Source organism: Tautonia rosea, assembly GCF_012958305.1.
GTDB lineage: Bacteria > Planctomycetota > Planctomycetia > Isosphaerales > Isosphaeraceae > Tautonia > Tautonia rosea.
In genome coordinates this window covers 1-57671 of sequence record NZ_JABBYO010000019.1, presented here as the reverse complement: position 1 = coordinate 57671, position 57671 = coordinate 1, and the positions used below count along the sequence as shown (strand labels likewise).

Sequence of the window (57671 nt, the reverse complement as noted above, 5' to 3'; positions counted from 1 at the left end):
AGATGACGTTCTTCGCGGTCGCCGGGCGATGCGGCTTGCTCGGGTCTGAGGCCGCCCGCAGGACGCTCGGGAGGGAGAGGCCGGCGAGGCCGAGGCTCCCGACGCGCAGGAGGCTCCGGCGCGAGAGGCGGCTGGTGGCCTGGAAGTCGGGGCATCCGCGATTCATCGGGTCGATCTCCCGGTCATCTGGGGCGAGGAGGGAGGTGAGTCGTTGAGGTCGATCACTCAACGTCGTAATAAGAATTCCTTGCTATTGACCAGGGCCCAGGCGATGTCTTCCCAGGCGGTGCGCGGGTCGGGTGCGCAGGAGAGGTAGTTAAGGGCTCCAGACGACTCCTCGTCAGTTGGCGGGCGGCAGAGGGAGGCGAGGTAAAGTTCGTTCAGAATGGCCTGTTCGCTGAGGTTGGAATCGAGGAGTTGTCCAAGGCGATTGGTGGGATCTTCGAGGATGGAGCGGACGGATGAGCCGTTGATGAGTTGAAACGCCTGGGAGAGGGTGGTTTCCTCGGATCGTTCGCATTCGCAGGTGAGCAGACGGTCGGGCTTGCCGAATGCGTCGAGGAATTCGGGGCCGGTGTTGGCCCCGGCGAGGGAGACGGCTCGGGTGCCGGGGGGGACGCCCTCAAGGTCGGCCGGTCGGTCGAGGGCCGAGGCGATGGCGTCGAGCAGGACCTCGGCGGGAAGAAGCTTGATTCGAGCTCGGGTGAAGTTGGCTTCGTCGTCGACGTTGGTCGGGCGGGGGATGGAGTCGAGCCCGTAGACCTCCGAGGTCATGATCTGCCGAACGAGGGGTTTCACCCGGTGGCCGCCGGCGATGAAGGCGTTGGTGAGGGCGTCGAGGAGGGCGGGGTTGCTCGGGGGATTGGAGGATCGGAAGTCGTCGACTGGGTCGACGACCCCCCGGCCGAACATGTGGAACCAGACGCGGTTGGCCATGTTCCGGGCGAATTGTTCGTCGTGCCGGGTGAGCCAGTCGGCGAGGGAGGCGCGGGCGTCATTGTCGTCGGCGAACTCCAGCAGGATGTTTCCGGGGGCGGTGGGAGGGACGCGATCGCGCGTGACCGGGTGGGTCATCCCGGGTTTCCCGCGGAGATGGATGAGGACGTCGCCGTTGATCTCGTGCGAGTTAAGCCGATCGCGCCGGGAGTTATTGACTTCCTTGCGTTCGATGTTGGCGAAGGCGGCGGCGATGCCGTAATAGTCGTCCTGGGTCCAGATGTCGAACGGGTGATTGTGGCATCGGGCGCATTGCAAGCGAACGCCGAGGAAGATCTGGCCGAAGCTCTCGGCGCAGGTCTCGGGATCGCGGTTCGTGCGGTAAAAGCTCACCGGCGGATTGCTCCAGGAGGAACCGGAGCCAGTCAGCAGGGCCTCGGCGAAATCGGTGAGGGGGACATCGGCGTCGATCTGGTCGCGGAGCCAGCGCTGGAAGGCCCAGACGCCTTTCGGCCCCATCGTCTTTTCCTCGTTGCGGAGGAGGTCGGCCCACTTCAAGGCCCAGAAGTCGGCGAACTCGGGACGATCGAGGAGGACATCGACGAGGTGGGCTCGCTTGTCGGGATCGTCGGAATCAAGGAAGGCGCGGGCCTCGTCGGGGGTCGGAAGGACGCCGATGGCGTCGAGGTAGGCGCGTCGAAGGAAGACGTGATCGGAGGCCGGGGGGGAGGCGTGGATCTTGAGGGCTTCGAGCTTGGCGAAGACGGCCTCATCGAAGGGGGTTCTCGCCTCGGGCCCGTCCCAGGCGAAGGAGGGATGATCGGGCAGGAAGGCGAGACGGGAAACGGCGTGCCTGCCAAGGAATCGGGCCGAGACGACCGACTCTCCCGAGCCATTACGGCGGACAAGGCCGGAGGGAGAAACGGACACTGCGGTTGGGTCGTCCACGTCGAAGGCCGCCAGTCGGGTCACGTCGCGGGTCGAGCCGTCGGCGAAGGTGGCGGTCACGATGACCTGCTGGCTCAAGCCTGGGAAGGCGTTGATTCGTTCGCTCGGGAAGATGGAAAGCGAAGCTATTTCGGGGACGGAGCCGAGGTCGTCGTCGGCCCCCCCGGCGATCCAGGAGCGGAGGATGTGGGCCTCGATGTCCTCGGTACCGAAACGTCGGCCTCCCTCGTGGGGAAGCTGACCAAGTGCTTTCAGAAGGATGAGGCTCGACTCGGGGACCATGGTGTCGATCCGACGGGCAAGGACCCCTCGGGTCATGGTCAGCAGGTCAAGTCCTGGGTCATCGCCACGGAGCGAGAGCTTGAATCCGCCTTTGCCGTTGAGATTGCCGTGACATGCCCCCATGTTGCAGCCGGCTTTCGAGAGCACAGCGGCCACGTCGTGCCGGTAGCTGATCGGCCGAGGGGAATCGTTGGAAGCTGTGGTAACTACCGCCTCAGCATAGGACCCTCCAAAGCGAGCGACGAGGCGGGTCGACCCGCCGCGGGCTGAACCTGGGGTCACCACGCCGGGGGGAGATATCTGAGCCATTCGGTCGACATCGACGGAGAACGTAGCCTCGGACGTGACGTCACGCACCGAACCGTTAGGCCAGTGGGCAGTGACGACGATCTGCTGTCGGTCGCTCGGGTCGGTCAGGTGGATCGAGGCGGGCTCGATCGAGAGGGAAGGGAATGAGGACGAGGTAGCGGTGACTGTCGGCAGCGGGAGGACGATGAACAGCAGCGTGTGAACGGCCGATCCGAATCGGAATGACGAGGGAAGTCGCACAGGGCTTGCTCCTCGGAGGCGAAGGCGGGAGGACCGGGGCACGAGGAGGACCGATCCGGTCGGGAGGTGACCGAATCTCCGTCAATGATTCAACATAGAGCCAATCCGCAAGGCGCGTCAAGCGATTGATGAGCGTGAGCTGAATGCGCGTCCTGGCTTTCGCTGAAAATCCCTCCGAGTCGATCGAAGGCAAGATGTTGCGGAGACCAAACGTATTCACGCCGAGAGATCATCCCTTGCGGAGAAGGAGACGGGGAAACCGGGACGCCTGCCTTGTCTGTCGTGCAGTGGACTTGAAAAGTCTTTACAATTGGTGTTGACTCCGAGACCGACTCGGCCGAACGATCGGTCACTTCGCCTTGCTCAATCCCACTGAACTTAAAGGAGCGCAACGTGGCGCATATCGTCTGCGAGCCATGCTTCGACTGCAAGTACACCGACTGCGTCGTGGTATGCCCGGTCGATTGCTTCTATGAAGGGGCGCAGATGCTGTTCATCCACCCGGAGGAGTGCATCGACTGTGAGGCCTGCGTGCCGGAATGTCCGGTCGAGGCGATCTTCCACGAAGATAACGTGCCTGACGAGTGGAAGGAGTTTACCCCGCTCAACGCGGAAGAATCACCGAAGTGTCCTGTGATCACGGAGAAGAAGCCGGCACTGGAAGGTGAAGGTTGCGTCGGGAAGTCTTGACGAAGGATTGCGGACGAACGGGCCATCCCGCGTGGATGGCCCTTGCTCCACGTTGTGTCAACTCGGAAGTTTGACCATGGGGCACTCATCGTGGACGTTCCCCCAGACTCGGTCGAGTGGGTGAACGATCGGGTCGGAAGAGGGCTCACGCAATCGAGAAGATCGACTGGCGGGCGATCCCAATGGAATCGGGTGGACGGCGGTCGTGGTCCGAGTTTGGACTGCGAGTGAAGATCCGTCACTGCCGATTGTGGAAATCGTCCCGATTCCAGAACGCACCTGGACAGCGCAAAACGCAAGGCGAGCGGTCCGGAAAGGAGCCGCTCGCCTTGCGTGATGACGGGGTGTCAATCGGAATCAGGATCAGATTCCGCGACGGAAGCGAGTCAGAGAGAGCAGGTCGTGCCAGGGACGCTTGCCTTGAGGAGCGGTCTCAGCGGCCTTGGTCTGTTTGCCGGTGAGGAGACCTCGCAGGGCGTCTCGGTCGCGGCGAGCCTGTCCGGCAGTCGCTTGCTGAGAGCCGGTGGTCTGAGCGGCCCGTCCGACACCCGTTCCGGGCTGGAACGTGATGGTGGGGTTGTTGGGGCCGACGTTCACCGGGGCGCCCGGTTCGCTCGGAGTGACCGCTTGAGGAGCACCGAAGAGGACCGAACCAGGGGGCAGTGGGGTCGGAACCGGCGAGGTCGGCGACCCCGGAATTCCCGGGAACCCAGGGATGATGACCTGGCTGGAGGGCTGGAACTCGTAAGCTCCGACATCCGCCGGTCCGAGGTTGGGGAAGCCGCGATTGGGCACATCGACTCGGGGACGTCCGAGGAAGTCGGCCGAGGGGGCCGCCTGTCCGATGGCCGCGTCAATCGCAGCCGAGGACGGGGTCAGACCGAAGTTGCCGTCGAGCAGGGTCACTGTCGGTCCGTCGAATCCGGGTCTCGGGTCTCGGGCCGCGATGAAGGCCGGTTCACCGATGTAGTTGAAGGCAGCCGCTGCGGTCGGGGTAGTGCTGATGGCACCCACCGGGAAACCGAGCAGCGGGTTGTTCGGGTTTGAGCCGAACATGTTGCCTCGGACCTGGGCGACCGGAGGATAGACCGCCAGGTGGGTATCGGTAGCACCCGGGGTACGGGTGTTGTTCTGCCAGAAGATGTTGTTGACAACATCGGCAACCACAATCGACCCGGTGTTCAGGGTGGCGTCGTAGACCACCATCCCGCCGTTGTTGAGGGCGAAGGTGTTGTTCGCCACCCGGACCGGCTGGATTGGGTCGGTGTTGTCCCCATCCTGGAGGAACAGGCCGGTTCGGTTTCCGGCGAAGACATTGCTTTCGATCCGGGCGTTCGAGCCGGAGGATCGAGGGGTGATGTCGAGCCCGACACCACCGTTGATGATGATGTTCCGGTGGAATTGACCGCCGGAGTTGATCAGCAACAAGCCCTTTGAATCCTCCTGAATCTGGCCCGTGCTGACGTTCGAGAGCGGGGCAACGATGGCGAAGCCACGAAGCTCGGTGTCGACAGCGCCGCCGAGGCCGATCAGGTCGGTCCCGATGACCGAGACCTCAGGACCGTTCGGATTCAAGGGAGCCCGGATGATGGTGGCCTGAGCCCGACCGGGGACGACGTTCGAGTCGGTGCTCGAGAGGTCCGCCGAGACCAGCCGGACGAGCGACTTGAGCGTCACCGCCTCGTTGTAGGTCCCGGGCAGGACCGCCACGGTATCGCCGACGGTGGCCGCAGCCAGACCGGCGGCGATGGTCGGGAACGGGTTGTTCCGCGAGCCGGTGGGGTTGCCCGTGGTCTGGGTGCCGACAAAGAGGAGGCGTTCCTGGCCAGGGGTGAAGACCACGATGTCGAGGGAGAAGCCGCCACCTTCGATCGGGTTTCCGGCCCGGTCGGTGATCGAGGGGTTCAAGGTGACCCGGTAGGTGTCGTTGGCATCTGCTCCCGTGACGTTGAAGCTCACCCGGATCGGGCCGCTCGGGCTCGTGGCGAGGTACTGAACGTTCAAGGAGCCGAGGTCGACGCCCGCGGTTCGGTCGTCTCCGGTGCCGAAGATGCCATCCTGACCGGCGCCGATCACCTGGATGGAACCAGGAGCGGTCAGGCTGGAGAGCAGGAGGTTCTCGTCGGCAGTGAAGGAGACCTGGAAGCCACCGCTGCTGACCAGAGAGCCATCGGTCGGCGTGGTCGAGATGATCTCCGGAGATCGCGTATCGAGCACGAACCGGATGGTGGCGTTCGGGTCGTTCGGGTCCGACTCGTTTCCGGAGACGTCGGTCACCCGGACGCGGGCCCGGCTGTAGCCGGTATCGTCGGCGGTGCCGAAGATGCCGTCGGGACCGACGTTGAACGGGCTATCGGGCAGGGCCTGGTTGGCCGTGATGACGAAGTTGCCGTTGGCGTCGGTGATGGCCTGGCCGATCCCGACCAGGTCGAAGACGCCGTCGCCGTTGCTGTCGACGTCGAGCACCACCGTCTGATTGACCAGCGGGTTGACCGGCGGGAACAGGTCGGTGATCCGGCCGACGAAGGTCGGCATGTCGACGTTGGTGATGCCGACCGGGAAGGTCGGATCGTTCGTCGGATCGAGCATGAAGCTGCCCGGAACGACTTCAGGCGCCCTCGTGTCGATCGTGAACGGCAGGATGAAGTTGCCACCCGGGAAGCCGTCGCCCGAGGGCAGGGGGCCAGGCAGGCCGTTCGTGGCGATGTTCTCGCCATCGAGGGCGTTGCCCTGACGATCGCGAATCACATTGCCGCCGGTGCCGACGAGCGTGATCCGGTAGAGGTCGTTCGACAGCAAGAGGTTGGCCGAGGCCAGCTCGATGACGATCCGGTTGGTGGTCGGATCAAAGCTCACCAGGCCTGAGAGCGGAATCGTACGGTCGGCCGGGCTGTTGGCGTTGCCGAAGATGCCGTCGCCGCCGGAAGCCTGAAGCACGATCGTCTGGCTGTTGACCGTCAGCGGGTCCAGATCCTTGTTGATCTGGAAGCTGATGGACTGAGGAGACTGATTGACGCCAGCGACACCACCGGGGGTGTAGATGCTGATGTCTTGCGGGTTGCTGGTCGACGGGTCGATGATCGTGGCGAAGACACCGTCGCCGACCCCGTCTCCGTTGACATCAGGAGCGCCCTGATTCGTGATGATTGGCGGGTTGAAGCGACGGAACTCTCGGGCCCCGATGTCGAAGTACGGCCGGCTGCCGAAGCCGAGATTCGGGGTGTTGGGATCGTCGATCCGCAGGAAACCTTCCAGGTCACGTTCGCCCCCAAGCGGTCGGAAGGCGAAGGTGGCGGCACTGGAGGCCGGACCCGGGAACGAGCCGGGAGTTCCGAGCAGGACCGGGATGAACTGGTCGACGAATCCACGGCCCGGTGTGCCGGGAAGCGTGATGACATCGAGCGTCGACGTGGGGTTGCCGAGGCTCCCGAACGCATTCGTGCGCCCGGTGGTGTTGCGGATTCCACCACTCGCATCGAGGACCTGATTGGACACCGGTCGGAGCATGTTGCCGATGGCCAACGGACCGATTTCGCTGATCGCGGCGTCGATCGCGACCGAGCCGGGCTGGAGGAAGAAGTTGCCGTTCTGCGGGTCGAGGAACCGCGGGTCGCCGAAGATCGGGTTGTTATTCCCGAGGAATCCGAAGCCAGCGATCGCCGGGTTGGTGATGTCAATGTTGGTCGCGTAGTTGTTGAAGACGTTGAACAACAACTCGCTGCCGCCGACCATGCCGGTGGTCCGAACCGCCGCGGCTCCAGCCTGATTGCCGATCGTCCCGCCATCGAAGATGTTGTTCATCCCGAAGAAGTAGACGTGCGACAGGCTGTTTGACGGCGGGCCTGCGTTATAGTCAGGCGCCTCGGCCCGGAAGCCGACGCCGTTGTTGTAGAAGGTGTTGTGCAGCATCACGATCTGAGTCGGAGACTGCGCTGTGTCGTTGTTGCCCGTGGTCGCGTTGACCCGAACCCCGACCGGCATGTTCGCGATCGTGTTGTTGACCAGGAACAGGTTGACCGGCTGGCCTCGGAGACCGGCGATACGGCTCGGTCCACCGGCGATGAGGGTTCCTCCGATGTTCGTGATCTCTCGGGCGATCAGATCGAACCCTTGATCAGCGAGGATGCCGGCGTCCCGGAAGCTCGACAGGTTGGAGTTCGAAACCGTCCAGCCATGCTGAGCATTAAACTGTGTGGCCGGATCAAGGCCGAGCTTCTGGGTGCGAAGCTGGTCGTTTGCGTCGATGGCGTCGCTGTCGTCCAGGTCGAAGGCGTCAACGATGCCGCCAGCCTGGAACTCGATCCGGTGGAGGAACCGGATGTCGGCGTTGTCGATGAGGCTGCCGTTGCGGGAATCGAAGAGGTTGTAATCGAAGAGGCTGCCGCCACCGATGGCGATCATGCCGCCGTCGCCGGGGGCCGGCGTGTCGAGACCGCCGGGGATGTTGCGGCCGCGGAAGTCGGCGAACCAGGTGTTCGACTGGTCGACGCCGCGGACGACCGGGCCGGCCGTGTTGTCCCGCAGCGAGGTGATGACCACCGGAACACGCTGCTGACCGGTCGACTCGTTGGAACCGATGCCAATGATTCGGATCTGGCTGCCATAGCCGGGATCGACGGTTGGGCTAGGAGCGTCCGGGTCGGCACCGTCGTCGTAACCGACGTTGAAGCCTGCACCGAAGAGGTTCCCCGTGACGTTGGCCGTCTGCATGTTGAGGGCCGGGTCGATCGCGTCGCCGGGGCCGGGGTTGCCGATCGGTGTGTCGTTGAAGAGCTTGACGACCAGTTCCTCGCCAGGGCGGGCGATCCGCTCACCGTTGGGGAGCAAGGTGTCAGGCAGGGCACTTTGAAGGGTGAGCGAGACCGCGGGCTGGAGTTCTGCCCCGAAGGTGGTGGCACTCGGGAGAGGCTTCGAGCCGAAGCCGCTGTTGTTCCAACCTGCCAGAATGACCGTGCCTCGGAGGACGTGGACGATGTCGGTGTCGTCCCAGACCGAGTCAACGGTCAGGTTCGGGCTATTACCGTTGAAGGGAACGGACTCGGCATAGAAGTCACCCTGGAAATTCACCGGGGGAATGACGAATCCGCCCGTGCTGACACCCAGGCCGTTGATCGAGTTCCGCTCCATGACGTTGCCGCGGAAGAACGGGTTTCCGGAGAGCAACGGACGGGTCGGATCGGCGGCGAGGAGCTGGTTCGGAGATACGAGGATCGGGACGTCGAAGTTGTCGAAGAAGTCGTTGTTCGTCACCGAGACGAAGGCACCGGCTCCGAATCCGGAGAGGTTCAGCACCTGACGGTTCCCCAGGCCGCCGCCGGGGACAACGATCCGGCCGCCACCGTAGCGGAATTCGGCCTCGTCGATGACCGCTCGGGCTCCCGGAGTCACGGAGATGCTTCCCCAACGGAGCGACGGGCTAATGTTGCCCGGAGAAGGTTGCGGGTTGTTCGAGTTCCCGTCGGTGGCGTTGGCCGGGACGATCGTTCGTCGAACGCCGGTGGTCGGGTCGAAGAAGAAGGTCTCCGCCGCGTCGTCGAAGAGCGTAGTGAACAGCGGCTTGGCGTCACCCCGATTGCTTGGCCTGAAGTTCGCGCTGTTCGGCCCGAAGCTCGGGTTCGCATCGAACTGGGTGATGTAGGTCCGGTCGCCGATGTTGAGGCTCGCGCTGGTGCTGGCCACCGCGATCGAGGAACCAGGGCTCGACTTGACCATCATGCCCGGCTGGACATACAGCCGGCTTCCGATCCCACCCGAGGTGCCTCCGGTGATGGTGTTCAGCCGTTGGCCGATGATGAGCTGAGAGTTGAGGACGTAAGAGATCGGATCGTCGATGACGAAATTCCGGACACCGCCCTGGCTCGACGGATTGTTCGGGAAGAACTGAGCGTCGGTCTCCTGGGCTTGGACTGTTCCCAGAGCGGGCCGAATCAAGAGTCCATTGATCGAGTTGTCCACGAACTCGACGCGGCGGACGAGGGGACCGCGGGCGATGGTGTCTTCCCGGAGCGAGTCGAGGTCGGCCGAGATGGCGGCCTGCGATCCGCCGGCTCCCATACTTTCGGAGACGGTCGTGTTGGTAATCGTCGGACGACTGTTGAACAGAGTGATCGTGTCGTACCGCGTTCCGATCGTCTGCGGGACGGCACCACCACCGAAGCGGATGTTCGCCTGGTTGATCAGGGACATTACATCCGAGGCGCCCGAGAGTCCGAGCTTGCCGTCGACCGGGAACTGGGCGGGCAAGCCGGCTCGCCCGTTGGAGACGTCGTCGTAGTTCCGGAAGACGATGCCGCCCCAGTCTCCGCCGCGAGGAGTCGTATTGGTCCGGTCGCGATTGGTGTCGCCACCGATCGAGTCGTCCAGGTACGAGGTGATGAAGACCGTCTCACCCGGATTCGTCCCGCCTCGAATTTGCAGGGCCGATCCCTGATTCTGGACAAAGAGCGAGGCGTTGAACATCTTCAGCGCCGAGCCGGGATTGAAGACCAGGGTGGTCATTTCCGGCACGGAGCCGCTGGCATCCCCCTCCGGAATAGTCGGGTCGATCCCGGCCGGAGGAGCAATCACAAACGTTTCCTGAACGGTCTGGAAGTTACCGGTGCCAGGCCGCGGAATGCCAGGGAGAGCCACGATGACGACCGGGCCTTCCGAGCGATTCTGCTCAGCCTCGAAGAAGGCGGAGCGGTCGAAGCGACCATTGCCGTTGCGGTCGAGCAAGGGGTTGAAGCCGGTGCCGAAGTTGGCCGACGAGTTCAGGTCGCCCCCGTTCGCAGCCGTTGGCCGGGCTTCCGGCAGCAGCGTGGCGAAGGGCCGCTGCATGCTGCCATCGGGATCATCGGTCGAGAGGAACGGATCGTCCTGATAGTCAGGGCGGGTGTAGATGATATTCCCGCGGACCCGACCATCGGAGCCCAGTCGCTGGCCAGGAACGACGGCAAACCCGGTGACGAACGTACCGCCGCCGACACCGTCGCCGGTGAGGCCGTCTCGGTAGGTTCCATCGGGCATGAAAACTTCGAAGTCGCTGCCCGCGGGCTTCTGATTGCCGAGGAATTCGAGGTCCGCATGGTTGCCGAAGACGTCTCGGATGATTTCTGCACCCGAGTTCGGCAGGACGATGCGGTAGTAGTCGGGCTCAAGGGGTTGTCCCTGAGGCAATTGCACGACTAGGCGGTTTCTGAAGCCCGGCTGGCCGAAGGTGGCACCCGGAACTGAGTTGGTCAACTGGACCGTGAGGCCGGAAACGGTTGTAAACCCTGTCACCCCGTTCAGGCCGAAGTCGCCGTCGGCATCGTCCAGGGCCGAATCGGCCGATCGAATCAACTGGATGGCGTTGGTGTAGTCGCGATCCTCCAGAGTGTTGGAGAAATCGATGTGGAACATGGTCGGAGGCGCTTCGGCCCGAGGCGTGAAGCCGGGGACTGGAACCTCGTAGAAGGCTCTGGGGCCGCTCTCAACCGTTGTCCCAGGGACCGGAGAGGGGCTGAAGGCTTTGAAGCTGCTGATAAAGGTCGCTTCGGGTTGCAGCTCAAAGAAGGTGAAGAAGCTCTGATTTCCGGTCTGACCGGTGTTGTTATCGAGCGGGTTGCCTGCCGCGTCTCGGATGCCCGAGAAGTTGGCTTCCTGAGTCCGGGCCACAAGGACGTAACGCCCTGCCGGAAGCCCATCGGAGAATGTCAGATCGACGCGAGCGGTGTAGGGGTCGGTCGAGACGTTCCGATTCGTGGTCGAGGTGAACGTGGCACTCTGAATAAAACGGGAGAAATCAATGTCGTCGGGCGTGCCGAGTTGACGGTCGGGGCCGAGGTTGTAGAGCGAGTAATTTCCTAGATTCTCGGCGGTGCGGGGATCGAGCGCGGGCACGTCGAGTTGGACCGGAACGGCGAGCGGGTCGTTCGGGTCGGTCGGATTGATCGGATCCGCAAAGTTCAGCGTGATGTTGCGGAGGTTCGAAATCCGGGAATCCATCGGAATGGAACTGGTCGTGACCAGTGGCCCGTTGGTGTCGACCCGGAAGGAGAGCTCCGAGCGACTTGCCTTACCGGCCGTGGGCGGCCATTCCACTTCGCCCACCACCACGATCCGAACCTGATGGAGCCCAGGGCGGAGGGTTTCGGGGGCCTGGAAGGTGAAGAAGCCCGAGGCATCGGTCGTGACAATCAGATCGGGAGTCCCGACGAAGCCGTTGCCATTGGGTCCGATGTCGAGATCGAAGCCGCCCGGTCGATCCTGGATAAACTGAATGGCGACCTGAAGACCGGCGTTGGTGGCAGGGAACTGAGCAGAGACAAAGCCGGCGAAGGAGGGTCGCGTCTGGTTGGTGTTCCGATCGCCGGGAAGACCGGTGTCGGAGGTGGTGGCCATTCCGAACTGAACGATCTGAGGGGCAGTGACCAGTCGACCACCGAGATTCTGGACGAAGGAACCACCCGCAACACCATCGCCAGACGGGAATTGGCCGTTGAAATTCCCATCAAGCCGAAGGCCAGTCGCGTCGCGAGCCTCGTCGCTCACGACCAACGCGTAGATGTCTGAAGGCATGGCCGTTTGCGGCAAGCCTCGGAGATCGTAAATGGCCCGGTTGTTCGGAGCGTCGTAGAAGAAGATCGCCCGGGGGTCGTCGGTGACAACGACATTCGAGGGATTGTTGAACTGGCCGCTGCCACCGGTTCGGATGAGCTGGACGGTGCTCTTATTGATGGTCGAGGCTCGCATCGCCTCGCTGAACTGAACGACAATGATCCGGCCCTGAAGGAGCGTGTTGGTGACACGAGGGGCGATCACGTCGTTAATGGAGAAGGCTCGGTCGAGCCCGACCAGCTCGCTTCCATCCTGGGCTCGGATCGCACCATCGGCCAGGCGGAAGACGTAGGTGCCGTTGACCTGAACATTAGGTGAGGCGACATTCAGGGTGATCGGGAACCGAACTGTGATCGGATTCACTACAACCGGGGTACCGACCGCAATGGAGACCCCAGTCGGAGCGACGGGGAAAGTGAGGTCGGAGGCCTGGACGGAGGTCGGATCAATCGGCTTCGAGAATTCGAGTTCAACGAACGTGGGAGCCGACCCGAGGACGGCCACGTTGGCCGGAGTCGAGGCCACGACGCGAAGCTGATCGATTGCCGTCATCGATCGCACGGCGTCGACCAAACCGAAACCGCCACGGTTATCCCACGCCCGAGCCGGGGTACCGTTCACCGGAGTGGCCGTGTTGACCAACGCCTGGCGGATGTCGGAGGGGCGGGACGAGGGGTTGAGCTCCTTCATCAAGGCCGCAAGGCCGGTCACGTTCGGAGCGGCGGCCGAGGTGCCGAAGAAGTTCGGTGAACCATCAGGCTCGATGTCGAGCCCAGGAATGAAGAAGGACGTATTCGTGCCCTGAGGGCCGGCAATATCAGGCTTCAGCAGCAGTTGCGATTGAGGGAGTCGGTTGCCGGCCGCATCGAAGAAGTAGAGGACCGGACCGAGGGACGAGAAGTCTGCCGTCGGAGTCGGAGTCTGTGACGAGAAGGGGGGAGCGTCGAAGTAGTTGACGGCACCCACGCCGATGGCGTCCGTGTGCGCCGGATGACCGAAGGTCGTCGGGTAGGTGGTGGCTCCCGCATTGCCGAACCGCTGGTCAACCGTGAGGCTGTCGAAGAAGGTCTGGAATCGGACCCGAGAAGGGTCGGGGCCGCCGGTGACTCGGATCGCGAGTTGGTAGGTTCCTGCAGCGGGGATGACCTCGAATTCCTGAGGAGCCGCACTACCGATGTTGTTGTTGACCCCTGAGGCCACAACGGTACCGTTGGCATTAATGATGAAGAAGTCAAGGTTGGTGTCGGCAGCGCCGGTGAACCAGGGATCGTCCCACCACATGACCACTCGGGAATTGGCCTGAGTGGTGGTGACCTGAAGCGTGGTGGAGACACCCGGGCCGGGATCGAAGTCGAGGAAACGGCCAGCCCCAACTCCGTTGACGGTGGCGTTGACACCGCGGAAGTTAGTCTCGATGCCCTGATCGGCATCGTTTCCGGCCGCGCTGAAATAGGTTACTTCGTCGTTTGTTGTGACATCAGTGATCGCCTGGGCGATCAGACCTGGCTGGAAGACGGGTTCGCCAGCAAGGCCGACGTCGTCGACAATCAGCTGGGACCCTGCCTCACGGGCCAGACGGCGCACACCATCAGCGAATGCAACGGGACCGAGGAAGCCGGTGTGGAAGGCGAAATTGCTTCCCGGAGCGATGTCGTAGATCAACTCCATCATCGCCCGGCCTTCGTCGGAGTTGCTTCCTCCAACGGGCTCATCGAGCAGAACGTTGATGCGGTTTCGTGGGGGGAGGTCACCGGAGTTGATCGAGTCAGCCAACCCACCCTGGAAGCGGTCGGTACTGTCGGAGATCACCCCGATGGTGACGCCGCTTCCATCAACATTGAACTGGCTCCGGGCGACGTCGGCCCGCATCACCTCGTTGGCCTGGTTCGATGCAGAGCCTTGGGTCCGCAAGGCCGGGGTGAAGATTGGCGTGATGGTTCGGACGCCCGCCATTTGTGAGACCGTGCCGAGTTGATTCAACGGCAGGAAGCCTTCGACGATCTGATTGCGCGAATCCGTCGCGACGATCTGCATCCCTAGATCGGTGAGTGTCTTCGAGAGACGATCGAAGCCGATGGACCGATCGCTGAAGATGTCCACACCAACCATGCCGTTGCGGAAGGTGATGAACTGTGACTTGGCCGCGATGGTCTGCTGCAGGGCGTCACCGCCAACTCGGCTCGCCTCGAACAGCTCGGAGAGGTGTTTCCCACCGTTTCCAAAGACCGGCCCGTTCAACGCGGCCGCGGTGACCTGTTGAGGTGTCGTAAACCCTGAGGAGAGAAGCGTCCGCTCTTCCAACCGCTCCGGGCTCATGTCGCGTCGAGCGAGCCCACTGAGGGAGCGAGGACGATTCCGGCCTGGCTTGCGCTTGTCACCCTTGAAGCTGCCCATCGAACGACTCCTGGAATTGGTCCCGCCCCCCCACTCGTCCGCCGGACATTTGGTTTGCGTGCCGACGATGCCCCGCGACGAACGGGGAGTTTCTCCCGGGGGATGCTCGGAGATAAGGTGCGATCAGATCCCAAAGTGTTCCAACGTCCCGGCCAAACTCGGCCAGGGTCCCGACGCGAGATGGTTCCGCCCCGCGCGCCACGCTCGTTCAGTCATCGACCTCCTCAACCACTGGCTTCGAAGGGCTTTGGTCGGGTCAGGACAGTTGAATCGGTCGAAGCGCTGAGACGGAGAAGTCATGAATGCACTCACCCAATCATGGCGACGTGCCCCGGGGCGAGTCAAGTCCCTGTCCGTGGGATTTTTTCGAGGTGGGATCAAAAGGTGTGTTTGTCGCAACAATCCCGAGCGGCTGGACGTTCCGTTGGGCCGTGGCTCGATTAGGAGTGTGCGGCCTGGGACGGCGGTGTCAAACCGCCAGGGACACGATCGCTTCGAACGGTTGAGGGTCGGACGGGATGATCGGGATTTGACACGATTGATCGAGAAACCCGCCATGACGGAGACCGTGGAGGAAATGATTGCGAGGGGAAACGATCAGCGCATTGGGTTGGCCGAGGTGATACCGAGGCGAGCCAGTTCGAATTCGAGACTGGGGGTATCGCGGTAGCAGATTCCCTGCAGACCCGACTGGCGGGCTCCCTGAACATTCTCCGGCAAATCGTCAATGAAGATGCAATCAGCCGGTTCGGTCTCGGCTGCCTGGACGCAAGCCTGGTAGAACCCGGACGACGGCTTCAGATGGCCGATCTCGTACGAGAGGATCAGGTGATTGAAGTGGGTGAGCGTTTCGGCGAATTGACGGCGGAAGCGTGAGGCGTGCAGGTCGTTGGTATTCGAGCCGAGGATCAGACGGTGGCCGGTATGACGGAGGCGCTCAATCAAGGGGACGAGGGTTTCGTTCGGCCAGAAGATATCGGACCAGGCCGCGATGAATTCGTCGGGCAAGACGTTGAGGGGTTTGAGCAGGTCGCAGCAGGCGCTCGCGAAGGCTTCAGCGGTCAGTTGACCGATCTCGAACTGGGCCACGAGGTCATTGAGCCCAGCCTTGCGGGCGGACTGAAGGAGCGACTGGGCTTGTAGTCCGCGGGGATGGGCGATCGCCTCACAAGCCCGAGCGTAGTCGAAGAAGCCGACCACATTCCCAAAGTCAAAAATGATGGCGGGAGCGTTCATTGAGGGCAATCGTTGATGAAGGATGGGTTGAGCACTGAGGAACCAAAGGGCCGTGATTGTAGCAATTCCAGGGTCGCGCCGGCACGAGGCCCGGTCAAACCGTTGATCCCGAGTCCGCGAACATCCCTTCGTCGGGTCGCTTGCGAGAAGGATCGGCATCTGTCATCGTAGGAAGACGGGTCATGAGGGCGGCGCGATTCGGCAATTCTGTGCAGGATCGCAACGGAGAATTAAGGAACGTCGTTGTGAGCATTGCGGAGAAAGCGCTCGAACTGGTCGTCGATGGTACGGTGATCGGCCTCGGCACCGGACAGGCTGCTTCCGAATTCGTTCGACGGCTGGGACAGCAGGTCCGTGAGGGATTGGACGTGCGGGGGATCGCCACTTCCCGGGCGACCGAGGCTCTCGCGCGAGAAGTGGGGGTTCCGCTGCTCGGGCTGGGGGATGTGGAGGAGATCGACGCAACTTTCGACGGAGCTGATGCGGTTGATCCCCAGCTCGACCTGATCAAGGGGCTCGGTGGGGCCTTGCTTCGGGAGAAGATCGTGGCGGCGTCTTCTCGAACCCTGATTATCCTGGTGGGTCAGGAGAAATTGACCAATCGGCTCGGCCGGGGATACTGTCGGCAGCTTCCTGTAGAGGTCGTTCCGTTCGGCTTGCCACTCGTTCAGCGGAAGTTGTCGCGATTGGGCCTCGAGGCGGAGCTTCGATTGCAGGAAGGTCAACCGGTCCCGACCGATAACGGAAATTACACCATCGACATCGATCTCTCGGCGCTTGACGAAGAACCGAGCGAATTGAACGACCGGATTCGGGCCATCCCGGGGGTGGTCGAAACGGGTTTTTTTCTGGGAATGGCCCGGCGGGTCCTCATTGGCCGGGACGATGGTTCCGTGGAGCTTCGGCAACGAGACGAGTAAAGGGGCGATCCTGCCGTCGTGTCCGCGGCAGCTCGAAGGCCAAACTGATTGTCCGATCGCGTTCCCAGTTCCAAAGATCACGGTGATCGACGTCTCGCGAGAATCGTCGAGGCCGGATATGATGTACGGTCAGATTCCACGAGCTTCGGTGAACGTGTCTTCGCCGGATGGCCTCAGTTCGCTCAGAAGGAACACCGACTCAGGGTAGCGACGTCGATGGCGGATCGTTCCAACCATTATGAGGCGGCCTTCGAGGCGTACATTCGCGCTCGAAAGGTCCCTTGTGTGGCGATCGATGAGGCCAAACGATCGCTGGCCCCGGAGGGTGGCTTGAAATCACCGGATTTCCTGCTTTATCCGAGTCTGGGCCCGAACCTGGTGGTGGAAGTCAAAGGCAAGCGCGGTAAAAATGCCCTGGGCCGTCGTCGATGGGAGAACTGGGTGACGACCGACGACCTCGATGGTCTGGTACGCTGGCAGGCGTTGTTCGGCCCGTCATTTCAGTCGGTGCTGGCATTCGTGTATGCCGAGCGACCTCCGACATTCGGCCTGCCTCCGGGAGAAGGGGGATTTTCCTTCCGGGGGAGAATCTATCGATTCTGGGCGGTGGGTCTCGATGATTACCTCACGCATTTGCGGTCTCGAGGCCCTGCCTGGAAAGCGGTAGCGATGGCGCGTCTCGCCTTTCGAAAGCGTGTCCGACCGCTCGATGACTGGTTGCCGATGACGCCCGGGGGCTCTCGTCCCGGATCGGCCTCGACCTCGAAGGAACCTTCTCGATGAGCCTGTTGACCCGAGTTGCCCGAGGATTGATCCTGGCAATGGCCCTTGGCTTGGTGACCCCGATTACCGTAAACGCTCAGGACCCTGGACTGGCTCCGGCTGGTGAGGAGAGTGAAGGGAAGCCGCTGTTCGGCTACCTGGCTGCCGGGGCGGGCTGCATTGCCATGATGTTCGCAATCAGCCTATCGGCCCGCCGTTGATTCCAGGCTGGTCGTCCTGTCTCGTGCGTGTTTCCGCTGCCCAACATGGGGGTGGCCAACTCGTCCTCCGCCTGACCCGCCGAAGAACCCAATCATGCTGACCGCCTCGACCCCTCGCTATTCGATCGACGAGGTTTCCTCGATCTACCGAACACCCTTGCTGGAACTGATTCTCCGCGCTTCGGACGTCCATCGGCGTCATCAGGACGTCGGAGAAGTTCAGGTCTGCCGCTTGCTCTCGATCAAGACCGGTGGATGTCCGGAGGATTGTGGCTATTGCCCGCAGTCGGCTCACTACGAAGCCCCGGTGAAAGCCGAGCCTTTGATGGATGTCGACGCGGTGGTGGCCGCTGCCGAGGCCGCCAAGTCTGAAGGCTCGACACGCTTCTGCATGGGGGCCGCCTGGCGCGAAGTGAAGGACGGCCCCCGCTTCGAGCGAGTCCTCGAAATGATTCGCCGGATCAAGGGGCTCGGCGGGCTGGAAGTCTGCGTGACGCTCGGGATGCTCAACGCCGATCAGGCTCAGCGGCTGAAAGAGGCCGGACTCGACGCGTATAACCATAACCTCGACACGTCCGAGGAATACTACGACCAGATCATCACGACACGGACCTATGCCGATCGGCTTCAGACGCTCAGGCATGTGCGAGAGGCGGGGGTCTCGGTCTGCTGTGGCGGAATTCTTGGGATGGGAGAGTCGGAGGACGATCGGATTAGCTTGTTGCACACCCTGGCGAACCTTCCCGAGCCTCCTGAATCGGTGCCGATCAACGCCCTTGTGCCGGTGGAAGGGACCCCGCTGGCCGATCAGGCGAAGCTGGATGTCTGGTCGATGGTCCGGGCGATCGCGACGGCTCGCATCCTGATGCCGACGGCTCGGGTGCGGCTCTCGGCGGGTCGGCTGTCGATGAGTCCCGCGGAGCAGGCCCTCTGCTTCCTGGCCGGTGCAAATTCGATTTTTGCCGGGGAGAAGTTGCTGACCACCCCGAACCCGGACGTTGACGCCGACCGCTTGCTTTTCGATCAACTCGGGCTCAAGCCGATGGAGGCCGACCCGCGCTGAGACCCGACCCTCGGGTCCAGCCGTTTCGGTGGCCGAGTCATGGCAGAGTCGTCGAGGATGGCATCGCCTCGGGTCGTCATCACGGGGATCGGGCTTCGTACGGGACTGGGTCAGACGACCGAGTCCAGCTGGCAAGGTCTTCGATCGGGGCTCTCGGCCGCGACGGTCCTGAAGCTGGAGGCTGGGCCTGGTCGGTTTTGGGCGGGCGTGCCGATCTGCGAGGCGGAAGCGGAGACCGAGGGGCCCGGCGTCCTCGAGGCGCGAGCGGCCCTGGCCGATGCCGGCCTTCCCTGTGTCGGGAGCTTCCCATGCGATCGGACCCGAGTGGCGACCGTGATCGGCCTGAGTAAAGGGGACCTCCAACGGCTTGTCGGATGGCATCGCTGCCTTTCGAAGGGGTTGGAGCAGTCGATCGGCGATTGGACCGACGCTTGGCCTGATGCCGGATCACAGGCGATCGGGAAGGCTCTGGACTTGCGAGGGCCTCGGCTGGCACCGATTGCTGCGTGCGCAACGGGCGTGGTCGCGGTCCTTCGGGCCGCTGACCTGATCCGCCAAGGAGCCTGTGATCTCGCCCTGGCCGGTGCCGTGGATCGGTCGCTGGAGCCGCTCGTGCTGGGAGCCTTCGAGCGGATGGGGGCGATGGCCAGGGTCGAGGGAGCACCCGAGTTTGCGATCCGCCCCTGGGACCGGTCCCGGAGTGGATTTCTGGTCGGGGAGGGGGGGGCAGTGCTCGTCCTGGAACGAGAGGATGATGCTCTGGCTCGCGGGGCCTTGCCGTATGCGGAGATCGGCGGGGGGGCACTGGGTTCCGACGCCAGGCATCTCACCAATCTCGACCCCGACCCGAAGCGTCTTTCAGCGTTGATCGTGGAGGCCCTACAACGGTCGAGGGTGGAGCCTAGTGAGGTCGATAGCGTGAACGTTCATGGAACAGCCACGCGCGTGAATGATCCGCTCGAATGCCAGGCGATTCGAAGGGCACTCGGCACGCATGCCGATGCCGTATCCTGCTCTGCAAACAAGGCTCAAATCGGTCATCTTCTGGGAGGAGCAGGGGCAGCCGAGCTGGCGATCACTTGTCTGTCGATCCGCGACCAGTTCGTGCCGCCGACCATGAATCTCAATGATCCGGACCCGAGCTGCGATCTGGATGGCACGCCAAATCATGGTCGATTCCGCGAGATCCGGGCCGCGGTCAAACTCTCCCTCGGCTTCGGAGGTCATCTGGCCGTGGCCGTGTTACGACGGCCGGAGGGGCCTAGACGATTGCCTCTGGAACAATTCCCGCATTGAGGGACGGTTCGATGAGCGCCGATCCGCTGGCCTGGCTCGACGAGGTTGCCGAGGAACGAACCCGACTCGGGTTGCAACGGTCCATCGTACCGTACGGCGCGGCCAGTCCCGGATGGATCGAGCGGGATGGTCGGAGGCTCCTCGATCTCAGTTCGAACGATTATCTGGGCCTTGCGAGCGATCCCCGCGTCGTTGCCGCAGGCATCGATGCCGCCCACCGGTATGGTTGGGGGGCGGGAGCCTCACCGCTCGTTTGTGGGTGGAGGGATCCTCATGAGGCCCTGGCCGAGGAGTTGGCCGTGTTCGAACACTCGGAGGCAGTCGCACTCTTCCCGACCGGCTACGCCGCCAATCTGGGAACGATTGTATCGCTAGTCGGGTCGGGTGATGTCGTGTACGGAGATCGGCTCAACCATTCGTGCCTGATCCAGGGCGCTCGACTGTCAGGGGCGACCGTACGGGTGTATCCGCATGGGGATCATGAACGCCTGGAGCACCTGATTGAACGTGACCGGGTTCGAGGACGATTCCGACGGACGATGATTGCGACCGATGGGGTCTTCAGCATGGACGGAGATCTCGCCCCGCTTCGAGAACTGGTCGAGATTGCCGAACGATCAGGAGCGATCCTGCTCGTCGACGAGGCGCATGGCACGGGCGTCTTCGGCCCGGACGGTCGAGGGGCGAGTGCGGCGCTTGGGGTGGCGGAGCGCGTGCCGATCCGCGTCGGCACCTTATCGAAGGGGATCGGATCCGTCGGGGGATTCGTTGCGGGGAGTCGTCGCTTGATCGATCATCTCCACAATCATGCATCGACGCTCTTGTATTCAACGGCAATGCCTCCCGCGGCAGCAGGAGCGGCGAGGGAGGCGTTACGGATCGTCCGGGAGGAACCCTGGAGACGTGATCGCGTTCATCAACTGGGGAGGAGCTTCCGGGAACGTCTGCAAGCCATTGGCCTTCCGGTTCCGCCCTCGGAAGGGCCAATCGTCCCGGTGATCCTCGGGGAGGTGGATCGAACCCTGAACATGGCGGCCCAGTTGTTCGCGTCCGGCTTTCTGGTCGCTGCAATCCGGCCTCCGACCGTTCCAAGAGGAACGGCTCGGTTGCGCATCAGCCTTTCCGCCAGTCACAATGAAGAGGAACTGGAGCGTATGATCAAGGTTCTTCGTCAGATCACCGTGTAGTGGTTTGGAATAATAATGCCCCGCGTCTTACGAGATTGCGAGGACGCGGGGCAATAGGGCTGACGCGGTTGTCAGGATGCGGTTCTGTTAGTGCCCTACGCGATTGAGGAGGGTTTCGAGCTCAGAGGCATCTTCGCTCGAAAGCTGGGCACGGGCATCCCAGGCCCTGGTCAAATACTGGTTGGCTCTGGCAGACCGTTCGGGGTCGGCCGCGATCAGGCGACCGAGGTGGAAGTTCAGGACGGCAAGATCGGGCGACTTCTTCAAGCCCTCGGTGTAGGACTGTTCGGCGTCCTTGTTCCGGCCGACGGCTTGCTGGATCGAGCCAAGCGTATCAAAGAACTCACCGGGAAGGGTCCGACGCTCGACGCGATTAAGCAATCCCTCGATCAGGTCGAGGGCTTCCTGGTCCTTGCCGAGATGGCGGTGCAAGATCCAGGCTTTGTTGTTCACGGCCTCGATGGATTTCGAATCGTGGGCGAGTACCTTGTCGTACATCGTAACCGCTTCTTCGAAGAGGGGGCGGGACGAGCCGGCGTCTCGCTGAGATTCCGCAAAGGAGAGGAGGATATCCCCGTAGGTCAGATGAACCAGAGGTTCATTGATGATCGCAACGGCACGTTCGGCCCAGGGTTTGGCCAGGTCGGAGCGTCCTCCCCGGTGAAAACCGAGTGCGAGGGCAAGCGAGAGCGTGCCTGAGGCCTTATCCAGGCCGATCTCGTCGGCGATCCGCAAGGCCTCGACGAGGTTCGCCTCGCCGGCCGCGGAGCCGTCGGCCGGGGGCTCGACCAGATAGCGGATCAATCCCGAGAGGATTTGCTCATCGTTGGGAAGCGTCTCCCGGGCAGCGTTCAAGGTCGCGATCGATTCGTCGACTCGACCGCGAAGGTGATTGATGCGAGCGAGTTCGAGGTAGGCCTTGGTCAAGTTTGGATTCTGCTCGATGGCCTGTTCGAGCAAGGCGACGGCCTCACCCTGTCGGCGTTCGATCTGCTCGGTGGTCCCAGTCTGGGAGGCCAGCGCGGATGCCTGGAGGAGCACGGCGTCGGCTCGTCCTGGAGACCGGTCGAGAATTCGGGCGGCTTCGGCCAGCGTCTCATCCGTCCGGCCCAGGTCGAGCAAGAGCTGCGCGAGGACCATGCGAATGTCATCGCGAAGGGGATTGGTTTCGAGGGCATCGCGATAGGCCTGGATGGCTCGTTCTTCGAGACCTTGATCGCGATAGATCTGAGCACGGAGCAGGGGGCCGATGGGGGAATCGGGGTTAATTTCCTCGATTTCTCGGGCGACGGCCTCGGCTTTCGTGTAGTCGGCCTGCCGGATGGCCAGCTCGCACTCGGCCTGTGGGAAGCGAAGGTCATCGGGGAACTGAGTCCGATACGTTCCCAGTAGCTTCAAGGCCCGGGCGTTGAGGTCCTGTTCCTCTTGCGGGCGATTCTGTCGAGCGGCCTGGCTTGCCTTGGTGCTGACGATCGTGATCAAACCGGCGGCAAGTCGGGGGTTCTTCGGTTGCCGCTCGATCAGCGTTTCGAGGAGTGATTCGGCCTCGTCGAGACGTCCCTCTCGGGTGTAGAGGTCAACAAGAAGCCGCTGGATGCGGTCGTCCGCGGTATCGAGGGAGGTCCGAGCTTCGACGAATTCAAGGGCGGTGTCGATGCCTTCGTTCTGGCGAATCACCTCGTAGACGGATCGGAGAAGATCGATCGATTGAGGGTGAGCCTCAAGGCCCTGTTCGAGAGTTTTTCGGATCGCCGCGATGGCGTTGTCGGGGGTCCTGGTTTCACCGGCGAAGGCGGCGAGCATCAGGTAGACGGCAGGAGGCTGTTCCTGGTGCTCGATCGCAGCCTGAAGGCGCTGAATGGCGTCGGGGGTCTTGCCTTGCTCGCTGAGCAGGTAGGACTTGATGATCACGGCACCGGCATGGCCGGGCTGGCGATCAAGGACCTGATCGACGAGCTTCTCGGCCACTGCCGATTCGCCGTTACGGCGGAAGAAGTCGGCGGCCTGGACGCGTTCATCGATGGTCGATTCGGGTTCGTTGAGCAGGGCGATCAGCTCTTTGCGAGCGTCTTTCCACTGCCCTTTTTCCGATCGTGCGGCGATAATTTGCCAGCGGGCGGCCCGCTCCATCGTCCCTGCGCTGTCCCCTTGAACAATGGATTCAAGGCGAGCAATGGCCTTATCGAAATCCTTGTTTTCCATGGCCATGGCGGCCAGGGACCATTCGGCAGCGGTTGCCAGTGAGAGGCCGTTGCCGAGCTCCTTCCTCGTGCCGTCACGGACGAGCTTCTCGAAGTCTTCGGCGGCTCGGGAGGGGGCGCCTCCTCGGCTATCGAGTTGGGCTTTCCAGAAGAGAGCGACCTTGTTGCTTGGGTCCTTTTCAATGGCGGCCTGGAGATACTTCGAGGCGGCGTTGAAGTCGCGTTCAGCCAGGGCAATCTGGGCGTCAAGTAGGTCGCCGGCCGACGCTTCGGGCCATCGACTGCGAATGATCTCGACGGTCTTCGACGCAGCGGCCAGGTCCCCCTGGGCCAGGTCGATCATGGCAAGCTGCACGAAGGGGGCGGTGACTCCCGTCCTCTCCCCGACCTCGGTCAGGACCGTTCGGGCCTCATCGGGACGATCGAGGACTCCGGAGAGAATGCGAGCTCGGGTCTGGGCCACAGTGAGGTCATCGGGATGATCGGCCAGGAAAGTGGCGAGAAGTTGGTCAGCCTTTTCGGCCTGGTTCTGCTTCAGGGCGATCGCGGCATGCAGTACGGCAAGCTGGGAATCATCTGGAGCCGCTTCGCGAGCGGCTTCGAGGGTCTTGACCGCGTCGTCGATCCGATCGAGTTCGACCAGCGTGGAGACCGCCAGGGCTTCGAGGGCAGGTGTACTGCCACCATGCCGTCGGATGTCGTCGAGCTGGGCGAGTCCGGCTTCCGGACCGTCGAGGGCAATGGTCAGTTCGGCCAAGCGGAGCGAAACGGCGGGGGGGACCTCGTCACCGTCCACGATCGAGCCCGCGTAGGCGGCCCGTGCGACTTCGAGATCTTTGGGAGACTTGCGGCTGCGGGCGATCTCCCCCTGGAGCAACTGAATCGTCCCGGAGAGTTTGGTCAGGCTCGGATCGCTGTCGGCGAGTCCGACGACACGATTGACGATCCGTTCGGATTCCTCCGGATAGCCAGCTTCAAGAAGACTCCAGGCAGCCCAGATCTGATAACGCGCTTCGAGCGGTCCCATCCGTTGGGCTTCGAGGAGATGCTGACGGCCAAGCGCGGTTTCGCCGGACATCAGAAGAGCAATGCCGTAGAGTGCCTTGGCCAGGCCGACCTCCGGAAGCTTGAGGGTTGCTTCGCGAAGATGTTTTCGAGCGTCGGTCAGCGGGCGGGAGGACTCGACCGCAGTCGCTTCTGTTTGAGGGCCAGTCAAACCGGAGCGTTCGAGATCGATGGCGCCCTGGAACAAGTAACCGAGTCCCTGGTAATCGGGACGAGTTCCGGCGATCAGGGCTTCAATGTGGGGACGAGCCTTTTCGAAGCGATCGGCGTCAGAGGAGTCGGACAGGGCGGCCTTGATCGCGGTTTCTCGAAGCCGCATGACTTCGTCTTGAAGTGAGGCGTCCTTGATCACGTCGGGGGTCAGGGCATTTTCAATGACGTCAAGGCAAGCGACCCGATGCCCTCGAAGGTTCAGGTGCTCGGCATACGCCTGGTGAATCCAGACGCCGACGAAATCGTCTGACTTCAACGCCTTCTGGAAGCCTCGGTCAATGACTTCTGCGAGTGGCTCCCAGCGTTCATCTGCGGAGACGCTGTCGGCCTTCGAAAGTTGTTCCCGGACGCGTCGGGCTAAACGCTGAAGCTCGACGATTCGGGTCCCCTGAAGGCCTTCCTGGGAAAGAATACGTTCGTTCTGGGAAAGAATCTGCTCGAGCGCGTGGGATTGTTGCTCGGTCCCACTTGCGGTTTCAAGATTCACAACGAGGAGTCGGAGGCGGCTGAGCTGATCAATTTCGTCGTCCGATGCATCAGGCTCACGATCGAGCGCCGTGGTAAGGACGCGCTGAAGCTCCGCGGAATTCTTGGAATACTGGGCGATCCGGGCCTCGACCCAGAAAGTTCGATCACGGCCCGTGGCGACACGCTGAAGCGCTTCGAGTAGTCGGTCGGCTTCCTTGATGTTGGCCGGTGATTCATCAAGTGCCTCGATGGCCAGAAGATACAGGGCATCGGGATCGTTGGGAGCCAGTGAGATGACCTGTCGCGCCCAGTGGATCTGTTCCGGGAGGTTGTCTCCCTTGAGACTCTCTGTCAGGAGTGCTTGTCGGGGTTCGAGCGCCGCCTTGTCGAATTTGGTGGCTTCGAGCAGGTGCCGAAGTCTCAGGCCCTGGTAGTGCGATCGTTTGGAGGCGTCGGCCTTATCGAGCCAGTCACCGTAGAAGTCGGCGATCTCGGCGTGAACCTCGGCGTTTCGCGATTCGATCTGATTCGCCTGGAGGTAATAGATCTCCGCTTCTTCAAACTTCCCAGCCTCTCGGGCCGAGCGGGCCTGTGTGAGGACATCGTCAATGTTCGACTGACCGGAGACGAGGACGAAGGCGACGAGCCCACCGAGGGCCACGGTGACGAAGAGCCCTGAGAGAATGATCAGGGGTTTCCAGCGGACGGACATCAGTTTCTCCTCCGTGCAAGATGCAGCGTCGCGAGGGCTCGCGCGCTCGAATCCGTTCACAACCCTTCCGCTCGGCAGAAGATCGGTTGGCAATGGTGTGTTGCGGTCGGGCTCGCAACGTGGCGAGCACGCTGGGTTCCATCCTCAAGGGTGACGCATCAGTCTGTCACTAGGGGGGCCGTCCATGGCTTGGTTCGCTCGGAGGTGGGTGAGTGCCCTGGTGGGGAGCGGAATCTTGCCTCGTCGAGACGCTCATCCTGAAGGTCCGGCAAAGGCCATGGCACGGCAACTCTATAACAGATCGCCCGCAGGTCGTACCAGTGCGATCCCGAATTTTTCCCGAGGTGATTGAGCTCCGTTATGTTCTCCAGCCGACCAGTCGTGACGAGGGTAGAGACGCCGACAGAAAAAAAAAAAAACTCCCCGGCCATACTCTGGCGAGGCCGGGGAAATCAGAATCGAGCCGTTGGCGGAACCTCAAACGAGAGACGTTCCGGGATGGGTCCAGGGATCGCGATAGGGGCGGGCGAGTCGACGGTTCGCTTCGTCGTCCCCGACGACCTGGCCGCGCTCGGCATCCCAGGTCAGGGTCCGTCCCAGTTCCATCGCCAGGTTCGCCAGAATGCACGAAGCCGAGGAGATGTGGCCTTGCTCAATGTCCGCGACAGGCTTGCCCCTCGACTCGATGGCGGACAGGAAATCGAGCATGTGGCGGCGAACCGCGGGAGCGACGTGCTGTTCCAGGTCTTTCTCGGTTCGATCCTCGGGGTACTCGTCGAGTTCGTAAACGACATCGCCGTGGATCGGCTGACCCTTGCGAAGGGGAGTGAAGTCGTAGCGATGAACGCTGAGCTTTAGGGTCCCCTTGTCGCCGTATATGGTCGCTCCCCAGGGGTAATCCGGATCGACGGGATGTCCCCAGGAACGGTGCTGCCAGACAACCGGGAACTCGTCGAACTCAAAGGATGCGGCCTGGGTATCAGGAATATTGGCGCGGCTCTGGGGATCGATGAAGATGCCTCCGGTCGAGGCGATGCGCTTCGGCCAACCCAGGTCGAGCAACCAGCGGACGGCATCAAGCATGTGAATGCACATATCGCCCATGATGCCGTTGCCGTACTCATTGAAGGCACGCCAGCCACGGGGATGGACGATGGGGTTGAAGGGTCGCATTGGGGCGGGGCCGGTCCACATTTCCCAGTCGAGATGGTCGGGAGGGGAGGTGTCAGGAGCCTGGGACCGGTTCCGCATGTGATAGTAGCAGTAGACCTCGACGTGCCCGATCGTTCCCAGCAACCCTTCGCGGAGGATGCGATCGCGGGCTTCGATCAGGTGCGGAGTACTGCGACGCTGCGTGCCGACCTGAACGACCCGGCCATGTTTCCGGGCGGCATCGAGCATGGCCTTTCCTTCGGCCACATCGACACTGATCGGTTTTTGCACATAGACGTCCGCCCCTCGCTCGACCGCGGCGATCATCGGCAGGGCGTGCCAGTGGTCGGGGGTGGCGATCAGGACGATGTCGAGATCATGCGAGTCGAGCATCTCGCGATAGTCGGCATACGTCCTGGGAACCTTCCTGGACTGCTGGCGCTGGGCCGTCATTTCGGCCGCCTCGGCAAGCATTTTCGCATCGACATCACAGAGTGCAACCACTTCGACTGGTGCCACCTGGAGCAACCGAAAGAGGTCAACCTTGCCGTACCAGCCGGTCCCGATCAGGGCGACTCGCTTGCCTTGCATGGCGGCGGCAGCTTCGGTAAACCCGGCGCCGGCCGAGATCGCGAGTCCTGCAGCGGTCGTCTGGAAAAACCGTCGGCGTTTCATGATGTGCCTCAGGGTTGAACTCGGAACGTCTGGAACTGCAAGGGAGGGGATTTCTGACTCTAGCGGTCCTGACGTCAGATTGCGACAGCGTGCCCTTCCGCTGGCCAGGAGCCGAGAGGGAGTATGAGGAAGACGCTTCGGAAGAACTCGAATTCTCCCGTTCCGACCCCGCACAGTTTGCGAGACTTTGTTAGACTGATCCGTTTTGATCGTCGAACCGTCTTCTGACGATCGAGTCCGGTTCGACTCGCAAATCTTCAAGAGGAATTGTTTGGGATGTCCACTCCGATCTCCAACGACGCGGGTCCTGGATTCGACACGCTCGGTCTTGACGCCCGCCTCGCGGAGACGCTCTCCGAACTTGGCTATGAAGAACCGACACCGATTCAGCGAGAGACGATCCCGCCATTGATTGAGGGTCGTAATCTGGTTGGTCAGGCTGCGACAGGAACCGGGAAGACCGCAGCCTTCGCATTGCCGTTGCTGCAACGCCTAAGTGCGGCAGGGGCCGATCGCGGAAAACCGGCCGGCCTGATCCTTGTCCCGACTCGAGAACTGGCGATGCAGGTGGCTCAGGCCGTGCATCGCTATGGCAAGAAGCTTGGCATCGAGGTGTTGCCGATTTATGGCGGACAGGCCTACGGCCCTCAACTTCGAGCGCTACAACGCGGTGTTGATGTGGTGGTCGCGACTCCAGGGCGGGCGCTCGACCACATCAAGCGGGGGACAATGCCCTTGCAGGGGGTGGTGACGGTCGTGCTTGACGAGGCCGACGAGATGCTCGATATGGGCTTCGCCGATGACATCGAGGCGATCCTGGGAGAGACTCCCGAAGATCGTCAGACGGTGCTCTGTTCGGCGACTATGCCGCCTCGCATTGCGGCAATCGCACGTCGACACCTCAAAGACCCAGTCCAGATCACCATCGCCAAAGAAAAGCTCCCTGCCGGAGCGATCCCGAAGGTCAGGCAAGTGGCCTACCTTGTGCCCAGGGCTTACAAAATTGCCGCGTTGGGACGGGTCCTGGATCTTGAAAATCCGACCTCGGCGATCGTCTTCTGCCGACGACGCGACGAGGTGGATCAACTGTCGGAAATGCTTAACGCTCGGGGATACCGAGCCGAACCCCTTCACGGAGGCATGTCGCAAGAGCAGCGCGATCGGGTGATGAAAAAGTTTCGGTCAGGAAACGCCGATCTGCTCATTGCCACTGATGTCGCGGCTCGGGGGCTCGATATCGAACATCTTTCCCATGTCGTCAATTATGATCCCCCGACTGAGGCGGAATCGTATGTGCACCGGATCGGCCGGGTCGGCCGGGCAGGTCGAGAAGGGGTGGCAATCACCCTGGCCGAGCCGAGAGAGCATCGTTTGCTCCAGAATTTCGAGCGTGCCACGAAACGAAAGATCGAGCTGGCCCAGGTTCCAACCGTTGCCGACGTCCGCTCGAAACGACTCGATCTGACCGTGGCTGCCGTCCGGGAAACCCTGATCGAAGGGGAGCTGGATCGCTTTCGGGTGGTCCTCGAATCGTTGACTGGGGAGTTTGATATTCTGACGGTCACGCTCGCCGCGCTGAAATTGGCCCACAATGCGCTGGGGAACGACGAAGACGATGATCAGGAAATTCCGGTGGTCGCTCCTCGATCGGATCGCCCGTCTCGAGACCGAGATCGACGACCGACTCGTGAACCAAAACGCAACACGAAAACGGGTCAGAATGGACCTCGGAAGGCTCGTCGTACCGAGTCGTCGAGCGTTGGGTTCGGTTCAGGAGTTGCTCGTCTCTATATTGGCGCGGGTCGAGAGGCTGGCGTCCGTCCTGGAGACCTGGTGGGAGCGATTGCCAACGAGGCCGGAATTAGCGGACGAATGATCGGTGCAATCGAGATCGCCGACCGTTTCTCGTTTGTCGAGGTGCCTGAGGAGGTTGCTGGTGAGGTCGTTGCGGCCCTTCGATCGAGCACCATCAAGGGCCGTCGGGTCACGGTTCGTCGGGCAGATTGATCGAGAAATTCCTCAATCGAATTCCCGGCTTCGATGCGAGCGTGCTCGCCAGGCTGAATAATGACTTCACCCTCGCATCGAGCGAGTTCTTCCAACCAAGGGCAACTCGACGAATTGAGGATTGAGAAGCGAGTCGGACGAGGGCTGTGGGCTCGGTCTGACGTTCGCTTGACGTAAGTGCAATTCTGTTGTTAAAATTAGAAGCCTCACCTCGATTGACCTACCTCTCTCCACCTGGTCAAGTTCAGTTCCTTTTCCACCCGATCCCTCGATGCGGGAGGTCCCTTCTGTGCGAAGTCACGTTCCCTGGTTGTTCGCGTGCGGACTCGCCCTTGGGTACCCGTTCGTCAGTGTTCGGGCAGGTGCACAGGACGAAGGGCCACCGGCGATTCCCGAGTTCTCCCTCTCGCAGACGTTACCCACCGTCGAGGTTCCGCGAGCAGCTCGGGTCAACGAGACGATCATTGACGCGACGCCTTTACCTCGGGATAAGGCACCACAGATTGACTACCGCGATCAGAACGCCAATTTCACCATCGGCGAGCAAGTTACCGGGCAGGCGAGCGGGGCAACCGGAACGATCCTGGCCGACGACGATCAAGGATTGCGCGGGACGCTCACCCTCGGTCAAGTCAATGGTGAATTTGAAGCCGGAGAAACGCTGTCGGGATCAAACACGGGACTGGCCACGGCGGAGACGGGGATTCGGGAAGGGATCTGGGTTCTCGACTTCTCATTCAAGCCTCTGCGAACCCGAACGATTGATATTCCGGGAATGGGCCGTCGGACGGTGCTCTATCTCTACTATCGAGTGATCAATCGGAGTGGTAAACCTCGGATGTTCGTCCCTCAGTTTTTCCTGGAAACGGACGAAGGGAAGCGTTATCCCGATGTGGTCCTGCCCCAGGCCGTCGAGGTTGTGAGGGCTCGAGAGCACACTCGTCCACCGATCGTCGGGGCTCCCTTGTTGGGAGCGGTATCAGTGACCGGAATGATTCCTCCGAGCACCAAGGACGGAGTGGATGATGCCGTTCACGGTGTCGCGTTCTGGATTCTCGACCAGGACATCGGCCGATCGGATGCGATCTCCATCTTTGTTCGCGGCCTTTCCGATGGCTTGCAGTATGGTGAAGATTCAGACGCGGAAGACTCGGACGTGAAGTACAAGACACTTCGAATCGACTTTTCAACGCCTGGAGATGAATTCGACGTCCGCGAACGTCAGTTCCGGCTCATCGCTCCTGGGTTCACCTGGATTTACGATTGATTTCGATCTTCGACGATCATCGCTTCCCTCTAGGCTCTCTTGCGTCGCGCATGAGAGCCTTTTGACGTTATGGCGAGGCAGACGGCTGATAGGGAGCGGGGTCCGACAGGCCGAGTCGGGTGAAGGCATCGAGCCGGAGACGGCAGGAGTCGCATCTGCCGCACGCGTGTCCCAGTTGGTCGGGATCATAACAGCTGTGAGTCTGGCTGAAGTCGACCCCGAGTTCGAGACCGCGGCGAATAATCTGATCCTTGGACAAGGTGATCAACGGAGCGTGAATCCGAAATCTCCCCTGTTCCTCAACCCCCGCCTTGGTCGCGAGCTGCGCCAGTGTTTCGAAAGCGGTCAGAAACGCAGGGCGACAATCTGGGTATCCGGAGTAATCCACACAGTTGACACCGATGAAGATGTCAAAGGCTCCGATTGTTTCCGCCCATGCAAGCGCAAGGGAGAGAAAAACAGTGTTTCTTGCCGGGACATACGTGATCGGGATACCTTCGGACAATTCGGCTTCGAGCCGATCTTTGGGAACCTCGATCTGATCGGTCAGGGCACTCCCGCCAAAGGAGCGAAGGTCGAGTGCGACTTCGATGTGTTTTGCCACACCGAACGCTTGGGCGACGCGTCGCGCAGACTCTTGCTCGATCAGATGGCGCTGTCCATATAGGATGGTTAACGCATAGGGAACGAATCCCCTGGACAGACATTCGGCCAGCACGGTTGTGGAATCGAGTCCACCGCTCAGCAGTACAATCGCCCTGGAACCGTCAGTTGTCATGGGGGAGCCCTCTTGCACGATGACCTGTATCCTCCCGACGATCCGTCACGGAGACGCCGGGGTGTGACGTACTGATGATTCTTGACATCACTTCCCCAAGAGTTCTTGACTCTGTTCGACTGGGATGGCCAAGTTCTTTACCACAACGCGGACCTCGAACGCCAAGTAGCTCCATGCGATCTTCGTAGAAATCATGGAATCGTGCTCGCTTTCGGGTTCGAACTCGACTAGGATGAAGATGGGAAGCATCAGTTTGTTCTAACTTGAGTGCTTTGCCTGTCTCCCCTTGGGGTTCCCCAACGTTCCGATCGGTCATTGTCTCACCGTTCTCGATGAGGAGGTCGCGTCCATGCGACGATCTCGCGGCGGCTTTACGCTGATTGAATTGCTCGTCGTCATTGCCATTATCGGGGTCCTGATCGCCCTGTTACTGCCAGCCGTGCAATCGGCCCGGGAAGCGGCACGGCGAGCGCAGTGCACGAATAATCTGAAGCAGCTGGGTCTGGCCCTCCATAACTACCACGATATTCATAACTCGCTGGCTCCAGGGCGGATCTGGCGAGCCGGTCCACCAGGACCGTCGTTTCCGACCATCTTTTCCGGGACGCCGAATACCACCTGGTTTATCCTGATGTTGCCCCAGTTCGAGCAGCAGGCACTTTATAACGCTTTCAACTTCGAACTTGGTGCCGAAGGAATTCCGACTGCCTGGGGAGTCGGAGGTCCGCTTGCACCTGCCCTGGGCTTCTTCGCAAACAGCACCGTGACGGGAACGAAGATTTCGATCTTCCAGTGCCCGAGCGACGAGGAGCGTCAGTTCCAGATTACTCCTCAATATCAGGGGGGGTTGCTTAGCGGGCCCGTGTTTACGAAGGGCAATTATGCGGTGAGCTGGGGCAACACCAACTGGCGTCAGACGACCGTCGGGAGCCAGCAGTATCTTCAGTCGGCCTTCGGCCATCGCACGACCAAGTTGGCGGATGTCCGCGATGGAACGAGCAACACGGTGTTCATTGCGGAAGTTCTCCAAGGAGATCGATTCGATGTGCGCGGGGTGATGTGGTCGAGTGTGCCGGGTGGAGGTTCGTTTATGACCCGCTTCGCCCCGAACCAATTTCGAGATTACCTGGACCTGGTTCAAGGTGGCGATTTCCTGAATCAGCCGATCTTCTGCGTGCCAGAGGATCGATTGCCTTGCACCGGAACCGCGGGCGACAGTCAGGCCTTTGCCGCGGCTCGAAGCCGGCATGCAGGCGGGATCAATGTGGTTCTCGGCGACGGTTCGGTCCGCTTTGTCAAAGAAACGATCAATCCATTGATCTGGGTTGGCTTGAACTCGATCCGGGGAGGAGAAGTGATCAGCGCTGATCAATTCTGACCTGAGACCGATTCCACAGCACGGACGGTCCGTCGATCTCCCGAGTGGCGATCGACGGACCGTTTGTTGTTTTCCGAGCGAGCTTGACGCCTTTATTACCACGCGGCTTCAAGTAGTCCGGCAAGCGACGATTCATCGCAAGGTCGGGGATTGGTCTGATGACAGTGATCGAGGAAGGCAAGGCGTGCGTAATCTGCGATCCTGTTCCGATCGAGCCCGTCGAGCTCACCAAGACGTCGGGGTAGGGGGAGTCGGGCCAGCAAGATCTCAGAAAGGGTAATCAGGTGGCCGGGACCGTCTCCACTACGTCCCAGGCCGAGGTGACCTGCGAGCTCGGCCAATCGCGCATGTGCCGCCTCGAAATTGAACCGCAAGGCATGGGGTAGGAGGATCGCGTTGAGGGTTCCGTGATGAGCATGACCTTCCGAGCCGAGGGCATGAGAGAGGGAGTGGATTACACCAAGCCCTTCTGAAAGCTGATTCCCCCAAGTAAGGCCCCCATCATCAGGTTTCGACGGGCGTCCTGATTTGAGCCGTTTTGTACACTCGGTTCGAGTCCCTTGGCGACCTGGCGGAGGCCTTCGAGGGCGATACCGTCGCAAATGGGGTGGTAGTTGGTTGAAAGATAACTCTCGATGCAATGAGTCAGTGCGTCCATTCCGGTCCCTGCAGTAAGAATCGGCGAGAGACCGAGTGTGAGTCCGGGATCGCACAGTGCAACGCTGGGCAACAAATGAGGGCTGAGCACGGCGGTCTTTCGACCGGTCTGGGGGAGCTGGATCAGTGCACCTCGGCCTGCCTCAGAACCGGTCCCTGATGTCGTGGGGACGGCAACCAGAGGGGGTAAGTTGGCGGTGATCCGAGAGGAACCGCCTGTCGTGACATCGTAGTCCGCAAGTTGACCCGGATGAGTGACGAGCAGTCGAGTGGCCTTGGCAGCATCGATCGGGCTGCCGCCGCCGAGTCCGATGAGGCCATCACAGTCATGCTTCCGATACGATCCCAGGGCGCTCAGCACATCCGTTTCATTGGGATTTGCCTGAACTTTATCGAACACCACAACTCTTGCATGACTCTTGGGTGTCGCAGACAGTCCCTCCAATACCCGATCGAGGATGCCCGAGGCGATGATCCCCGGATCGGTCACGACGAGCGGACGTTGAACACCGAGAGCGGCAAGTTCGGCGGAGAGTTCGGAAATCGCACCGTCGCCGAAGCGAATGCGAAGGGGAAACGTGAACGTGGAAACCATCACGGCACCGCCCGGCACGATTGGAAAAGGGACTCAGCCGAGCAGTTCGAGGAACCCTTGCATCTCTCCCGCGGCTTTCAGGTCGCCAAGGGTTTGAGCCTTCGCAATCCCTTCGACAAAGTAGGCTCGGGCACGTTCCGAATCGCCCTCATCCATGTACGATTGCCCGAGTTGCTGATAGGCAGCGACCTGATTCTCGGGATGATCGGCGATCAGAGCTACAAGCCGGCTTCTGCCCTCGTCAAGGTCTCCCTCTCGAAGACATTGCATGGCAAGGCCATAACGAAGAAACGTATCGGATGGGTCGGCAGCGAGACTTTCTTCGAGGGCAAGTCGGCGAGGAGACTTCTCAGAGTCGGACATAATCGGTTTCCGAACAGGGAAATCAGGCAATGATCGCGTGGGATCCAGGCTTGATGTCATTCCACGCTAAAGGCTCATCCGTTGTTCTGTCAATCGTTGCGAACTTTGAGAGACGCTTGCAACGGGCGAGTTGAATCGTCATTCTCTTGCTCGCAAGCCTAGAGGTATCGTTCGCGCCTGACGGCATCGGAGTGCTCATCTACCCGATCGTTGGCATGGACCTGGAATTCTCGATGAGTGAGCAGGATCGTCATCCGGGCAAGAACGGGTCTGCCTGGCATACTCGCAGTCTCCTTCTCGAATCGGAGATTGCCTGGCTGATCATCCTAAGCGTGCTCGACGTGTTCCTGACCTGGGCCTTGCTTTCGAGGGGACCGCAATTCATCGAGTCGAACCCGCTGGCAGCCTGGGTCTTTCGTCAGTACAACATCAAGGGGTTGGTGGCGTACAAATTTCTCCTAATCGCCGCGGTTGTCGTTATTGCGGAAGGAGTTGAGTATGCCAAGGAGGGGCGAGGTAAGCTGGTGCTCCGGATTGGGATCATCGCAGCGGCAGCTGTCGTGCTTTACAGCGTGATGCTCAATCTTCGACATCCGTTCTGATTCCAAGAGTGCTGGGATGCCCGCTTTTCCGAACCACCGGGTTGATTCAAGGTGCTGTCTCCATCATGCTGCGGGACCTCCGACGCGGATCGATCTGATGGTCAAGGTTCGGAACACGGTCAGAATCAGACGTGATTCGGAGCAAGAGCCACCCGAACGTGGCCAATATGCCAGTCAATCGCCTCCGATGCGCCGAGCCTGGATGACACGCCCCATGACCCATCGAGCACGGTTGCCTTATTGGCTGCTAGGGCTGTTGGTTGTTGTCGGATGTTCGGAAGGGGAACACTATCCCGATCGTCCGATCATGCTCATTTGTCCCTGGTCGGCAGGAGGAGGTACCGACACCGTTTCGCGGACGGTGGCCGCCCTTTTGGAACGTGATCTGGGGGTGCCGGTCAATGTCGTGAACGCGACCGGTGGATCGGGAGTTACCGGTCACACCCGGGGCGCTCTCGCCCCGGCTGATGGTTACACCCTGACCATGGTGACTGTCGAGTTGAACATGCTCCACTGGCGGGGCCTCACCAACATCACTCCCGACGACTTTCGGCCGCTCATGCTGCTCAATCGGGACGACGCAGCGTTGTTCGTCAGAGACGATGCTCCCTGGCAATCGCTGGCGGAGTTGAAGGAGGAGGTCTCAGCTCAGCCTCGGGCGTTGAGGGCCTCGGGCACGGCGCAGGGGGGCATTTGGCACGTAAGCCTTGCAGGCTGGCTGAATGCGGAAGGTCTGGACGCTGGCGATATTCTTTGGATTCCGATCAATGGAGCAGGACCCTCGCTCGACGCCTTGATGTCGGGAGGTGTTGAGATGGTCTGTTGCAGCCTTCCGGAAGCCTCAGCATTGCTGGAGTCGGGGCGAATCCGGTGCCTTGGCGTCATGGCCTCAGAACGTGTGGAGGGCTTCCCCGAGGTGCCCACATTCCAGGAAAAGGGATCGGACTGGACGATGGGAGGCTGGCGAGGGCTTGCCTTACCCCTGGATGTGCCGGAGGACCGAGCCGAACTGCTCGAAGCGGCAGTCGAACAAGTCATTCAAAGCGACGACTACCTGGCATTCATGGCGAGCACGGGATTTAACGTCTCTCCCGCCGGCCCTGAAGCATTTCGGGCCATCATGGAAGGGTTCGACCAACAGATGGGAGAGATCCTGACGGGAGAGGCCTTCCAGTCGGTCCGATCAACCCGATACGGGCCGATGATTTTTCCAACGATTCTGTTTGCCTCGCTGGCTCTTGTGCTCTTGATCCTGGTCGTTCGAGGGGGGCTCAGGCGATCGGTCGATTCCCCTCGACTTGATCGAGACGGGATGGCTCGCATGGGAGTGGCCCTGGCGTTTGTGCTGGGATACCTGATTCTGGCCAGTCGACTCGGTTATGTCATCACGGCGACAATCCTGTTGCTGGCGATGTTGCTTTCCCTTCGGGTGAAGTGGTCTGTTGCCCTGGCGGTCGCACTACTGTTGGCACCGATGTCCTATCAGGTGTTTGCAGTGGTCTTGCGAGTGCCACTTCCCTGGGGATGGCTGGGTTGGTGAAACCGGCGATCGCAGGCGCCGGAGAGGGGACTTCGAAGCTGATGGATCCCGCAGTCGTGGACGCCGCCTCCCAGGTCTTTCTCGACCCGGTCGTCTGGACCGCTATTGTTGCGTCGGCAATTTACGGCGTATTCGTGGGGGCGGTTCCAGGGTTGACCGCCACGATGGCGATGGCGTTACTGGTTCCCTTGACCTACTGGTTGCCACCGCTTCCTGCCCTGGCGGCCGTGGTGACCATGGTTGCCTGTGCGATTTTCGCGGGGGATATTCCTACGATCTTGCTTCGGATCCCTGGAACTCCTGCATCGGCAGCATATGCGGACCTCGGCAGTGGCCTTGCCGCGCGAGGGAGGGCAGATTCGGCGTTGGTGACCGCCTTGATTTCCAGTGTTGCGGGAGGCTTGTTCGGATCGATCGTGCTGATCTTTCTTGGGAGCCAGTTGGCACAGGTCGGGACCTTGTTCAGCCCAGCCGAGCACTTCTGGCTTTACGTGCTGGGATTGACCTGTGCCGTCGTTGTTTCACAAGGGGCTCCAATCAAAGGAGCCCTCGCGGTGTTGTTCGGCTTGCTTGTCTCGACCGTTGGTTTGAGTGCGGTCCATGCTCAGTCAAGGTTCACTTTCGGCAATCCGGAGTTGTATCAAGGTATCGGCTTCATTCCGGCCATGATCGGCTTGTTCGGAGTTTCGGAGGTCTTCAAGAATCTGCTGACGATGGTTCCTGAAGCTGAGCAGCAGTCGAGTGGGATTTCGGAGGATCGCATTTCCTCACCAGGCCACCCTCTAAACGAAGTGCCAGAAGCAATCCGACGAGTGATACGTCGGCCGTTTGCGAGTCTGCGATCTGGGGCGGTAGGTGCGTTGATTGGTATGCTTCCTGGTGCCGGTGCGGACATCGCAAGCTGGGTTTCCCTTGGAATTGGTCGGCAATCGAACACTCCGCTGAGCGAATCCGACGATGAAGCGGCGCTGGATCGACTTGGAACCGCGACGACCGCCAACTCATCGGCCCTGGCGGGAGCTTGGATCCCAGCCTTAATTCTCGGAATTCCCGGCGATTCGGTCACAGCGATCGTGATCGGAGTGCTGATGATGAAGGATCTGACACCCGGTCCGGAAATCTTCGAAAAACAAGCCACACTGGTTTACGGGTTGTATCTGATTTTTATCCTTGCAAACCTTGTGCTCTTGCCAATTGGTTTGGCTGCAATCAAGGCCGGTGGTCTGGTGTTGCGGGTGCCGAAACGTATCTTGATGCCGGTGATTCTTCTCTTCTGTGTGCTTGGCTCGTACGCAATCAATGGAAGCACCTTCGACATCGGGGTTATGCTGGTTTTCGGACTGGTTGGGTTTTTTCTGGAGCGGCGGGCCATTCCACTCGGCCCGGTGGTCCTCGGCATTATTCTTGGAGGTCCACTCGAAGAACGCCTGATCCAGGTGTTGACGGCGGCAGATGGTTCGCCGATCGCCTTTGTTGACCGATGGCCGGCTCGCATTCTTGTGGGCCTATGGGTTCTACTCCTGATGGTTGCGGTGATCCGTCCCGGACGTTGGCGCTCTCAGGAAACAAGGCAGGAAGGTCTGTGAGTCGAAAGGATTTCGATCCTCGGTCGAGAGTTGTCAATTCAGGGAGTTGATTTCCTCAATCCCCTTCACAGTTCCTCGTCGAGGTATTTCCCGAGTGACCGGTTTACCTCGGATTGTCGAACTGGCTCGACTTCTGGTTGCCTCAGTACTTCGGGCGGGAGATTTCGCCATCGATGCGACGGTCGGCAACGGGCACGATACGCTCTGGCTCGCTCAGCAGGTCGGCCCAACGGGTCGGGTTCTCGGACTGGATGTTCAAACGATGGCGTTGCGCACCGCTCAAGGCCAACTCGTCAAGGCTGGATTGATGGATCGCGTTCTGTTGGCCCATGCCAGGCACGAATCCCTCGATCGATTGCTCTCCCCCAGCCATGCAATGGGTCGGCCAAGGGTCGTTATGTTTAATCTTGGCTATCTTCCCGGTGGCGATCATTCGATCGCAACTCGACCCGCGACGACACTCGCGGCGCTCGATGCAGCATTGGCTCAGGTGTTACCAGGAGGTCTCGTGAGCGTGGTGGTTTACCCGGGGCATCCGTCTGGTCGAGAAGAATCTGAACAGGTCCTCGACTGGGCTCATATGCTTGGCAAGACCTCACTGGGGATCCTCCGTTGTGATCTGCTTGGAACGGTGCAGCCAGCCCCCTGGTTGCTCGTCCTCTCTCCTGAAGCGAAGACGAAAACGATGATCTGAAACACACTGTTTCGGGGGAGTTCTGTGCACAAAATCCTCACGTTTTCCCTCGATCGGTCCGTCATGCAGGAAGCGCGAAAGGTGAAACAAGAAGTTGTAAACGATTCTCTCGAATTCGGTTGCGGAAATTGGGGCGAAAACTCGATTCGAATAGAGGACCGGTGTCTTGTCCTGGAAGTACTCCTTGGTTAGTCTATTGGAAACGGTGTTGGTTCAACACAACGGTTATCCTTGAATTGACGCCGAGATTCCAATCGCCCGCCATCAGATTCTTTCGCGGGTTGCATGAGTTCCCAGAGCGTCGTGATGGATGCCCTTCCGTTGGCGAACCTCATGTCCTTGGGTTCGGGTGCAATCCTTGTTTTTTCGGAAACTTCGTGAAATAAATCACGATCGGCGTTAAACCTTGAGGTGTTCCCCCCCGGGCACCTGGGTTTTCGGTAGACGGATGTCCTGGCGGGCGGGACTTCGGCGGACGGTCGCCCGAGTGGTCTTGCCTTGGTCGGCGAGTCGAGGAGAGCAATGCCTCAGATTTTTCACCCGAGCGCCAACACGCTCGCTCGAGCGAGCATCTTCGGCGGGGCGTTCGTTGCCCTGGGGGCGGTCCTTGTCACGCACATGGTCATTCGGTCGCCGTACCAGACCGAAGTTCATGTAGTCAAATCGCAACCGGTCCCGTTCTCTCACGAACACCATGTTCGGGGCTTGGGAATTGATTGTCGTTACTGCCATACCTCAGTGGAAGAATCGTCATTCGCCGGGTTGCCCCCGACCTACACGTGCATGAGCTGCCATTCGCAGATCTGGACGGACAGTCCAATGCTTGCCCCCGTGAGGGAAAGCTTGGCACTGGATCGCCCGCTGGAGTGGAATCGCATCCACGATGTTCCGGATTACACCTACTTCAATCACGCAATCCACGTGAACAAGGGGGTCGGCTGCTATTCTTGCCACGGTCGCGTCGATTTGATGCCGTTGGCCTGGAAGGAAGAGTCGATGAGCATGGGTTGGTGCCTTGAATGTCACCGGAACCCTGAGAAGCACCTGCGTCCACGCGAAGAAATCTACAACCTTGAATGGTCGGTCGACAAAGACCAAGAGGCTGTCAAGGCGTTCGTTACGCGTGAAGCCGATGCGGAATCCAAGGAGTTTCTGATGGAAGACGATTATGTCTCTCAGGAGGAACTCGGGCAGCTTCTGGCTGCGATGTATGAGGTTCCCACGCTCGGCCATAACACTCCCTTGACCAATTGCGCGGTTTGCCACCGATGAGAGAGTCCCAGCACGCTCCGAAGCGGACGCCTTTGAACCTGGCTCGCCTTCGCACACAACTCGAGGGCGCAACCGGGCCTCGGTACTGGCGTGGCCTTGAGCAATTGACCGAGACGGACGAATTCCTCAGCTATATTCAGCGGGAATTCCCTGAGCAGGCAGACTCCTGGGATGATCCAGAGAGTCGCCGTCAATTTCTCAAGTTGATGGCCGCATCGCTTGCCCTTGCCGGAGTGAGTGGTTGCGCGTTTCAGCCTCAGGAGAAGATTGTTCCTTACGTCAAGGCTCCTGAAGAGATGGTTCAGGGGAAGCCGCTCTTTTTTGCGACTTCTATGAGTCTTGCTGGTGATTGCATCGGACTCCTGGTCGAGAGTCAGGAAGGTCGCCCGATCAAAATCGAAGGAAATGCCCTACATCCGGCTTCTCCTGCGAGTCTGACGACCGAGACAATCGAAACGTTAAAGGGAATCGCCTCCGATCCTGACGCATCCCCGATCAATACAACGGTAGGATCGACGGATCAGTTCTGTCAGGCTGAATTGCTTTCACTTTATGATCCGGATCGCTCGCAAACGGTGCTTCGCAATGGCAGGCCGAAGACCTGGGAAGATTTCCAGGTTGCCATGCTTGAGCAATACGAGCAGCTGAAAGCAAAGGGGCAGGGGGAGGGGCTTCGAATTCTCACTCGCCCCATTTCCTCTCCCACGCTTCGAGCACAGATTCAGGGTCTGCTCGACGAGTTCCCGAACGCTCGCTGGATTCAGTATGAGCCTGTGAACCGAGATCATGCTCGGGACGGAGCCATTCGGGCATTCGGTGAAGATCGACAGGCGATTCTCCATGTTGATCGCGCCGATCGACTCGTGACACTTGACGCGGACTTCCTGGCGTTCGGCCCGGGACATCTCGTTCATGCTCGCGGTTATGCTGACCGTCGGAACCCCGACCATCCTGATGGGATGAGCCGGCATTACGCTGTCGAGTGCAACCTGACGTTGACTGGGTCGAACGCGGATCATCGGCTGCCTCTGCCTGCAAGTCGAGTCAAGGATTTTGCCTTGATGCTCGCCAGGGAATTGGGAATCTCGGGACTCCCTGAGCCTTCAGTGTCCTTACCCGATGAGGCCAGTCGATGGATTGGCCCGTTGGCTCGCGATTTGAGTGAGCATCCTGGGGCTTCGCTCGTGGTTGCCGGAGAAGGCCAACCACCGGTCGTTCACGCCTTAGCCTTCGCCATCAATGAGACCCTTGGAAATTTTGGGAAGACGATCGAGTGGATCGAACCGATCGTCGAGTCGGTCAACCAAGGGGAATCACTCCAGGGGTTGGTGAATGACCTGAACACCGGCGCGGTTGACACCCTGGTCATGCTTGAAGTCAACCCTGTCTATGATGCTCCCTCGGATCTGAATTTCCGAGAAGCGCTCATTGATGCGGAAAACACCCTTCGTGTTCATCTCGGCCTCTATTTGGATGAGACAGGAGAGCTTTGCCAGTGGCATGTTCCTCAGGCCCATTTCCTGGAAGCGTGGGGAGATGGTCGGGCTTTCGATGGAACGGCAACTCTGGCGCAACCACTGATCGCGCCTCTGTTCGGCGGACGATCGAGCCTCGAAGTCGTCGCGGCGATCCGAGGGGATCGGAATCCCGACGGTCGAGCCTTGCTCGAAGCGTTCTGGCAAAATGAACTTGAGGAAGGCTCAAGCGGTGAGGTCTCTGGATCGAGCGGGTTTGCTCGAAGATGGCGGCGATGTCTTCACGACGGATTAATCGAAGGAACCGCTTTCGCTCCCGTTGACGTCTCGATTTCCGACACTGCCTCACTGGCGACTGTGGAAGACTTCGAACCCACTGAAGGCGACCTCGAACTCGTCCTTGCTCCCGACCCAACGATTTTCGACGGGCGATTCGCCAACAATGCCTGGCTTCAGGAATGTCCCAAGCCCATTACCAAGCTTACATGGGACAATGCCTTGATGGTGCCCGTCTCAATGGTGGACGAGGCGTCTACCGGACCTCTCGCAGGTTTGCAGACGGGGGACGTGGTTGGGCTGACCGTCGGAACGCTGACACTGGACGTACCGATCTTTGTGATGCCTGGCCATGCCGAGGGAGCCGTGACGCTCCATCTTGGATACGGCCGAGTGCGGGCTGGCCGTGTCGGCAACGGCACTGGATTCAATGCCTATACCGTTCGATCCTCCGCGGCACCCTGGATTATTCCTGGTGTTTCGCTTAATCGAACAAATCAAAAATATGAACTCGCGTCCACGCAACTGCAAGGTTCAATTGATGGGCGAGATCTCTACCGTGAAGCAACCCTGGAAACGTACCAGTCCCAACCGGATTTTGCTCACCTGAATCAGCATTTCTCTGCTCGGTTTGGTGAGACGACAGACTCTCTCTATCCCGAGTTTGATTATTCTGCGGACCGCGGTGAAGGGTGGAATGGTCATCCAGGGTATGCCTGGGGGATGACCGTGGATCTGAACCGCTGTGTGGGCTGTGCCGCTTGCGTCGTGGCCTGTCAGGCGGAGAACAATATTCCGGTCGTCGGCAAGCGAGAGGTGATTCGCGGTCGGGTCATGCACTGGATGGAGGTGGACCGCTATTTTGCGATCGAAACACCCGCTGGTCAGGAGCCTGCGCTCAACAACCCTAAGATTGCCTTTCAGCCGCGATTCTGCATGCATTGCGAGAAAGCCCCGTGCGAGCCGGTTTGCCCTGTCGGTGCAACCGTCCACGATCACGAGGGGCTCAACAATATGGTTTACAACCGCTGCGTTGGCACGCGGTACTGCAGTAACAACTGCCCCTACAAGGTTCGAAAGTTCAATTTCCTGAACTATCCCGAAATCCAACTCAAAGAATCCGAGCTTGGTTCGGGCTTCTCTCCTCTGGTGCTCCTGAACAACACCGATGTGTCGGTGCGATCCCGGGGCATCATGGAGAAGTGCACCTACTGTGTTCAACGTATCTATGAAGGCAAGATCCAGTCGGAGATCGAAGGGCGACGCGTGCGGGACGGCGAGATCGTCACTGCCTGTCAGGCCGCCTGTCCGACCCAGGCTCTGGTCTTTGGAGATCTGAACGACGAAACGGCGCAGGTGACCCGGCTCAAAAAGTCGCCGCGCAATTACGGAATGCTGGCCGAGGATCTCAACACTCGGCCTCGCACGACGTACCTGGCTCGCGTGACCAACCCGAATCCCGAGATCGCGACGGCGTGAGGCGGAGTCGATGGCAAGTGAGAACGATCAGACGGGGCGGACTGGCGCTGCAGAGCTGCCGATCATTGGCCCTGGGCATACCTTCGCGACGGTCTCGGACAAGCTCACTGCGGTTGTCCTTCTCGACCGGATTCGTAAGAGCTGGGTCCTCGGCCTTGCGATCTCATTCGCGTTTGTAATGCTGTTCCTGATGTCCGTGACCGTTCTTTTTCTGAAGGGCACGGGCATCTGGGGCCTCAACGTCCCCGTGATGTGGGGCTTTGCAATTGTCAATTTCGTTTGGTGGATCGGTATTGGCCACGCTGGTACCTTGATTTCAGCCATCTTGCTACTCTTGCGGCAAGAGTGGCGAACCTCGATCAATCGGTTCGCTGAGGCGATGACTCTGTTTGCCGTCGCCTGTGCTGGCATGTTTCCAATTCTCCACCTCGGCCGGCCCTGGGTGTTCTATTGGCTTATGCCGTATCCGAACACCATGGCGCTCTGGCCGCAATTTCGAAGCCCTCTTGTTTTCGACGTCTTTGCGGTTTCAACCTATGCAACAGTCTCGCTCCTCTTCTGGTACGTCGGCCTGCTCCCTGACCTCGCCAATCTCCGAGACCGCGCGAAAAACAAGATTGCACAGCTGATTTACGGCGTGATGTCGATGGGCTGGCGAGGTTCTGCCAGGCACTGGGCTCGGTATCAGACGTCGTACTTACTCCTTGCGGGACTCGCGACCCCTCTGGTCGTCTCCGTGCACACGATTGTGTCTTACGACTTCGCTGTGAGCGTGGTTCCTGGATGGCATACGACGGTTTTCCCGCCTTACTTCGTTGCCGGAGCGATTTTCTCAGGCTTTGCCATGGTACTGACCCTGGCGATCCCTCTTCGAGCTGTATACGACCTGAAAGACTTCATCACTGATCGTCATCTTGACAACATGGCCAAGGTCATGCTGGCGACAGGACTCATCGTTGCTTACGGCTATTTAATGGAGGACTTCATTGCCTGGTACGGTGAGAATGAATACGAGTTCTTCATGATGCTCGGACCAGGACGTCCTTTCGGACCATACTGGGCATTTTACTGGGCGCTCATTGCCTGCAACATCGTGATTCCGCAACTGCTTTGGTTCAAGTTTGCTCGTCGCAACGTGATCGTGCTTTGGCTGATCTCGATCCTGGTGAACGTCGGCATGTGGCTGGAACGATTCATCATTGTGGTGACGAGCTTGAGCCAGGATTTCGTTCCCGCCAATTGGCAGGAGTACACCCCAACCTTCTGGGATTGGTCGCTCTACCTCGGAACGATCGGCGTTTTCTTCTGCCTGCTGTTCCTCTTTATCCGGGTCCTGCCTGCGATTGCGATCAGCGAGATGCAGGAACTGGCTTACGAGGTGGACCATCGCAAGAATCTTGGCAACGACGGACACGGCAAGAGCAACTCGTCGCACGCCTGATCGGGAGTGGAACTGAACGATGGACGTGACCCACCCAGAACTCTACGGGTACATCGCTGAGTTCAAATCGCCGTCCGAACTGGTCACTGCGGCGAGCAAAGCGCGAGAGGCCGGGTATCGGCGGATGGAGGCCCATTCCCCGTTCCCAGTGGAAGGGCTGGCCGAGGCAATCGGATTTCGGAAAAACCGAATTCCCGCGATCGTCTTCACGGCGGGTTTACTCGGTGGTCTTGGCGGTTTTGCCATGCAGTACTTCGCCTCTGTGATCGACTATCCGGTTAACATCGGAGGCAAACCGCTCAATAGCTGGCCGGCCTTCATTCCGGTGACCTTCGAATGTACGATTTTGGCCGCTGCTTTCGCAGCCGTCTTCGGTATGTTGTTTCTCAACGGGCTTCCGATGCCTTACCACCCGGTATTTAGCGTGGAAAAGTTCGCCCGCGCCTCTCACGACCGATTCTTCCTGTTTATTCGTTGGGACGACGATCAATTCCACGAACAGGAGACCCGTTCGTTTCTGGAGGGGTTCACGCCCGAATCGCTCTCGGAGGTGCACCAATGAACCCCCGGAATCGACCATTTCGGCGGCAATCTGATCGACGACGAGGGTTCCCCCTCGTGATCCTGATCCTTGGGGCTTTGGGGATTGGTGGGTGTCGCACGGAGATGTACGACCAGCCTCGGTACGACACCTTTCAAGCGAGCGACTTTTTCGCAGATGGACTCTCAGCTCGTCCCCTCGTGGCTGGGACCGTCGCACGCGGGTGGTCACGCACTGACGAACATCTTTATTACGGTCAAGAAAACGGTCAACTCGCGACCTCGTTTCCCTTCCCGGTTGACGAGACCGTTCTTGAACGTGGAAGGGATCAATATACCGTTTTTTGTTCACCTTGCCACGGTGGCCTCGGTGACGGCCAAGGGATGATCGTACAGCGGGGAATGCCAAAGCCTCCGAGTCTTCACGAACAGCGCCTCCGCGATATTCCGGTTGGTCATGTCTACGACGTTATCACTCGAGGCTATGGAGCAATGTATTCCTACGCTCATCGAATCAAGCCTCACGACCGATGGGCGGTGGTGGCGTATATCAAGGCACTTCAACTTAGCCAGAACGCTCCGATTGACACCCTTGATGAGGCCGACCGGCAACGGGTGCAGCAGTCCCAGGAGACGGCCCAGTGACGAGTTTCTTCGGAAAGAATGGGAACGGCAATGGGAATGGCGATGCCCTTGCCAACCGTTTGGAACAAGTCTTTCGAATCGCCGGCATTGTTGGAATCGCAGGTCTCTTACTTTGCATCCTGGGTGCTTTTTACGACGTCCAGCAGGTTCTGCGATCCTATCTGATCGCGTACATCTTCTGGTTTGGGCTCCCTTTCGCCTGCCTCAGCCTATTGCTTCTGAATCATCTTGCAGGAGGAACCTGGGGATTAATTCTCCGACGCCCTCTAGAAGCCGGCGCCTCGACCCTCGTTTTGATGACGCCGTTGTTTTTGCCGATCGCGTTCGGAGTCAGCCAGATTTACCCCTGGGCTGGGGCAGATCACGGACTCAGTCATAGTGCCCACGATTCTTCAGAGAATCACGCAGCAGATACAGATCACGAGGACACGCACTCCGATTCCGATCATGAATCGGCCGGGGCTGGACATGCTGATTCTCAAGAACACGGTCACGCTTCGCACTTCAATCACAAAGAGATTTGGTTCCAAAAGCCATTCTACTTTGCGAGGTCTGCTGGCTACTTCGTGATCTGGGGTGTGCTCGCCTTTTTGCTCGTTCGTTGGTCAGGCGAGCAGGATCGTTCCCCGAACCCTGGCGTACCGACCCGCAGAATGGCTCTCCTGGGGGCTCCTGGTCTGATCCTTGCATTTCTCACGGGCACATTTGCCATGTTTGATTGGGGGATGTCACTTGACCCCGATTGGTACTCGACGATCTACGGCGCGATGTTGATTGTCGGTATGGGTCTTCAGACCTTTGCCTTGCTCAACATCGTTACGACGTTGCTGGCCGAACGAGGAGCGTTGGGAGACCTTGTTCAGCCTAAACGGCTGAGGGACCTCGGAAACCTGATGCTCGCCTTCGTCATGCTCTGGGCATACACTTCCTACAGCCAATTCCTGATTGTTTGGAGTGGCGATCTCAGCGAGGAGATTCCTTGGTACCTCCAGCGATCACGGTTTGGTTGGCAATACGTCGTTGGTTTTCTGGCGATCTTTCACTTTTTCCTCCCGTTCTTCGTGTTATTGTTCCGGTCGAATAAGGAAAGTTCGACACGACTCCGAGCCATTGCTGCCTTCATTTTTGTGATTCACCTTGTGGATCTTTACTGGCTCCTAGCTCCGTCACTCGGGTATCAGCGGCCGATCCCGCATCTCTTCGACATTGCGGCGATATTGGGGCTTGGTGGTCTCTGGCTGGCTGCATTCACGTTCTTCCTCAATTCACGGCCCCTGCTCGCCAATCACGATCCTGCTCTTGTCGAACTTCGTCATTATGACGCCGCTCATGCTTCACATTCGGGGGGAGCTTGAACCATGGCTGATCACATTCATCATGATGAAACGCTGAACCCTCATGCTCGAGGATACCAGGAAGACCGAATTCATGTTGGACCGATCGCACTCTTCACGGTGGGTTTGACGGCAGTCGTTGTGATCGTGTTCGTTGCCATCGCATTTTTGATGAACCGTTTCAACCAGGCCCAGGAACGTCTCGCAGACCGGCGACCAGCGATCTTTGCTCTTGAGGACGACGATCTGTATCCAGGACCTCGACTGCAAGAGAAGCCTAGTCGAGACATGGAGGTTATGCGTCGCGAAGTGAATGAACGACTGGATTCTTATGGATGGGTGGATCGTGACTCTGGGGTTGCTCATATTCCGATTGACCGGGCCCTCTCGCTGATCTTGAAGGAGGGGCTGCCCACCCGGGCATCGGAACCTGAAGGAGCATCGGAATGAATTGTTTCCTCCGTTCGTCACGATTTGGCGTGCTGGCCTTGATGGTGATGGTGGGTCCGTTTGGAACCACATCACTCTTCGGCCAGCCTTCGCCAACGCGAACGGAACGGCCTGAACTCACGCCACAGCCAGGGATTCTCAGTAGGGTCAATTTTGAGCAGAAACCAGGTTCTCAGGTCCCACTTGATCTCGTCTTCGTCAATGAACTGGGTGATTCGGTTCGTCTTGGAGACCTCATTGGTGACCGCCCCGTGATTCTCAACCTCGTTTATTTCGATTGCCCCCTCCTTTGTAATCAGGTGCTTGATGGCTTGGTTCGGAGTCTAAACGTCCTCAATGATTACACTGTTGGTCAGGCATTCGACGTGATCAGCGTCAGCATTAACCCCAACGATTCTCCTGAGTCTGCCATGGCCAAAGAATCGGCGGTGATGCGGGCCTATCATTTCTCCGGAGATGAAGCGAGGAAGGGCTGGCATTTTCTCACGACCAAGGATGAAGCGACGATTGGCAAACTCGCCGACTCTGTCGGGTTTTCTTACAGCTACAATCCTCAATCGAAGCTCTATGCCCACGCCGCTGGCCTGGTATTTCTGACCCCAGAGGGCAAAGTCTCTCGGTACGTCTACGGGATCAGTTATCCTGCTCGTAATTTGAGACTGGCATTGACCGATGCTTCGAACGGAACGATTGGTGGCGTGGCCGAGCAAGCCCTGCTGCTTTGCTACGTCTACGACCCGGAGAGCGGGACGTACAGTTTCGCGATCATGAATGTGGTCCGTTTTCTGGGCATCTTTACTGTGCTCAGTCTTGGCTCATTCATGATCGTCATGTTTGTCAGGGACCGGCGGAGGGCATCGGTTTCCCCCGCAGCGATGATTCCGACATCGAACGCCCACTTGGACCGTTAAGCGAGAACATGGAACTATGTGGGAATTCCCACTCTTCCCCGACTCAGCATCAACGTTCGCGCCGAAGGTCGATGCCCTCTACATCGGGCTCATGATCGTCAGCGCGGCGTTTACTTTCGCGTTCTGTTTCTTCGTGCTCTTCTTCGCCGTGAAATATCGGCGTGGTTCAAAAGCAGACCGATCAAACATTCGCGATTCGAGCCCATTGGCCGAAGCGATCTATATCACGGTCCCGACCTTGATCGGTATCGGCCTGTTCATGTGGGGGGCCATCATTTACTTCGAACTGGTCAGTCCTCCTGGGGACTCGATCGAAATCTACGTCACTGGAAAGCAGTGGATGTGGAAAGCTCAGCACCCGGAAGGCAGTAGTGAGATCAACGAGTTGCATATTCCTGCCGGGAAGCCAGTTCGTCTGATCATGACCTCCGAAGATGTTATTCACAGTTATTACATTCCCGATTTTCGAGCCAAACAGGACGTACTTCCTGGTCGCTACACATCGATGTGGTTCCATCCGACAAAGGTGGGACGATTCCGATTGTTCTGTACGGAATACTGTGGGACCGAGCACTCGAGGATGGGAGGGTGGGTGACTGTGATGGAACCTGCCGCCTATGAAGCCTGGCTTGAAGGAAGCAGTGAGACAACAGGGTTGGCAGCGGAGGGGGAGGCCCTGTTCCGCCAATATCACTGTAGCGGTTGTCACGGTGCAAACTCGACCGTGAAGGCTCCTCCGCTCGAAGGAGTGTTCGGTGGTCCAGTCCCTCTTCTGAATGATCCAAAGGATCCGCAGAGCGGCTCGAAGATTATCGTTGCGGATGAACGATATGTCCGTGATTCGATCCTTCGGCCGATGGAGGAAGTCGTCGCCGGTTATGAGCCCTTGATGCCCTCCTTTGCTGGCCAGATTCCGGAGGATGACCTTTTGAAACTGGTTTCCTACATCAAGTCGATTGGTCGAGGACGGCAAACCCGGACACTCACGGATCGTGGAATGTCAGAGGGAGAAGGAGCCGCATCCAACATTACCGACTTCATGGGTGGGACTTCAGCGAACGGAGGGACCAACTGATGAACACGGCACCGCAATCCGATGATCCGAGAGTGATCGAAGAGTCTGATTCGAAGATGGGCTATCTCGGAGCCGATTACACGATAAAGAGTTGGCTCCTGACCACCGACCATAAGCGGATCGGTCTGCTGTACATGATCTCGATCACGGTGTTCTTTCTTCTTGGTGGAGCAGCAGCAACGCTACTCCGTCTTGAACTGATGACACCGCGAGGCGACGTTTTTGGTTCGCCGGACGACTACAACCGTTCGTTTACCATTCACGGCGTGTTTATGGTCTTCTTCTTCTTGATCCCTGGTGTTCCAGCGGTCCTTGGGAACTTCTTGATTCCCTTGATGATTGGAGCCCGAGACCTGGCGTTCCCTCGGCTCAACTTGATGAGCTGGTATATCTACATGATTGGTGGCCTATTCACCCTGTATGCCCTTGTTGCAGGTGGGGTAGATACCGGGTGGACGTTCTACACGCCGTATTCGACCATGTTCTCGAACACCCAGGTGATTGCTGCGGCGCTGGGGATCTTCATCGTCGGATTCTCGTCGATTCTGACAGCGTTGAACTTCATCGTGACGATTCACACGATGAGAGCTCCGGGCATGACGTGGTTGCGTTTGCCGCTGTTCATCTGGGCCCATTACGCAACCAGCTTGATCATCGTCCTCGGAACACCGGTTCTTGCGATCACGATTATCCTGGTCGCTGTGGAACGGCTGTTTAAGGTTGGGATTTTTGATCCAGCATACGGGGGCGATCCGCTCCTGTTTCAGCATCTCTTCTGGTTCTACAGTCACCCGGCTGTATACATCATGATCTTGCCGAGTTTCGGAGTGATCAGCGAGATTGTGACAGCCTTTGCCCGCAAGAAGATCTTTGGCTACTCCTTCATGGCAGGTGCTCTTCTTGCCATTGCGGTGCTTGGTTTTCTGGTCTGGGGACATCACATGTTTGTCTCGAGCCAGTCCATGTACGCTGGAATGATCTTCTCGGTTTTGAGCTTTCTCGTCGCCGTTCCCTCAGGAATTAAGGTCTTTAATTGGACGGCAACTCTCTACAAGGGGTCGGTCTCGTTCAAGACCCCCATGCTCTATGCCCTGGGTTTCATCGGTTTGTTTACGATTGGAGGGCTAACCGGCTTGGTGCTCTCCACGATGGCGACCGATGTCCATGTGCATGACACCTACTTTGTCGTGGCACACTTCCACTACATTATGGTTGGTGGCATGGTGATGGCTTACCTCGGTGGCCTTCACTTCTGGTGGCCAAAGATCACCGGCCGCATGTACTCGGAATTCTGGGGAGCACTTTCTGCTCTCACAGTGTTCATCGGGTTCAACCTGACATTCTTCCCTCAGTTTTTGCTGGGATACATCGGGATGCCTCGACGTTATTACGAGTATCCCGAAGAGTATCAGGTGCTCAACGTGATGTCGTCAGCCGGCGCGTCCGTATTGGCGGTTGGCTACATGATGCCCCTGATCTATTTGATGATCTCCTTGAAGGTCGGTAAGATCGCAGGCCCCAATCCCTGGGCCGCGTCTGGGCTTGAGTGGGAGACGTCGAGTCCCCCTCCTACCCACAATTTCCTGGATACCAAGATCGTGACCAGCGGTCCCTACGACTACGAGTTGCAGGAATTCGCTGACATGCAACGCGAAGTGCAGGAGCAAGGCATTGTCTAGCCCATCGGCGACCGTACACGACAATACCTATGGTCAGGACGATACGTACCTGTACCACCACTTCGAGGATCTGCAACAGCAGCACGAGAGTTCCAGCCTCGGCATGTGGGCGTTTCTCTCGACCGAAGTTCTCTTTTTCGGGGGGGTTCTGGGTGCCTTTGCGGTTGTCCAGACCCTCTACGGGCCTGCGATGAAGGCTGCCAGTTCGCACCTGGATCCGATTTTGGGTGCGTACAACACAGCCGTTCTACTGGTTTCCAGTCTGGCCATGGCTCTTGCCGTACGTGCCTCCCAGCTTCGGCAACAGCGAAACACCGTCCTCTTTTTGATTGCGACGATTGTCCTAGGTTCGGTCTTCCTTGCAGTCAAGGCGTACGAGTGGAATCACGATTACCACCTGGGTTTGGTTCCAGGGATCAATTTCGATCTGGAGCGTTATCCAGGTCGTCAGATTCTCTTCTGGTCGTTCTACTTCACACTCACGGGTATCCATGCCTTGCACATGGTCATCGGCATTGTGATCATCGCAATCATGGCTGTCCTCGTTCAACGGCGTTGGTTTTCTGGCGGTGGTGCCACCCAGATCGAGATGCTCGGCCTTTACTGGCACTTCGTTGACATCGTCTGGGTTTTTCTCTACCCAATCCTTTACTTGATTAACCGATGAGCCAGCACGTCATCTCGATCCGAACCAACTTGATCATTTTTGCGATCCTGATGGCCTTGATGGTCCTGACGGTCGTGGTTGCGTTGGTTTTCGAATTCGGAGTTTTTGAAATTCCGATCGCCTTGACCATCGCGACGATCAAAGCAGTCCTGATCATGCTTTATTTCATGCATCTCAGGTTTAGCAGCCGACTGACCTGGCTGTTTGCCGGTTCGGGATTGTTCTGGTTGTTGATTCTCATTGCTTTCTCCCTTTCAGACTTCCTGAGTCGGGGATGGATCTCACCGATTGTTGTTTCGGGAGAATCCCGCGAGGCAGCCTCGGCATATTTTGGTGGGCTTCCTGACCCTGACACTGTTCTCTTGAACTCGAATTCAGGCGAAGCAAGCGGGCATCACTCTGGAGATTCCCACTAGTGCTGCTCAAGTGAGATTCGTGAAGTCTGTCGAGACTTACCACGATTCTCTTCGATCCTTGCGAAATGGGGTTTGTTTCCTCCTGACCGACCGAGTCAATCTCGGTCGGTTTTTTTTTCTTACGAATCGGTGCGATCGAAGAGAGTGAGACTGGCCACGAATCCATGAACGAAGTTACGTCTACCGACCTGGCCAATTTCCCCCATTGCAAAAAACCACTGACAGGTATCGGGCCAGGCAGTTCCAGAATCGTTGCCGCATCGTGATCGGGACGAGGAAAGAGTCGACTGCCTCTTCCGTTGCCGGTGAACAGGAGACCTGCGACCGGCAGATCGGTGTCGAGCGCGTTGAGAAGTTCTCGCAGATCTTCCTCGGCAGATTCGGCATCCCTCACATGAAACCGAACGGTCTGACCAACACGCATCAACTCGGTAGCGATCAATCCTCCGCGAGGGTCGATCCCCAAGATGCTTCGGACCAGAAAATCCCCTCGTTGAAAGGTATCCTGATATCCACTCATGACACGCCCCAGGTGGAGACCTGCTCGAACCCGTTGCAGATCACCTGGTGGTATCGTCTGAAGCATTTCCTTAAGGACGTCCACCGCTGGTCGTCGACCAAGTTCTAGAACAACCCACTGGTCGACTTTGGTCACGATCATGGGGCGGGCTACATCCCTGGCTCACCACTCTTCTGACCCGAATCGGCCCGTCGAGCAGGAAGGACACCGATGGCCCCGTCACCAACAACTGGATGGTTTACCACCAGGAAAATTTTCTCCCGGCGATTTGGCTCCACTGGCCATTCCACCAATCACCGGCAATCCAGGATGGAGCTCATTGGATGAATTGGGCCATTCTTCTAGAGGAAAGGAAAACGGATCTCCGAGTAGTAGCAGGACCTGAGTTGGAGCGGGAACGGTTTAGGGTTGAATGATGAACTCGCTGTGACTTTCGAGACCGGTTGCTCGATAGGGGTGCACCAGTGTTCCCGGACTTCGAATGGCCCAAAGCGCACATGCTGGTCCTGATTCAATTTCTCGACCTTCACCGACAATCGACTCTGCAGTACATCCGATGACATGATGAGCCAGTTCGTTCTGGATGAGGTCTGTTGCGAACGAGCCAAGAGCGTTTGCACGATGGGGCGACACGAAGAGGGCAGCGAGGGTCGCAGGTTCGTTCCCGAAGTCGCGGCCTACGCTCGTGGAGACGTCTCGGAAGGCCGTGTTGGAATCAGACGCGATCGAGAGGGTCGAAGTGACAGTCACCATAATGAAAGAGTTTCCGCTTTAGGTTAGTCAAGGGATCATGGGGTCTGATTGGCGTCCCCAAACTGGACAAATGTTTGCAGGTATTGGATTGGGGGGGGCGTCGAGTTGGTTGACGCAACGTACCTCATCACGAAAGTTGATCCGGGTTCGATGCGACTGGAACTGAGAAATTGGTCGCGAACTGAAAACGTTCGACTCTACTGATTTGAACCACTCACTCGATACGAAGGGTTCAAGTCGATTGAACAAGGAGATCTTCGAGAACCGCCAGGAGGCGATCGAAGTCAATCGGCTTGGCCAGGGTGCCACTCACACCGAGGGCCTGCAACTGTTGGCTCCGCTCATCAAGCACATCTCCCGAGAGAATTAGGACGGGCAGATTCGCGAGATGATCGTCTCCTCGAATGCGCTGAAGCACTTCAATTCCATCCATTCGGGGCATCATCAAATCGAGGAGAACCATCGTGGGGCGCTCTCGGGCAAGCAGTTCCAGCGCTTCGGGGCCGTCACAGGCGGTCATCACATCGAAGCCGGAAAGCTCAAGCAGATGGCTCATCGGTAAGCGTGTCGTCTCGTCGTCCTCCACCAATAGCACGCGAGGCCGATCGCCCAAATCTTTTTCTGCCAGGGGATGTTGATCCGAGGAGGCGAATGACCCAGGAGGGCAGGGAAGGGGAGTGACCGGGAAGACCGAGACAAATCGACTGCCCGAACCAGAATTGCTCGAAACTTCCATCCGGCCACCGACGGCTTCAACAAGTCGTCGACAGATCGCCAGGCCAAGCCCGGTCCCCTTGGAACGATCTCGCTCAGGATTACGAAGTTGGGCGAATTCGTCGAAAATCTGTCCGAGTTGAGTTTCTGGGATGCCAGGGCCAGAGTCCTCAACACTAAATTGCAGTCGACCGTCGGGAGGTAAGGAAACCAACACCCGGATATAGCCTGTTTCCGTAAATTTGATTGCATTGCCTACGAGATTGGAAAGAACCCTTCCCAATTTGACACGATCTGCCCGAACCCAGCGGGTCGTCCCTTCAAAGTCCCAGGAGAACGCGAGGTGCTTTTCCTCGGCAGCCAATTGCATGGGTCCCAGGGTTGAATCAAGCCATTCCTCGATTGGAAACTCAACCTGGTACTGGTTGATGACTCCAGAGTCGAAACAGGTCAAGTCGAGCAGGTCGTTGACCAACTCAGCCAGATTACCGGAAGCTCGTTTCAGATAGCTTGATAACTGGTTCAACTCGTCATCTTGAGGGAGCTCTCCGAGTCGCCGGGCGAGGGTTTCTGCGAGCAAGTTGAGCGCGTTGACAGGAGTTCTTAGATCGTGACTGATCGCGGAAAGGAAGCGAGATTTGTTCCGGGCAGATCGCTCAGCGTCGTCTTTGGCCTTTTGCATCGCGTCGGCGGTTCGCTTCCGGGCCGTTACGTCACCGATCAGGGCAAGGGCCCCGATCGGCTCTCGGTTGGAGGTGAGAAGAGGCTCGAATCGCCATTCGAGATAACGGATCGACTCTCCTCCGGCGGATTCCGTCCAGGGAGCGTTAATCTGGACATGAGGCTCAAGGTCGGCCACGCATCTCCGAACTGCAGAAAGCAAATCAGGAGAGTCTGCAAAGAGTTCTGCTGCCGAGGCGCCGATGATCTGAGACCGTGATCGGCCAAGAATCCGCCAGGCCGGCCCATTACATGCCCGACACTGACAATCGAGATCGAAGTAGGCAACTCCGACGGGCAAGTGATCCAGGAGCGCTTTGAGTTGTGCCGCCCGCATCGCAAGGTCGGATTGCAACTCGCTTCGTTCGGTCATGTCGTGATAAGTCGCGATCGCACCTCCATCGATCGTGGGAAAGGGATGGGCGATGACCTCGAAGATTCGCTCAACTCCGTCAGGCCGGATGTAGCGGATCGTTTCCCGGACTTCTTCGGCCCGGTAAAACGCCCGCCAGAGGGGGCGATTGAACTCTGCGATCGGCGAGCCGTCGAGCGTCTGGACAGGAAAGAGTCTTGAGTACTGCTGGAGTGACATCGGTGCAAGATCGTCCTTGCCTAGCATTTCGCGACAGGCAGGATTGATCAAGGTCACACGCGGATTGGGGCCGGTAACGAGCACCACTCCTATCGGAATCAAATCGACAATCGATTGAAAGCGCCGATGCTCGGCTTCAGCATCAACACGGGCAGAGAGTTCACCGAAAAGCAGTTGAACATCATTGAGAGATGCAGAAATGATTGAAGAAAATCCAAGTAACGCATCAAGGCACTCGTCACTTGGTTCTGATCGCATTGCGGCAACCAGAATTCCGTGACGCTCTCCCGCGACGCTCAGGGGAAGGGCAATCAATGATCCGAGCCGGTGGCGTGCAATCCAATCACGATCGAAGCGTTGATCGGCCTGGAGATCCTCCACCAGAAAATGCATCCCACTTCGGGCGACCTCGATTATCTCGGGGGGGAGCTCCGAGGTCGTGTCGATGGACTCTGGATCAATCTCTACAGAATCGCCTGGAACACCGGAGGCAGCGAGACGGTACTCTTGTGAAACCGGATCCATCAGCCAAACCCGAGCAATCGCTGCACCAAAATCCTGGATCAAGGTATCGATCGCGGTGGACAAGACCAGTTCAAGACTTGGGCGAGAGCCGAGCCGATCAGTGAGGCGGGTGGTCATCCTCAGATAATCAAGCAGGGCTGCACGCCCCTGTCCCTTTGCAGACTCAACCGAGGGTCGGAGAGTCATTACTGTCAGGTCGTTGTCTGCTTCACGGAACGTGGAACCGATTTCGCAATCGAGCTTCAGGTTTGTACCGTCTGGTCGAGCGAGCGTTGCCTGAAAGCAAAAGGATTGCTCACGCACCGATATTTCAAGAGAATGGGATTGCTGGCTTCCATCCGACCAGCTGAGCAATTCTCTCAGGAACATCCTCGTCAACGATCCCTGAGGACGACCGGTGGTTTGCTCGGCGGATCGGTTGGCGAAAACGATCCGCTCGTTCTGGTCAATCACAATAATCGCGTCGCACAGGGCGTCGAGAATCGGGTTTCGAGCGATTACTCCCGAAGCATTCAACGCGAACCCTCCATGCTCAACGACACCATGCCCGAACGCCACCCTTCCACAGAGGGCATTCCGATGCGAGCAGACTGAACCATCCCCTCTGGCAACGTGCTCCCGCTTGTGAGTGAGCACAAGAGCGACTCATGGCTCGACGCTAACGAGCGGACCTGAGGGTAAGCCCCGATGATTTTCGAGAGGAAGAACGTCTCACGAAGGTGTCGATCTTTAGGGACGCCACTGACTATAGCGAGCTGACCAGAGTGATGGTAGCCTCGATTTTCGGAAATTCTCCGTCGATCCGCTTCTTAGGTCCAACGTCCATCCCTGGTCCCATTCCCCTGAATGTTCTGGTTTAAGGAGCCCCTCTGGCCCATCAACGTTCACGGGACAATCCCACGAAGAGATCGACAAGCCAGGACGACTAGGTGAGATGGGTGGACGAAGGCAACTTTTTCGTCTTGTTGGGTTCGCGAAGTTTTTTGGATCCTTAATGCGGAAAATGGATCAGATCTCACCAGGTCACTTCGATCAAGGTGAGGGTGCTGAGAAAGCGATCAATTCCGAATGAACAGGGGATCGCCAGGTGGTCCAAGTCGGGTGATTGAGATTCCATTCGACCTGGTTTGTCAGCGATGTGGAGGACGGAGAGGCAATGCTTCAAAACAA

The 57671-nt window shown here is 59.2% G+C and carries 35 protein-coding genes and 2 pseudogenes (1 of these 37 running past the window's edge); 26 read left to right on the top strand and 11 right to left on the bottom strand.

Annotation, left to right across the window (positions count from 1 at the left end; all coding sequences use genetic code 11):
- Together HG800_RS23955 and HG800_RS23950 are read right to left on the bottom strand one after the other, a co-directional pair.
- A protein-coding gene (locus HG800_RS23955; RefSeq protein WP_169980346.1) for a DUF1501 domain-containing protein crosses the window boundary here: on the bottom strand, positions 1-166 show its 5' portion. Its footprint begins 1223 nt before the window's first position; only the first 166 of its 1389 coding nucleotides appear in the window; the start codon lies at positions 164-166; the stop codon falls past the left edge of the window.
- A 59-nt stretch (positions 167-225) separates the two neighbouring features.
- Positions 226-2715 (bottom strand): DUF1549 and DUF1553 domain-containing protein, encoded by a 2490-nt coding sequence (locus tag HG800_RS23950; protein WP_169980344.1) that lies wholly within the window; start codon positions 2713-2715, stop codon positions 226-228.
- 393 nt (positions 2716-3108) lie between these two features.
- Between HG800_RS23950 and HG800_RS23945 the strand changes: the two genes are divergently transcribed.
- Positions 3109-3405 (top strand): ferredoxin family protein, encoded by a 297-nt coding sequence (locus HG800_RS23945; RefSeq protein ID WP_169980342.1) that lies wholly within the window; start codon positions 3109-3111, stop codon positions 3403-3405.
- Between the two features lie 363 nt (positions 3406-3768).
- On the opposite strand, the gene HG800_RS23940 is transcribed toward HG800_RS23945, so the two are convergent.
- Positions 3769-14379 carry a S8 family serine peptidase gene (locus HG800_RS23940; RefSeq protein WP_169980340.1) on the bottom strand — a complete coding sequence of 3537 codons (10611 nt, stop codon included), beginning with the start codon at positions 14377-14379 and terminating at the stop codon, positions 3769-3771.
- A 597-nt stretch (positions 14380-14976) separates the two neighbouring features.
- Positions 14977-15615: an HAD family hydrolase gene (locus HG800_RS23935; RefSeq protein WP_169980338.1), complete on the bottom strand. Its 639-nt coding sequence runs from the start codon at positions 15613-15615 to the stop codon at positions 14977-14979.
- Between the two features lie 245 nt (positions 15616-15860).
- Here HG800_RS23935 and rpiA point away from each other — a divergent pair, with 245 nt between their 5' ends.
- The 6 genes from rpiA to bioF all read left to right on the top strand — a co-directional run bounded on the left by rpiA (position 15861) and on the right by bioF (position 21064).
- Positions 15861-16535, top strand: a complete 675-nt coding sequence (gene rpiA, locus HG800_RS23930) for a ribose-5-phosphate isomerase RpiA (protein WP_206352426.1) — start codon at positions 15861-15863, stop codon at positions 16533-16535.
- A gap of 216 nt (positions 16536-16751) precedes the next feature.
- The gene (locus HG800_RS23925) at positions 16752-17318 is read left to right on the top strand and encodes an HYExAFE family protein (protein WP_169980334.1); all 567 of its coding nucleotides are present in this window, start codon (positions 16752-16754) and stop codon (positions 17316-17318) included.
- Positions 17315-17518: a hypothetical protein gene (locus HG800_RS23920; RefSeq protein WP_169980332.1), complete on the top strand. Its 204-nt coding sequence runs from the start codon at positions 17315-17317 to the stop codon at positions 17516-17518. The genes HG800_RS23925 and HG800_RS23920 overlap by 4 nt, the downstream gene beginning before the upstream one ends.
- A gap of 94 nt (positions 17519-17612) precedes the next feature.
- On the top strand, positions 17613-18581 hold the full coding sequence (gene bioB, locus HG800_RS23915; RefSeq protein WP_169980330.1) for a biotin synthase BioB: 969 nt from the start codon (positions 17613-17615) through the stop codon (positions 18579-18581).
- 57 nt (positions 18582-18638) lie between these two features.
- The gene (locus tag HG800_RS23910; RefSeq protein WP_235963927.1) at positions 18639-19877 is read left to right on the top strand and encodes a beta-ketoacyl-[acyl-carrier-protein] synthase family protein; all 1239 of its coding nucleotides are present in this window, start codon (positions 18639-18641) and stop codon (positions 19875-19877) included.
- Positions 19878-19888: 11 nt separating this feature from the next.
- Positions 19889-21064, top strand: coding sequence for an 8-amino-7-oxononanoate synthase (gene bioF / locus HG800_RS23905; RefSeq protein WP_169980326.1), 1176 nt, complete (start codon positions 19889-19891; stop codon positions 21062-21064).
- 87 nt (positions 21065-21151) lie between these two features.
- Here bioF and HG800_RS23900 read toward each other — a convergent pair whose 3' ends face one another.
- Positions 21152-25723 carry a tetratricopeptide repeat protein gene (locus tag HG800_RS23900; protein WP_169980324.1) on the bottom strand — a complete coding sequence of 1524 codons (4572 nt, stop codon included), beginning with the start codon at positions 25721-25723 and terminating at the stop codon, positions 21152-21154.
- 477 nt (positions 25724-26200) lie between these two features.
- Positions 26201-27550, bottom strand: coding sequence for a Gfo/Idh/MocA family protein (locus HG800_RS23895; protein ID WP_169980322.1), 1350 nt, complete (start codon positions 27548-27550; stop codon positions 26201-26203).
- A 276-nt stretch (positions 27551-27826) separates the two neighbouring features.
- Between HG800_RS23895 and HG800_RS23890 the strand changes: the two genes are divergently transcribed.
- Both HG800_RS23890 and HG800_RS23885 read left to right on the top strand, forming a co-directional pair.
- Positions 27827-29557 (top strand): DEAD/DEAH box helicase, encoded by a 1731-nt coding sequence (locus HG800_RS23890; RefSeq protein ID WP_169980320.1) that lies wholly within the window; start codon positions 27827-27829, stop codon positions 29555-29557.
- Positions 29558-29846: 289 nt separating this feature from the next.
- Entirely contained in the window at positions 29847-30824 is a 978-nt protein-coding gene (locus tag HG800_RS23885) for a hypothetical protein (protein ID WP_169980318.1), read from the top strand.
- Positions 30825-30891: 67 nt separating this feature from the next.
- Here HG800_RS23885 and queC read toward each other — a convergent pair whose 3' ends face one another.
- Positions 30892-31602, bottom strand: a complete 711-nt coding sequence (gene queC, locus HG800_RS23880) for a 7-cyano-7-deazaguanine synthase QueC (RefSeq protein WP_169980316.1) — start codon at positions 31600-31602, stop codon at positions 30892-30894.
- A 349-nt stretch (positions 31603-31951) separates the two neighbouring features.
- Between queC and HG800_RS23875 the strand changes: the two genes are divergently transcribed.
- Positions 31952-32980, top strand: coding sequence for a DUF1559 domain-containing protein (locus HG800_RS23875; protein WP_169980314.1), 1029 nt, complete (start codon positions 31952-31954; stop codon positions 32978-32980).
- Positions 32981-33075: 95 nt separating this feature from the next.
- On the opposite strand, the pseudogene HG800_RS23870 reads toward HG800_RS23875, so the two are convergent.
- Both HG800_RS23870 and HG800_RS23865 read right to left on the bottom strand, forming a co-directional pair.
- Positions 33076-34232, bottom strand: a pseudogene (locus tag HG800_RS23870) (iron-containing alcohol dehydrogenase).
- A 33-nt stretch (positions 34233-34265) separates the two neighbouring features.
- A complete protein-coding gene (locus HG800_RS23865; protein WP_169980312.1) occupies positions 34266-34595 on the bottom strand; it encodes a hypothetical protein in 330 nt (109 codons plus the stop codon).
- Between the two features lie 191 nt (positions 34596-34786).
- Here HG800_RS23865 and HG800_RS23860 point away from each other — a divergent pair, with 191 nt between their 5' ends.
- The 16 genes and pseudogenes from HG800_RS23860 to HG800_RS28540 form a co-directional block, all read left to right on the top strand.
- Positions 34787-35197 carry a DUF5658 family protein gene (locus tag HG800_RS23860; RefSeq protein WP_169980310.1) on the top strand — a complete coding sequence of 137 codons (411 nt, stop codon included), beginning with the start codon at positions 34787-34789 and terminating at the stop codon, positions 35195-35197.
- 214 nt (positions 35198-35411) lie between these two features.
- On the top strand, positions 35412-36737 hold the full coding sequence (locus HG800_RS23855) for a tripartite tricarboxylate transporter substrate binding protein (RefSeq protein ID WP_169980308.1): 1326 nt from the start codon (positions 35412-35414) through the stop codon (positions 36735-36737).
- A 41-nt stretch (positions 36738-36778) separates the two neighbouring features.
- Complete coding sequence (locus tag HG800_RS23850; RefSeq protein ID WP_169980306.1) at positions 36779-38323, top strand: tripartite tricarboxylate transporter permease; 1545 nt, start codon at positions 36779-36781, stop codon at positions 38321-38323.
- Positions 38324-38417: 94 nt separating this feature from the next.
- Positions 38418-39017 (top strand): class I SAM-dependent methyltransferase, encoded by a 600-nt coding sequence (locus tag HG800_RS23845; protein WP_169980304.1) that lies wholly within the window; start codon positions 38418-38420, stop codon positions 39015-39017.
- Between the two features lie 522 nt (positions 39018-39539).
- A complete protein-coding gene (locus HG800_RS23840; protein ID WP_182830390.1) occupies positions 39540-40289 on the top strand; it encodes a cytochrome c3 family protein in 750 nt (249 codons plus the stop codon).
- The gene (locus HG800_RS23835; protein WP_169980302.1) at positions 40286-43519 is read left to right on the top strand and encodes a TAT-variant-translocated molybdopterin oxidoreductase; all 3234 of its coding nucleotides are present in this window, start codon (positions 40286-40288) and stop codon (positions 43517-43519) included. The genes HG800_RS23840 and HG800_RS23835 overlap by 4 nt, the downstream gene beginning before the upstream one ends.
- Before the next feature lie 10 nt (positions 43520-43529).
- Complete coding sequence (gene nrfD, locus HG800_RS23830) at positions 43530-44960, top strand: NrfD/PsrC family molybdoenzyme membrane anchor subunit (RefSeq protein ID WP_169980300.1); 1431 nt, start codon at positions 43530-43532, stop codon at positions 44958-44960.
- A 19-nt stretch (positions 44961-44979) separates the two neighbouring features.
- Complete coding sequence (locus HG800_RS23825; protein ID WP_169980298.1) at positions 44980-45522, top strand: DUF3341 domain-containing protein; 543 nt, start codon at positions 44980-44982, stop codon at positions 45520-45522.
- Positions 45519-46145 (top strand): c-type cytochrome, encoded by a 627-nt coding sequence (locus tag HG800_RS23820; protein WP_169980296.1) that lies wholly within the window; start codon positions 45519-45521, stop codon positions 46143-46145. Before HG800_RS23825 ends, HG800_RS23820 begins: the two co-directional genes overlap by 4 nt.
- Entirely contained in the window at positions 46142-47500 is a 1359-nt protein-coding gene (locus tag HG800_RS23815) for a hypothetical protein (protein WP_169980294.1), read from the top strand. The genes HG800_RS23820 and HG800_RS23815 overlap by 4 nt, the downstream gene beginning before the upstream one ends.
- Before the next feature lie 3 nt (positions 47501-47503).
- Complete coding sequence (locus HG800_RS23810) at positions 47504-47929, top strand: hypothetical protein (protein ID WP_169980292.1); 426 nt, start codon at positions 47504-47506, stop codon at positions 47927-47929.
- 29 nt (positions 47930-47958) lie between these two features.
- The gene (locus HG800_RS23805) at positions 47959-48840 is read left to right on the top strand and encodes an SCO family protein (RefSeq protein ID WP_315852099.1); all 882 of its coding nucleotides are present in this window, start codon (positions 47959-47961) and stop codon (positions 48838-48840) included.
- 16 nt (positions 48841-48856) lie between these two features.
- Entirely contained in the window at positions 48857-49915 is a 1059-nt protein-coding gene (gene coxB / locus HG800_RS23800; RefSeq protein WP_169980288.1) for a cytochrome c oxidase subunit II, read from the top strand.
- Positions 49916-49971: 56 nt separating this feature from the next.
- Positions 49972-51594: a cytochrome c oxidase subunit I gene (gene ctaD, locus HG800_RS23795; protein WP_206352432.1), complete on the top strand. Its 1623-nt coding sequence runs from the start codon at positions 49972-49974 to the stop codon at positions 51592-51594.
- Positions 51587-52261: a cytochrome c oxidase subunit 3 gene (locus HG800_RS23790; RefSeq protein WP_235963926.1), complete on the top strand. Its 675-nt coding sequence runs from the start codon at positions 51587-51589 to the stop codon at positions 52259-52261. Before ctaD ends, HG800_RS23790 begins: the two co-directional genes overlap by 8 nt.
- A pseudogene (locus tag HG800_RS28540) lies at positions 52258-52521 on the top strand (cytochrome C oxidase subunit IV family protein); the annotation flags it as partial. The gene HG800_RS23790 and the pseudogene HG800_RS28540, both read left to right, overlap by 4 nt.
- Here the strand turns inward: HG800_RS28540 and HG800_RS28535 are convergent.
- Both HG800_RS28535 and HG800_RS23775 read right to left on the bottom strand, forming a co-directional pair.
- Positions 52499-53263 (bottom strand): FIST C-terminal domain-containing protein, encoded by a 765-nt coding sequence (locus tag HG800_RS28535; RefSeq protein WP_390622660.1) that lies wholly within the window; start codon positions 53261-53263, stop codon positions 52499-52501. The pseudogene HG800_RS28540 and the gene HG800_RS28535 sit on opposite strands and share 23 nt — an antisense overlap.
- 919 nt (positions 53264-54182) lie before the next feature.
- Positions 54183-57017: an ATP-binding protein gene (locus HG800_RS23775; RefSeq protein ID WP_169980282.1), complete on the bottom strand. Its 2835-nt coding sequence runs from the start codon at positions 57015-57017 to the stop codon at positions 54183-54185.
- Between the last annotated feature and the right edge of the window lie 654 nt (positions 57018-57671).

Coding starts and splice junctions, on each gene's coding strand:
- HG800_RS23925 (WP_169980334.1), top strand. CDS start 16,752: ATGGCGGATCGTTCCAACCATTATGAGGCGGCCTTCGAGGCGTACATT.
- bioF (WP_169980326.1), top strand. CDS start 19,889: ATGAGCGCCGATCCGCTGGCCTGGCTCGACGAGGTTGCCGAGGAACGA.
- HG800_RS23910 (WP_235963927.1), top strand. CDS start 18,639: ATGGCATCGCCTCGGGTCGTCATCACGGGGATCGGGCTTCGTACGGGA.
- HG800_RS23850 (WP_169980306.1), top strand. CDS start 36,779: ATGGATCCCGCAGTCGTGGACGCCGCCTCCCAGGTCTTTCTCGACCCG.
- ctaD (WP_206352432.1), top strand. CDS start 49,972: ATGGGCTATCTCGGAGCCGATTACACGATAAAGAGTTGGCTCCTGACC.
- HG800_RS28535 (WP_390622660.1), bottom strand. CDS start 53,263: ATGCTTCAGACGATACCACCAGGTGATCTGCAACGGGTTCGAGCAGGT.
- bioB (WP_169980330.1), top strand. CDS start 17,613: ATGCTGACCGCCTCGACCCCTCGCTATTCGATCGACGAGGTTTCCTCG.
- HG800_RS23825 (WP_169980298.1), top strand. CDS start 44,980: ATGGACGTGACCCACCCAGAACTCTACGGGTACATCGCTGAGTTCAAA.
- HG800_RS23890 (WP_169980320.1), top strand. CDS start 27,827: ATGTCCACTCCGATCTCCAACGACGCGGGTCCTGGATTCGACACGCTC.
- HG800_RS23920 (WP_169980332.1), top strand. CDS start 17,315: ATGAGCCTGTTGACCCGAGTTGCCCGAGGATTGATCCTGGCAATGGCC.
- HG800_RS23840 (WP_182830390.1), top strand. CDS start 39,540: ATGCCTCAGATTTTTCACCCGAGCGCCAACACGCTCGCTCGAGCGAGC.
- HG800_RS23865 (WP_169980312.1), bottom strand. CDS start 34,595: ATGTCCGACTCTGAGAAGTCTCCTCGCCGACTTGCCCTCGAAGAAAGT.
- coxB (WP_169980288.1), top strand. CDS start 48,857: ATGTGGGAATTCCCACTCTTCCCCGACTCAGCATCAACGTTCGCGCCG.
- HG800_RS23900 (WP_169980324.1), bottom strand. CDS start 25,723: ATGTCCGTCCGCTGGAAACCCCTGATCATTCTCTCAGGGCTCTTCGTC.
- nrfD (WP_169980300.1), top strand. CDS start 43,530: ATGGCAAGTGAGAACGATCAGACGGGGCGGACTGGCGCTGCAGAGCTG.
- queC (WP_169980316.1), bottom strand. CDS start 31,602: ATGACAACTGACGGTTCCAGGGCGATTGTACTGCTGAGCGGTGGACTC.
- HG800_RS23895 (WP_169980322.1), bottom strand. CDS start 27,550: ATGAAACGCCGACGGTTTTTCCAGACGACCGCTGCAGGACTCGCGATC.
- HG800_RS23810 (WP_169980292.1), top strand. CDS start 47,504: ATGGCTGATCACATTCATCATGATGAAACGCTGAACCCTCATGCTCGA.
- HG800_RS23935 (WP_169980338.1), bottom strand. CDS start 15,615: ATGAACGCTCCCGCCATCATTTTTGACTTTGGGAATGTGGTCGGCTTC.
- HG800_RS23855 (WP_169980308.1), top strand. CDS start 35,412: ATGACCCATCGAGCACGGTTGCCTTATTGGCTGCTAGGGCTGTTGGTT.
- HG800_RS23875 (WP_169980314.1), top strand. CDS start 31,952: ATGCGACGATCTCGCGGCGGCTTTACGCTGATTGAATTGCTCGTCGTC.
- HG800_RS23940 (WP_169980340.1), bottom strand. CDS start 14,379: ATGGGCAGCTTCAAGGGTGACAAGCGCAAGCCAGGCCGGAATCGTCCT.
- HG800_RS23820 (WP_169980296.1), top strand. CDS start 45,519: ATGAACCCCCGGAATCGACCATTTCGGCGGCAATCTGATCGACGACGA.
- HG800_RS23835 (WP_169980302.1), top strand. CDS start 40,286: ATGAGAGAGTCCCAGCACGCTCCGAAGCGGACGCCTTTGAACCTGGCT.